Annotated in this window: 62 protein-coding genes and 1 tRNA gene (2 of these 63 only partly in view); 18 read left to right on the plus strand and 45 right to left on the minus strand. The window is 68.2% G+C overall.

The window, feature by feature from the left end; genetic code table 11:
- From ABL308_06135 to mmcB, 6 genes are all read right to left on the minus strand, one after another.
- Positions 1–1048, minus strand: the 5' portion of a protein-coding gene (locus tag ABL308_06135) for a TrkH family potassium uptake protein (protein ID XBQ17457.1). The gene continues 413 nt to the left of window position 1, outside the view; 1048 of the gene's 1461 nt are visible here — the first part of the coding sequence; its start codon is at positions 1046–1048; its stop codon lies off the left edge, out of view.
- Positions 1049–1082: 34 nt separating this feature from the next.
- Complete coding sequence (locus ABL308_06140) at positions 1083–1565, minus strand: hypothetical protein (GenBank protein XBQ17458.1); 483 nt, start codon at positions 1563–1565, stop codon at positions 1083–1085.
- 66 nt (positions 1566–1631) lie between these two features.
- Positions 1632–2810 carry an acyl-CoA dehydrogenase family protein gene (locus ABL308_06145; protein ID XBQ17459.1) on the minus strand — a complete coding sequence of 393 codons (1179 nt, stop codon included), beginning with the start codon at positions 2808–2810 and terminating at the stop codon, positions 1632–1634.
- 58 nt (positions 2811–2868) lie between these two features.
- Positions 2869–5010 (minus strand): transglutaminase family protein, encoded by a 2142-nt coding sequence (locus ABL308_06150; GenBank protein XBQ17460.1) that lies wholly within the window; start codon positions 5008–5010, stop codon positions 2869–2871.
- A 103-nt stretch (positions 5011–5113) separates the two neighbouring features.
- Positions 5114–5794, minus strand: coding sequence for a hypothetical protein (locus tag ABL308_06155; GenBank protein ID XBQ17461.1), 681 nt, complete (start codon positions 5792–5794; stop codon positions 5114–5116).
- A gap of 58 nt (positions 5795–5852) precedes the next feature.
- Positions 5853–6308, minus strand: a complete 456-nt coding sequence (gene mmcB, locus ABL308_06160) for a DNA repair putative endonuclease MmcB (GenBank protein ID XBQ17462.1) — start codon at positions 6306–6308, stop codon at positions 5853–5855.
- 85 nt (positions 6309–6393) lie between these two features.
- Here mmcB and ABL308_06165 point away from each other — a divergent pair, with 85 nt between their 5' ends.
- Positions 6394–6813 (plus strand): metallopeptidase family protein, encoded by a 420-nt coding sequence (locus tag ABL308_06165; protein ID XBQ17463.1) that lies wholly within the window; start codon positions 6394–6396, stop codon positions 6811–6813.
- Positions 6814–7092: 279 nt separating this feature from the next.
- A complete protein-coding gene (locus ABL308_06170; protein ID XBQ17464.1) occupies positions 7093–8025 on the plus strand; it encodes an IS110 family transposase in 933 nt (310 codons plus the stop codon).
- Positions 8026–8094: 69 nt separating this feature from the next.
- Here the strand turns inward: ABL308_06170 and ABL308_06175 are convergent, their stop codons facing one another.
- From ABL308_06175 to ABL308_06190, 4 genes are read right to left on the minus strand one after another with little or no spacing between them, the layout of a single operon-like run.
- Positions 8095–8811 (minus strand): NAD-dependent deacylase, encoded by a 717-nt coding sequence (locus tag ABL308_06175; GenBank protein XBQ17465.1) that lies wholly within the window; start codon positions 8809–8811, stop codon positions 8095–8097.
- Between the two features lie 9 nt (positions 8812–8820).
- On the minus strand, positions 8821–9960 hold the full coding sequence (gene queG, locus ABL308_06180; protein ID XBQ17466.1) for a tRNA epoxyqueuosine(34) reductase QueG: 1140 nt from the start codon (positions 9958–9960) through the stop codon (positions 8821–8823).
- 3 nt (positions 9961–9963) lie between these two features.
- On the minus strand, positions 9964–10650 hold the full coding sequence (locus tag ABL308_06185) for a glutathione S-transferase family protein (GenBank protein XBQ17717.1): 687 nt from the start codon (positions 10648–10650) through the stop codon (positions 9964–9966).
- A gap of 36 nt (positions 10651–10686) precedes the next feature.
- Positions 10687–11562 carry a dienelactone hydrolase family protein gene (locus ABL308_06190; GenBank protein XBQ17467.1) on the minus strand — a complete coding sequence of 292 codons (876 nt, stop codon included), beginning with the start codon at positions 11560–11562 and terminating at the stop codon, positions 10687–10689.
- A gap of 136 nt (positions 11563–11698) precedes the next feature.
- Here ABL308_06190 and ABL308_06195 point away from each other — a divergent pair, with 136 nt between their 5' ends.
- A complete protein-coding gene (locus ABL308_06195; protein XBQ17468.1) occupies positions 11699–11956 on the plus strand; it encodes a hypothetical protein in 258 nt (85 codons plus the stop codon).
- Here ABL308_06195 and ABL308_06200 read toward each other — a convergent pair whose 3' ends face one another.
- The 16 genes from ABL308_06200 to ABL308_06275 form a co-directional block, all read right to left on the minus strand.
- Positions 11957–12397, minus strand: coding sequence for a hypothetical protein (locus tag ABL308_06200; protein ID XBQ17469.1), 441 nt, complete (start codon positions 12395–12397; stop codon positions 11957–11959).
- Between the two features lie 109 nt (positions 12398–12506).
- Positions 12507–14075 carry a 2-oxoglutarate dehydrogenase complex dihydrolipoyllysine-residue succinyltransferase gene (gene odhB / locus ABL308_06205; GenBank protein ID XBQ17470.1) on the minus strand — a complete coding sequence of 523 codons (1569 nt, stop codon included), beginning with the start codon at positions 14073–14075 and terminating at the stop codon, positions 12507–12509.
- A gap of 27 nt (positions 14076–14102) precedes the next feature.
- Positions 14103–17096, minus strand: a complete 2994-nt coding sequence (locus ABL308_06210) for a 2-oxoglutarate dehydrogenase E1 component (protein ID XBQ17471.1) — start codon at positions 17094–17096, stop codon at positions 14103–14105.
- A gap of 162 nt (positions 17097–17258) precedes the next feature.
- A complete protein-coding gene (locus ABL308_06215) occupies positions 17259–17798 on the minus strand; it encodes a GAF domain-containing protein (protein XBQ17472.1) in 540 nt (179 codons plus the stop codon).
- Between the two features lie 137 nt (positions 17799–17935).
- The gene (gene sucD, locus ABL308_06220; protein XBQ17473.1) at positions 17936–18838 is read right to left on the minus strand and encodes a succinate--CoA ligase subunit alpha; all 903 of its coding nucleotides are present in this window, start codon (positions 18836–18838) and stop codon (positions 17936–17938) included.
- Positions 18839–18841: 3 nt separating this feature from the next.
- Positions 18842–19267 carry a PIN domain-containing protein gene (locus tag ABL308_06225; GenBank protein ID XBQ17474.1) on the minus strand — a complete coding sequence of 142 codons (426 nt, stop codon included), beginning with the start codon at positions 19265–19267 and terminating at the stop codon, positions 18842–18844.
- Complete coding sequence (locus tag ABL308_06230) at positions 19257–19508, minus strand: DUF6364 family protein (protein ID XBQ17475.1); 252 nt, start codon at positions 19506–19508, stop codon at positions 19257–19259. The genes ABL308_06225 and ABL308_06230 overlap by 11 nt, the downstream gene beginning before the upstream one ends.
- Positions 19505–19750 (minus strand): hypothetical protein, encoded by a 246-nt coding sequence (locus ABL308_06235; GenBank protein ID XBQ17476.1) that lies wholly within the window; start codon positions 19748–19750, stop codon positions 19505–19507. The genes ABL308_06230 and ABL308_06235 overlap by 4 nt, the downstream gene beginning before the upstream one ends.
- A 55-nt stretch (positions 19751–19805) precedes the next feature.
- Positions 19806–20030, minus strand: coding sequence for a DUF2188 domain-containing protein (locus tag ABL308_06240; protein XBQ17477.1), 225 nt, complete (start codon positions 20028–20030; stop codon positions 19806–19808).
- A gap of 66 nt (positions 20031–20096) precedes the next feature.
- Positions 20097–21290 (minus strand): ADP-forming succinate--CoA ligase subunit beta, encoded by a 1194-nt coding sequence (sucC, locus tag ABL308_06245; protein XBQ17478.1) that lies wholly within the window; start codon positions 21288–21290, stop codon positions 20097–20099.
- 131 nt (positions 21291–21421) lie between these two features.
- Entirely contained in the window at positions 21422–21718 is a 297-nt protein-coding gene (locus ABL308_06250; GenBank protein XBQ17479.1) for a hypothetical protein, read from the minus strand.
- Positions 21715–22992, minus strand: coding sequence for an MFS transporter (locus tag ABL308_06255; GenBank protein XBQ17480.1), 1278 nt, complete (start codon positions 22990–22992; stop codon positions 21715–21717). Before ABL308_06255 ends, ABL308_06250 begins: the two co-directional genes overlap by 4 nt.
- 97 nt (positions 22993–23089) lie before the next feature.
- Positions 23090–23611, minus strand: coding sequence for a hypothetical protein (locus ABL308_06260; GenBank protein ID XBQ17481.1), 522 nt, complete (start codon positions 23609–23611; stop codon positions 23090–23092).
- A 113-nt stretch (positions 23612–23724) separates the two neighbouring features.
- On the minus strand, positions 23725–24939 hold the full coding sequence (locus ABL308_06265; protein ID XBQ17482.1) for an alkaline phosphatase D family protein: 1215 nt from the start codon (positions 24937–24939) through the stop codon (positions 23725–23727).
- Positions 24940–25052: 113 nt separating this feature from the next.
- Positions 25053–25445 (minus strand): DUF2306 domain-containing protein, encoded by a 393-nt coding sequence (locus ABL308_06270; protein XBQ17483.1) that lies wholly within the window; start codon positions 25443–25445, stop codon positions 25053–25055.
- Complete coding sequence (locus tag ABL308_06275; protein XBQ17484.1) at positions 25442–25930, minus strand: DUF2141 domain-containing protein; 489 nt, start codon at positions 25928–25930, stop codon at positions 25442–25444. Before ABL308_06275 ends, ABL308_06270 begins: the two co-directional genes overlap by 4 nt.
- Positions 25931–26098: 168 nt before the next feature.
- Between ABL308_06275 and ABL308_06280 the strand changes: the two genes are divergently transcribed.
- Entirely contained in the window at positions 26099–26857 is a 759-nt protein-coding gene (locus ABL308_06280) for a LytTR family DNA-binding domain-containing protein (protein XBQ17485.1), read from the plus strand.
- Here ABL308_06280 and ABL308_06285 read toward each other — a convergent pair.
- Complete coding sequence (locus tag ABL308_06285; protein ID XBQ17486.1) at positions 26824–27471, minus strand: DUF2306 domain-containing protein; 648 nt, start codon at positions 27469–27471, stop codon at positions 26824–26826. The two genes, ABL308_06280 and ABL308_06285, sit on opposite strands and share 34 nt — an antisense overlap.
- Before the next feature lie 173 nt (positions 27472–27644).
- Here ABL308_06285 and ABL308_06290 point away from each other — a divergent pair, with 173 nt between their 5' ends.
- Positions 27645–28460 carry a LytTR family transcriptional regulator DNA-binding domain-containing protein gene (locus ABL308_06290; GenBank protein XBQ17487.1) on the plus strand — a complete coding sequence of 272 codons (816 nt, stop codon included), beginning with the start codon at positions 27645–27647 and terminating at the stop codon, positions 28458–28460.
- A gap of 17 nt (positions 28461–28477) precedes the next feature.
- On the opposite strand, the gene ABL308_06295 is transcribed toward ABL308_06290, so the two are convergent.
- A tRNA-Arg gene (locus ABL308_06295) sits at positions 28478–28554 on the minus strand.
- Positions 28555–28672: 118 nt separating this feature from the next.
- Here ABL308_06295 and ABL308_06300 point away from each other — a divergent pair.
- The gene (locus ABL308_06300) at positions 28673–30613 is read left to right on the plus strand and encodes a potassium/proton antiporter (GenBank protein XBQ17488.1); all 1941 of its coding nucleotides are present in this window, start codon (positions 28673–28675) and stop codon (positions 30611–30613) included.
- 109 nt (positions 30614–30722) lie between these two features.
- Here ABL308_06300 and ABL308_06305 read toward each other — a convergent pair whose 3' ends face one another.
- From ABL308_06305 to ABL308_06320, 4 genes are all read right to left on the minus strand, one after another.
- Positions 30723–31196: a hypothetical protein gene (locus ABL308_06305; GenBank protein XBQ17489.1), complete on the minus strand. Its 474-nt coding sequence runs from the start codon at positions 31194–31196 to the stop codon at positions 30723–30725.
- A gap of 2 nt (positions 31197–31198) precedes the next feature.
- Positions 31199–31429: a helix-turn-helix transcriptional regulator gene (locus ABL308_06310; protein XBQ17490.1), complete on the minus strand. Its 231-nt coding sequence runs from the start codon at positions 31427–31429 to the stop codon at positions 31199–31201.
- 153 nt (positions 31430–31582) lie between these two features.
- Positions 31583–31882 carry a hypothetical protein gene (locus ABL308_06315; protein ID XBQ17491.1) on the minus strand — a complete coding sequence of 100 codons (300 nt, stop codon included), beginning with the start codon at positions 31880–31882 and terminating at the stop codon, positions 31583–31585.
- A gap of 46 nt (positions 31883–31928) precedes the next feature.
- Positions 31929–32894 (minus strand): ABC transporter ATP-binding protein, encoded by a 966-nt coding sequence (locus tag ABL308_06320; GenBank protein ID XBQ17492.1) that lies wholly within the window; start codon positions 32892–32894, stop codon positions 31929–31931.
- Positions 32895–33034: 140 nt separating this feature from the next.
- Here ABL308_06320 and ABL308_06325 point away from each other — a divergent pair, with 140 nt between their 5' ends.
- Both ABL308_06325 and ABL308_06330 read left to right on the plus strand, forming a co-directional pair.
- Positions 33035–33268 (plus strand): zinc-finger domain-containing protein, encoded by a 234-nt coding sequence (locus ABL308_06325; GenBank protein ID XBQ17493.1) that lies wholly within the window; start codon positions 33035–33037, stop codon positions 33266–33268.
- Positions 33269–33334: 66 nt separating this feature from the next.
- Entirely contained in the window at positions 33335–34876 is a 1542-nt protein-coding gene (locus tag ABL308_06330) for an SLC13 family permease (GenBank protein XBQ17494.1), read from the plus strand.
- Here the strand turns inward: ABL308_06330 and ABL308_06335 are convergent.
- The 6 genes from ABL308_06335 to ABL308_06360 all read right to left on the minus strand — a co-directional run bounded on the left by ABL308_06335 (position 34873) and on the right by ABL308_06360 (position 39042).
- The gene (locus ABL308_06335; protein ID XBQ17495.1) at positions 34873–35199 is read right to left on the minus strand and encodes a DUF5615 family PIN-like protein; all 327 of its coding nucleotides are present in this window, start codon (positions 35197–35199) and stop codon (positions 34873–34875) included. The genes ABL308_06330 and ABL308_06335 overlap by 4 nt on opposite strands.
- Positions 35196–35429, minus strand: coding sequence for a DUF433 domain-containing protein (locus tag ABL308_06340; protein ID XBQ17496.1), 234 nt, complete (start codon positions 35427–35429; stop codon positions 35196–35198). The genes ABL308_06335 and ABL308_06340 overlap by 4 nt, the downstream gene beginning before the upstream one ends.
- A gap of 68 nt (positions 35430–35497) precedes the next feature.
- Complete coding sequence (gene phaZ / locus ABL308_06345) at positions 35498–36778, minus strand: polyhydroxyalkanoate depolymerase (GenBank protein ID XBQ17497.1); 1281 nt, start codon at positions 36776–36778, stop codon at positions 35498–35500.
- A 53-nt stretch (positions 36779–36831) separates the two neighbouring features.
- Positions 36832–37479 (minus strand): SCO family protein, encoded by a 648-nt coding sequence (locus ABL308_06350; protein ID XBQ17498.1) that lies wholly within the window; start codon positions 37477–37479, stop codon positions 36832–36834.
- 16 nt (positions 37480–37495) lie between these two features.
- The gene (locus ABL308_06355; protein XBQ17499.1) at positions 37496–38287 is read right to left on the minus strand and encodes an ABC transporter permease; all 792 of its coding nucleotides are present in this window, start codon (positions 38285–38287) and stop codon (positions 37496–37498) included.
- The gene (locus ABL308_06360) at positions 38284–39042 is read right to left on the minus strand and encodes an ABC transporter ATP-binding protein (protein ID XBQ17500.1); all 759 of its coding nucleotides are present in this window, start codon (positions 39040–39042) and stop codon (positions 38284–38286) included. The genes ABL308_06355 and ABL308_06360 overlap by 4 nt, the downstream gene beginning before the upstream one ends.
- Before the next feature lie 82 nt (positions 39043–39124).
- Between ABL308_06360 and ABL308_06365 the strand changes: the two genes are divergently transcribed.
- Both ABL308_06365 and ABL308_06370 read left to right on the plus strand, forming a co-directional pair.
- On the plus strand, positions 39125–40507 hold the full coding sequence (locus tag ABL308_06365; GenBank protein ID XBQ17501.1) for an ActS/PrrB/RegB family redox-sensitive histidine kinase: 1383 nt from the start codon (positions 39125–39127) through the stop codon (positions 40505–40507).
- A gap of 65 nt (positions 40508–40572) precedes the next feature.
- A complete protein-coding gene (locus ABL308_06370) occupies positions 40573–41124 on the plus strand; it encodes an ActR/PrrA/RegA family redox response regulator transcription factor (GenBank protein XBQ17502.1) in 552 nt (183 codons plus the stop codon).
- A 131-nt stretch (positions 41125–41255) separates the two neighbouring features.
- Here ABL308_06370 and fabB read toward each other — a convergent pair whose 3' ends face one another.
- The 3 genes from fabB to ABL308_06385 form a co-directional block, all read right to left on the minus strand.
- The gene (fabB, locus tag ABL308_06375) at positions 41256–42470 is read right to left on the minus strand and encodes a beta-ketoacyl-ACP synthase I (protein ID XBQ17503.1); all 1215 of its coding nucleotides are present in this window, start codon (positions 42468–42470) and stop codon (positions 41256–41258) included.
- Between the two features lies 1 nt (position 42471).
- A complete protein-coding gene (fabA, locus tag ABL308_06380; GenBank protein ID XBQ17504.1) occupies positions 42472–43002 on the minus strand; it encodes a 3-hydroxyacyl-[acyl-carrier-protein] dehydratase FabA in 531 nt (176 codons plus the stop codon).
- 130 nt (positions 43003–43132) lie between these two features.
- The gene (locus tag ABL308_06385; protein ID XBQ17505.1) at positions 43133–43705 is read right to left on the minus strand and encodes an SH3 domain-containing protein; all 573 of its coding nucleotides are present in this window, start codon (positions 43703–43705) and stop codon (positions 43133–43135) included.
- Positions 43706–44200: 495 nt separating this feature from the next.
- Between ABL308_06385 and ABL308_06390 the strand changes: the two genes are divergently transcribed.
- The 3 genes from ABL308_06390 (at position 44201) to ABL308_06400 (ending at position 45622) form a co-directional block, all read left to right on the plus strand.
- Positions 44201–45100, plus strand: coding sequence for an MBL fold metallo-hydrolase (locus ABL308_06390; protein XBQ17506.1), 900 nt, complete (start codon positions 44201–44203; stop codon positions 45098–45100).
- A complete protein-coding gene (locus ABL308_06395; protein XBQ17507.1) occupies positions 45087–45293 on the plus strand; it encodes a hypothetical protein in 207 nt (68 codons plus the stop codon). The genes ABL308_06390 and ABL308_06395 overlap by 14 nt, the downstream gene beginning before the upstream one ends.
- An 86-nt stretch (positions 45294–45379) precedes the next feature.
- Positions 45380–45622 (plus strand): hypothetical protein, encoded by a 243-nt coding sequence (locus ABL308_06400; GenBank protein XBQ17508.1) that lies wholly within the window; start codon positions 45380–45382, stop codon positions 45620–45622.
- Here ABL308_06400 and moeB read toward each other — a convergent pair.
- The gene (gene moeB / locus ABL308_06405; GenBank protein XBQ17509.1) at positions 45573–46316 is read right to left on the minus strand and encodes a molybdopterin-synthase adenylyltransferase MoeB; all 744 of its coding nucleotides are present in this window, start codon (positions 46314–46316) and stop codon (positions 45573–45575) included. The genes ABL308_06400 and moeB overlap by 50 nt on opposite strands.
- A gap of 178 nt (positions 46317–46494) precedes the next feature.
- On the opposite strand from moeB, the gene ABL308_06410 reads away from it, so the two are divergent.
- From ABL308_06410 to ABL308_06425, 4 genes are all read left to right on the plus strand, one after another.
- Positions 46495–46917, plus strand: a complete 423-nt coding sequence (locus ABL308_06410) for a hypothetical protein (protein XBQ17510.1) — start codon at positions 46495–46497, stop codon at positions 46915–46917.
- Positions 46918–46985: 68 nt separating this feature from the next.
- Complete coding sequence (locus tag ABL308_06415; GenBank protein ID XBQ17511.1) at positions 46986–48290, plus strand: AAA family ATPase; 1305 nt, start codon at positions 46986–46988, stop codon at positions 48288–48290.
- The gene (locus ABL308_06420) at positions 48287–48499 is read left to right on the plus strand and encodes a hypothetical protein (protein XBQ17512.1); all 213 of its coding nucleotides are present in this window, start codon (positions 48287–48289) and stop codon (positions 48497–48499) included. Before ABL308_06415 ends, ABL308_06420 begins: the two co-directional genes overlap by 4 nt.
- A gap of 10 nt (positions 48500–48509) precedes the next feature.
- Entirely contained in the window at positions 48510–49061 is a 552-nt protein-coding gene (locus ABL308_06425) for a PIN domain-containing protein (GenBank protein XBQ17718.1), read from the plus strand.
- Between the two features lie 316 nt (positions 49062–49377).
- Here the strand turns inward: ABL308_06425 and ABL308_06430 are convergent, their stop codons facing one another.
- Genes ABL308_06430 through ABL308_06440 form a run of 3 tightly spaced genes read right to left on the minus strand, consistent with a single transcriptional unit; the run spans position 49378 to position 52932 of the window.
- The gene (locus tag ABL308_06430) at positions 49378–50082 is read right to left on the minus strand and encodes a hypothetical protein (GenBank protein ID XBQ17513.1); all 705 of its coding nucleotides are present in this window, start codon (positions 50080–50082) and stop codon (positions 49378–49380) included.
- Positions 50079–52481 (minus strand): DNA topoisomerase (ATP-hydrolyzing) subunit B, encoded by a 2403-nt coding sequence (gyrB, locus tag ABL308_06435; GenBank protein ID XBQ17514.1) that lies wholly within the window; start codon positions 52479–52481, stop codon positions 50079–50081. Before gyrB ends, ABL308_06430 begins: the two co-directional genes overlap by 4 nt.
- A 55-nt stretch (positions 52482–52536) precedes the next feature.
- A complete protein-coding gene (locus tag ABL308_06440; protein XBQ17515.1) occupies positions 52537–52932 on the minus strand; it encodes a hypothetical protein in 396 nt (131 codons plus the stop codon).
- 189 nt (positions 52933–53121) lie between these two features.
- Here ABL308_06440 and ABL308_06445 point away from each other — a divergent pair, with 189 nt between their 5' ends.
- Positions 53122–53343, plus strand: the start of a protein-coding gene (locus ABL308_06445) for a Crp/Fnr family transcriptional regulator (protein ID XBQ17516.1). The gene runs 516 nt beyond the window's last position; 222 of the gene's 738 nt are visible here — the first part of the coding sequence; it begins with the start codon at positions 53122–53124; the stop codon falls past the right edge of the window.

Here is a 53343-nt window from a genome sequence, read left to right on the forward strand (position 1 = left end):
TGGAGCCCGAATTCCCCCCGATCCACATCGCCGCCATCATGAAGACGAGCCCGGCGGTGGGCAGATCGGACGGCGCGATGGTGGTGAAGCCCACGTTCGTCTGGGCGGCGAGACCCATGAACGGGGCGTGCCGCGCGATCTCTCCGGCCGAATAGCCCTCGAGCGCCATGAACCCGGCCAGGCCCGCGATCGAGATGGCGGCGAGCACGAACAGGGTGATGACGTCGTTGCGCAGCGAGTCCGGCAGGCGCTTTCGCCTGAGCGCGTAGAGATAGAGGCTGAAGCTGATCGCCCCCAGGGTGGAGAACCCGATCAGGATGATCTGCGGCGCCGCTCCGCCCAGATGCGCCGCGCTGTCTGAATGCGGCGCGAACCCGCCGGTGGACAGCGTCGACAGCGCGTAGAGCAGGCTGGTCCAGGCGTCCGGCCCGGTCGCCCAGAGCGCGAAAAAGCACGCGAGCGAAAGCGCGACATAGACCACCACCATCATGCGCGCGCGCTCATGGGCGGGCGCGAGCGGATCGTCGCCCATGGGCTGGGCCTGGTTGAGCCGCCGCGCCGCGCTGGCGCCCGCCCCGCCCATCAGCCCCAGCACCAGCACCGCGAAGCCGAGCCCGCCCACCCACTGCATCCAGGACCGGGTGAAGAGCAGGGTCTGGGGCAGCGTCTCCGGCGCGGGCAGGACAGAAAGCCCTGTCGTGGTCAGCCCCGCCACGGCGAGGAAGATCGCGTCGATCGCGCTGAGGCCGAACACGCTGAGCGCCCAGGCCATGCACAGCGGCGGGATGATGAAGGCGAGCGCCATGACCACCAGCGCCTCGTTCAGGCGCGGCGCCTGGGGCCGTTTCGATCGCGCCAGAAGGCCGAACCCGGCCAGCGCGGCGAACACCCCTCCGAGCCGCCAGGCGAACCCGGTCTCGCCGTTGATCAGCGCGACGATCGCCGGGACCAGCGGCATCGGCGTGAGCGCCAGACACGCCAGCGCACCCAGATGGGCGGTCACGCGCGGACGCACGGCGTAGCTCAGGATCGTCGCGCTCTTGTCCATCCGCACTTAACGCGGCGAAGCGGCGCGGAGTGCCTTACTCGGCGTCGAGCACCATGATCTGCGCGTCCAGGCCCCAAGCCTCGGCGCAGGAAGCGGTGAGCGCGTCGGGCTCGGCGACCCGGAGCAATTCGAGCATGATCTCATCGACGATCATGCAGCCCTCTGCATCGTACTGAACTTCGGGGTGGCCCTCGAAAATCTGCAGCCAGTAAAGGCTGTGGTGAAAAACCGCGTCGCGCGGCCTGCCCCGGGCGTAATCGAGGGCGAGCGCATTCGGCTCGCCGGTCGCCCACCACCGGCGAATCCCGAGATCGAACCCGCGTTCAGCGTCATAGATTTCGGGAGTGACGATCGCGTTGTACCGGTAGCTCGCGATCACGCAGTCGATCGCGCCGACGTCGAACCGCCCGAAGTCGTCGGCGAGCCGCTCGGGGTCGCCCCGCCATGGCGCGCACGGCTCGTCCTTCGCACGCAGCGCCCGGGTTTCCTCGTCCGGCGCACATGCGAAGGTGGCCAAGCCCAGGAAAACAATCACTGTTCGGACAAACCGGAGCAAACTTGTCCTCCCTTTTCGCCTGAACTCTTAAATCCCCATCTGCCTCGCGGCGAGGTCGCGCATGATCTCTTCGGAGCCGCCGCCGATCGCCATCACCTTGACCTCGCGATAGATGCGCTCGACCGCGCAGCCCCGGAGATAGCCCGCCCCGCCGAGGATCTGCATGGCTTCGGACGCGCAGAACTCCGCGGTCTTCGAGCCCAGCACCTTGACCTTGGCGAGCTCTGCGGCGGGCAAAGGCGCGCCGGCCTCGCGCGCCTGGTTGATACGCCAGGCGATGATCTGCAGATACGCGTCGAGCGCGTCGATCTTCATGCTCATGTCGGCGAGCTTGTGACGGATGACCTGATGGCCGACCAGGGGCTTTCCGAAGGTCTGACGCTCGCGCGCCCAGGCCAGCGCGTCGTCGAAACAGCGCCGCGCCATCCCCAGGCACCCGGCCGCGAGGCTCAGCCGCTCGTAATTGAAATTGTCCATGACTGCGAGGAGGCACAGCCCCTCCTCGCCGAGCTGCGCGGACGCGGGCACGCGGCAGGCGTCGAAGTGCAGCGTCGCGGTGTCGGAGCACCACCAGCCCATCTTCCTGGCGATCGCGGTGCGGGTGAAGCCCGGCGCGTCGCCGGGCACGAGGAAGAGCGAAATTCCGCCGAACCCCTCCCCGCCGGTGCGCGCGCCGACCACGAACCAGTCCGCTTTCAGACCGCCTGTGATGAAGGTCTTCTCGCCGTCTATCACCCAGTCTTCGCCGTCCTTGCGGGCGCAGGTCCTCATGCGGGCGAGATCGGATCCGCCCGAAGGCTCGGTCATCGCCAGCGCGCCGCCCGACCGGCCCGAGACGATGTCGGGCAGGCAGGCGGCCTTCTGCGCGTCCGTGCCGAGCGTGACGATCGGGCCGGTCATGATGTTGCGCGAGCCGAGCGAGGCGTTCACCCCGCCTGCAGGCGCGTAGCCCAGCGCCGCGCCCGCATCGAGCCGCATCAGCGCGTCGTCGAAGCCCAGCCCGCCATGGGCTTCAGGCACGCCGAAGCCGAACAGGCCGAGCGCGCCGGCCTTTTCGTGCAGCGCCCAGGGAAAATCGCCCGCCTCGTCCCAGGCGTCGGCGTGCGGTTCGATCTCGCTGGCGACGAAGCGCTCGACGGTCTCGCGGAACGCCTTGCGTTCAGGCGTGTCGAAGGGCCGTGCCTGCGGGCTGGCGGCGTCTTTCATGAAACCTCCCCGGTCGTTTCGGGAAAGGTTAGACGCCGCAGCGCGCCGGTGGAACGGCTCAGCGCCGCGGCGTGCGCCGCTGGGGCGGCCGTGCGGCGTAATAGACCCCGGCGGTGCGCTGGACGTCGAAGCTGAACGGATCGCCGAAGGCGCTGGCGTTGGCGAACACGGCGGTGTCGCCGCGCGAGAGCACCATCGGCGCGTCACCGCCCAGCTTCACGGTCAGCTCGTCCATCGCCGCGATCTGGTCCGCAGCCACGGTCCTGAACTGAGCCGGGGCGAGCTCGCGCCCGGTCATGCGCACCTCGGCGGTCATGTCGAGCCGGTTGCCGCTGCGCTTGAGCGTGATGGACTGATCAAAGGCGGCGTTGCTGCGGGCGACCTCGAACGGCTCGACACCGGCAAGGCCCGGCCCGTCCAGCGTGATGGTCGCTTCGTGGCGGGCGTGGAACGGCCAGGTCAGCGCCAGCGGCGCGGTGCGCGAGCCGCCCGAGGGCGGGTCCACGGGAGCCAGGCCGAAGACCAGCGCGAAGAAGCTCGCCCCGTTGCTGGCCGCGTTTCCCTGAACGAGGCTCACCTCGGCGTCGACCACGGCGGTGACGGTGTTGTTCGCCTCGTCATAGGCGAGGGTGACCGGCGAGACGAGCTGGTTGAAGGCGAAGCGCTCGCCCACGGCCAGCTCGCGCAGGCTCGCCAGCGTCGCCTCGCGGCCGGCCAGCGCGTCGAGCACGCGAATGGAATCCGCCGCCGGGCCGTGGAAGGTGAGGGTCGTCTCGATCCGGCCGGTGAAGCCGTCGCCCTCGGCGATCAGCACCGCCTGGTCGCTGGCCGACACCAGCGGCCGATCATAGCTGATCTCGACGTCGTGCAGCGCGTCGCTGCCGTCCGCGATCAGCACCTTGCCGTAATCGGCCTGGCCGATCGCATCGAGGCGGCCGGCCTGTTCGAACAGGGTGGGGTCGAGCCAGTAGCGCTTTCCGTTCCGCTCCAGCGTGACGATCACATGATCGAACGCGCCCACCGACGGCGCGAACTGATCGAGCCCCGGTCCCAGCGTGGTGTTGGCGAGCGCCGCGCCCGCCTCGACGCCCATCGCGTCGAGTAGCGAGATCAGCAACAGCGTCTTCGCCTTGCAGTCGCCCTCGCGCAGGCGCAGCGTCTCGCTCACGCTCTGCGGGGTGTAGCCGCTGGCGCCCAGCACTTCGGCGAAATAGCGGATTTCGCGCTGCACCCAGAACAGGGCGGCCGCAATACGGTCCTCCTCAAGCGGATGCTCGGCGGCGATGGACGCGGCGAGCGCCTCGACTTCTGCGGTGACGTCGGGCCGGTAATGGCCCTGCGCCCAGGACGAGATCGCCTCCCAGTCTGTCATCATCGAGGCCGAGACCGCGCCGTTGGCCAGCCGCCATGCGGGCTGGTCGGCCAGCCGGTCCCGGCTTGTGAAGGGGCCGTCCACATAAACTCGCTCGATCGCGCCGAGCCGGCTGGTCTCGCTCAGCGCCTCGAACGGGGCGAGGGTGCGGATCTTCGCATCGCCCGGCGCGCGCAGCGACAGGCGGACATGATCGGCGCCCTCCATGGCGGGCGGCTCGACGAAGGCGCTGCGCGCGATCGCGCCCTCGGGCACCTCCATCACCGTGGCGTAGGTCAGGGCGACGAAATCGCCCGGCTGCACGCCGGGCACGCGCAGGATCACCTGATCGACCCCGACCATGATCTGCCCGTCGAAGGACTGCGCGGCGCCGGCGCTGACCGCGAGATCGGCCAGCCGGTCCAGCCGCTCGCCGTCGCGCACGATGTCGGCCTCGAGCAGGAAGAAGCGGGCGGTCTCGCGCGGGATCTCGAAGGTGTAGACCGACGCGCCCTGCACGCCGAACCGGTTGACCACTTCGGCGACCATGCGCGTGACGGTGATCGGGCGCGGTCCGGCGATGGATTTCTGCTGGTCCAGCAGGCGCAGGCGCAGCGGTTGCTGGCGCGAGCCGGGGCTGACCTCGGTCGGGGTGAAGGCGTGATCGGGGGCGGGGCGGACCCAGCCCGGCTGCGGCGCGGTCCACACCGTCACGCCGCCGGTTTCCACCAGCACGCTCGCCTGTTCGATCCGGTCGCCGGCGGGCTCGCTGCTGACCGCGTGCGTGGCGGTGAAGATCGCCATGACGGCGAGAAACGCCGTGAGGCTTGCAAGCGCGACGCGGACCATGGCTGTCCCCCCTCGGATCGCCGGAAAATGGTTAACGAGCTTCAACCTTCGGCAAGCCGAGCGCAAGGGCGGCGCGAAATAAATCGATTATCAGCGCCCGAGATCAGCCCTTGAGATAGGCGCGCTGGCGGTCCACCTCGGAGACGATGGCGGCGAGCGCCTCGACTTGCGCCCCGAGGGCCAGCCTGCGGCCGCGCGGCAGGCGTTCGCCCGACCGGCCCAGCAGAGTGACTTGCGTGGACCCGGTCGACAGATCGTGCCGCCAGAGTTCCTTTCTGACGTGCGGCGCGCCGGATTGAAGCGCGTCATGGAGCGCCTGATAGACCGCCTGTTCGGCCTCGCTCGCAGTCTCGACGTAAAGCGCGTCGAGATCGCCCATGAGCTTGGCGTCGTCCATCTGCCGGTCGGCGTAGGGGCTGGAGCCGGTCTTGGTCTCGATCAGCACCGCCTCCCAGCCCGACGGTCCGTCGCGCAGGAAGATCCCGTCGATCCCCTGCGGGCCGCCGCCGCGCTTGCCGTTCACCGGACGCCAGCCCTCGCGCGCCATGGCGAGAATCGTCAGCGCCTCGCCGAACGAACCCTGGTCGTGGGTGGCGGGAAAATCACCGCTCGTCAGTGTGCGGACGGGAAGCCCCGCAGCGAGCGCGGGCCGCGCGGCCGGACCGGCGGGCTGCTCTGCGGCGATGGTGCGGCTTGAAAGCCCCGCGCGCACGGCGGCGCCGACGAGCCAGGCGGTCAGCGCGCTGAGCCCGAACGTGATCGCAATGCCGACAAAAAACGCCATGCCGTCCCCCGACGGCGACGGTGATACAGGCTGAAGCCTTGAGAAACCAGAGCCCGGCCTAAAGCGAGCGGAGCGTGCGCTCGGCGGCGTTGCGCGCAAAGCGCAGGGTGAGGGATTTGCGCCGGGCGGGCGACAGGGTCTGGACCGGGCTTTCACGCAGCACCGCGCCGCCGAACCCGTCGGCGATGATCAGCCCGGTCTCGCCGGGCAGCATGTCGCGGGGGAAGCGCTCGGACACCGCGAAATAGAACCGGTCGCACCAGGCGAAGTATTCGGGCCATTTGCCGTCGGCGCGGAAGTCCGCCACGCCGGACTTGATCTCGACGATGACGATCTCGCCCTTGCGCCCCAGCCCCGCCAGATCGGCGCGCCGTCCGCAGGGCAGGGTGAATTCGGGAATGGCCGTCACGCCGAGATCGAGCAGCAGCCGCGCGGCGCCGCGCATCAGCGCCCGCGCGTCGTCGATCGCGGGATTGTCCGCCCGGGCGGGGAAGGAAGGGTCGGTGAGCGCCATGGGCGGCACTATGTTCGAATTATGTTCCGGCCGCAAGCCGCCCCGCCGTCTGGCTCGCAGCGCGCGGGCTTGCTAGGAAACGCCCATGAGCATCGATGCGAAAACCTGGGCCGGCGCGGCCCCGCCGTCCGAAGACGATTTCCTGGCGCTGGCCGAGACCGCCTGGTCCGAGCTGCCCGAGCCGTTCCGCAAGATGTGCGGCAACGTGGTGATCCAGGTGAGCGACTTCGCCCCGCGCGAAGTGCTCGACCATTTCGAGATGGACAGCGAATACGAGCTGACCGGGCTCTATCACGGCGTCGATCTGACCGAGAAATCGATCGCCGACGCCGAGGCTGGCCCCGATTACGTCTTCCTCTACCGCCTGCCGATTTTGCTCGAATGGTGCGAACGCGGAAACGTCACCCTGTCGGAGCTGATCACCCACGTCCTGGTCCACGAGATCGGCCATCATTTCGGGCTGTCAGACGAGGACATGCACGCGATCGAGGATGCGGTAAATTAGAGGTTTAGCGTCACGCCTTCCCACTACCTCGCTTCCCGGCCAAGCGCGTCAGCGCGCCGAGCCGGGATCCACCGGAAACACTCAGCCACCTGGCTGAGCGCATGCGGTAGGTCCCTGTGTATCGGTCGTGTGCCATGATGATTGCGGGACGGAGGCCGATAGGTCCCCGGGCGGTCGAGCCCGAGAGCCGGCTCAGGCCCCGTCCCGCTTGCACATCAACAACCTGAACAGTTGCACGAGGCTGGTTGCAACAGACCTCGCACCACAGGGACAGGCACGATGACTTTACCTGATCGCTACGTCGGATGCGACGTGTCCAAGCTCTGGCTGGACGTTTTCGACCCCGCCCAGGGCCGGGCGTGCCGCATCCCCAACACCTCCGCCGACGCGGCCCGGCTGGCCGCCTCGATCGCCGCCACCGGCGGCTTCGTCGTCTTCGAGGCGACGGGTGTGTATGACCAGGCTCTGCGCGCCGCGCTGCATGCGGCCGGTGTTCAGAACGCGCGCATCAACCCCACCACCGCCCGGCGCTTCGCCCAAGCCACCGGCCGCAAGGCGAAGACCGACGCGCTGGACGCGGTCGTGCTCGCAGATCTGGGCGCCCGGCTCAGGCCTGCGCCTGACCCCGCGCCGTGCCCGCACCGTGAACGGCTGGGCCGGCTCGGGCTCAGGCGCGACCAGCTGGTCGCCGCCCGCAAGGACGAGATCATCCGGCTGAAGGCGACCGGCGAGCCGATCCTGATCGACAGCTTGAAGGCGCACATCGCATGGCTGGACGGCGCGATCTCGGCCATCGAGCGCGAGATCGCCGTCCTGATCGCGGCCACCGAACTCAACGACCAGGCCCGCCTGCTCGCTACCGCGCCGGGCGTTGGGCCGGTCACTGCGCAGGTGTTGCTCGCGCTGATGCCCGAACTGGGCGCCAGCACCCCCAAGCGTCTCGCCGCGCTCGCCGGGCTGGCCCCGTTCAACCACGACTCAGGTCAGCTCAAGGGAAAGCGCTGCATCTCCGGCGGGCGGCGGCGCGTGCGATCCGCCCTGTTCATCGCCGCCATGATCGCCGCAAGGCTATGCCCGGACCTGAAAGCCTTCGCTGACCGCATCCAGGCGCAGGGAAAGCCCAGAAAACTCGCCCTCATCGCCGTCGCCAGAAAACTCCTCACCCGCCTGAACGCCATGCTTAGAGATCAAACCGCCTACAGCACCGCATAACAGTTGCCGGGTCTCCCCCCGGACGACGTCCGGGGTCCGCAAGGGAAGCGAAGGAGGGGCGGGTAAATCCTACCCCAGCTTCCGCCTCACCCAGTCGGGCACCACTTCGCTCGCCGGGCCGTATAGCCGTTCGTCGAACATCGCGCTGACCTCGCCGGGCTCGAGGGTGAGTTCGACGGTCCAGGCGCCGGCGGCCTTGGCTTCCTGAACGAAGCCGGCGGCGGGCCAGACCGTGCCCGACGTGCCTACGGCGAGGAAGAGATCCGCCTGGCTCAGCGCGTCGTAGATCTGGTCCATCCCCAGCGGGATCTCGCCGAACCAGACGACGTGAGGGCGCAAACCGCCCGGCTTTCCGCATCCGGAGCATGCGCGCGCCGTCGTCATGTCGGCGGTGTCCGCGCCGAGCCAGCCGCAGCGCTGACAACGGGTTTTCAGAAGCTCGCCATGCATGTGCAGCAGGTTCGCCGAGCCGGCCTGCTCGTGCAGATCGTCGATATTCTGGGTGACCAGCAGGAAATCGCCGCGCCCGGCGAGCATCCAGGCCTGTTCGAGCTCGGCCAGGGCGAGATGGGCGGGGTTGGGCCGGGCGTCCTTCAGGTTCTTGCGCCGGGCGTTGTAGAAGTCGAGCACGGCGTCCGGGTCTTCGGCGAAGCCTTCGGGCGTGGCGAGCTTCATCGGATCGAACTTCGCCCAGATCCCGCCTTTGTCGCGGAAGGTGCCGAGGCCCGATTCCGCGCTGACGCCCGCGCCGGTCAGGATGACGATGTTCTCAGGCCCCGTGCTCATGACTGAACGCTAGCCGCCTGCAGCCGCGTTGTCAGGCGTGCGGGCCCATTCGCTGCGCACGTCCGGGTCGGTCTCGGCGGGCAGGCGCGTGGAGCGCTCGGTCTCGAACCGCTGCGGATCAAGACGGCCGAGCGCCCAGACCGCCGCGCCGCGCACCAGCGGGCTGTCGTCGTCGAGCCGGTCGAGCACGGCGGGCAGCGCGGCCTCGCCCGGCGCGTTGCCCAGCGCGATCGTCACATTACGGACGAACCGGTCACGGCCGATGCGCTTGATCGGCGAGCCGCGGAAGTATTCACGAAACCCCGCATCGCCGAGCGCGGCGAGGTCGGCGAGCTTCGGGCCCGTCAGTTCCGCGCGCGGATGAAAGGCGGTTTCCTCGGTGACGCGGGCGAACTTGTTCCACGGGCACACCGCCAGACAGTCGTCGCAGCCGTAGATCCGGTTGCCCATCGCGGCGCGGAATTCCGCCGGGATCGGGCCCTTGTGCTCGATGGTGAGGTAGGAGATGCAGCGCCGCGCATCGATCTGATAGGGGGCGGGAAAGGCGTTCGTCGGGCAGATATCCAGGCACGCCCGGCACGAGCCGCAATGATCGGTCTCGGGCGCGTCAGGGGTCAGCTCGGCTTCGGTCAGCATGACGCCGAGAAACAGCCAGCTGCCGTGCCGGCGGCTGACGAGATTGGTGTGCTTGCCCTGCCAGCCCAGCCCCGCCTTGTGCGCCAGCGGCTTTTCCATCAAGGGCGCGGTGTCGACGAACACCTTCACCTCCGCCCCGGTCTCGCGGTGGAAAGCCGAGGCGAAGCGCTTCAGCCGTTTTTTCAGGACGTCGTGATAATCCCTGTTCTGCGCATAGACGCTGACCGCCGCTTCGTCCGTACACTGAAGGATCGCCAGGGGATCGGTCTCCGGCCCGTAATCGAGCCCCACCACGACCGCCGATTTCGCGCCGGGCCACATCGCCGTGGGCCGCACCCGGCGCTCCAGCGTGTCTTCCATCCACGCCATCGTGCCGTGCCGGCCCTGCCCGACGAAATCGCGCAGCCGGGCCTCGGCGTCCCACGCCTCGTCAGCCCGGCAGATCCGCGCCTCGGTGAACCCGGCCTCCAGCGCGAGGGTGCGGGCGCGGGCGGAGAGGTCCGCCTCAGCCATCGCCTAGAAATCCAGATCCTGATAGCCGTTCGCGGGCGGCATGCCGGGCAGGCGGTCGGCCAGCAGCGGGCGGAAGCTGGGGCGGCATTTGATGCGCTCGTACCAGGCCTTGGCGGCGGGGTAGGAGTCCCAGGGCACGTCGCCGAGATAATCGATGCAGCTCAGGTGCGCGGCGGCGGCGAGATCGGCCAGGGTGAAGCGCGGCCCGGCGAGCCCGTCGCGCACCTCCAGAAGCTTTTCGACATAGTCGAGATGCCAGCGCAGGAAGTCGCGCCCCTCCCTTATCGCCTCCATGTCCGGCGCGCCCAGCCCCTGCACGCGCTTTTCGAGTTTTTCGTGGAGCAGGAAGGCGCTGACCTCGGCGTCGAACTTGCGGTCGAACCAGTGCGCGATGCGTCGCGCCTCGGCGCGGTCGGCCGGCCCGCCGGGCAGCAGGGCGGGCTCGGGCTTGATCTCCTCGAGATATTCCAGGATCGCGCGCGCCTCGCACACCGTCACCCGGCCGCCCGGCGCGTCATCGACCAGCACGGGCGGCAGGCCCGACGGGTTGAGCGCGGTGAGGCCTTCAGGGGCCTCCCAGAACTTCCAGGCTTCGAGTTCGAAGGCGAGGTCCTTCTCCGCCATGGCGAGGCGGGCCTGACGGGAGGCGGGGTCGAGGGGCCAGTGGTGAAGCGTGCGCATGCGCGCCATGCTAGCGGTGTTCGCCACGCCGCTTAAGCGGTCTTCTCACAGAGGTTTCGGGTTCAGCCGGCGTTTCAGGAAATCGGTGAAGGCGCCCTTCGTGCGCGCGGTCGCCTCGGCGTCGTAGCGCAGGGCGGAGTCGGGGTGATGGTCGGGCTCGTCATAGCCGTGGGTCACCCCGCCCAGCGTGGACCAGCTGACCGCCGCGCCGGCGTCTTTCGCGCGGGCGAGCACGCTCGCGGCGTCGTCCTCGCTGGCCATGGAATCGCCCTCCACCAGCACCGCCTCGATCGGGCAGGGCGGATCGATCGCGTTGCGCCGGGCGAGCGCCGGGCCGCTCACATAGGGGTAGACGAGGAATATCCCCCGCACGCCCGCGAAGGGCCGGGAGGGCGCGGCCTGCATCCCGTCAGGCGGGATGCGCAGCTGCGCCAGCGCCAGCCCGTCCAGGATCGTCCAGCCCCCATGGCTCCAGCCCGCGATCGCCAGCCTGCGCGAATCGAGCCTGGGATCGGTGCGCGCCACGTCGAGCGCGGCGTAGAGATCGCCCGCCCGCTCCCGCCCCCACAGCACCCGTCCCGTGCAGACCTGGGCCAGCGCCGCCTCGTAATCGATCCCGCGGGGTTTCAGGCTGTCGACGATCACGGCTGCGCAGCCCGCCTTCACCGCCGCGTCGGCGTAGGCCTGGGTGACCTGGCGCACCCCGCCGCAGCCGTGAAGGATCAGAACCGCGGGAAACGGGCCCGGCCCCGGCGGGTAGAGGGTCCGCATGTAAGGCTCGATCAGCGCGCGGCGGGCGGCGTATTCGGCGCGGCGCATGTGACGGCCGGTGAGCCGGCGCCACAGCGCGTACGCCACGCCCGCCGCGAACGCGGCGAGCACGGCGGCCAGCCCGCCCGCGATCCAGAGCGCCGTCGTCATCGCCGTTCCCAGATAGACCCTGCGCCGCAATAAGCCCCGGTGCGGGCCGAGGTTCAAGCCGGGCGGGGCCGAATGCGGACCGGAACGCCGCTTCCGCCCCCGCGTTGGTCAGCAAACAGGCAAGGAGGGCGCTCTCATGGCCACCCCGACCCACACCAAAACCCCCAAGCCCGCACGCCGTCACCTGCTCGCAGGCATCGCGACCGGCGCCGGGATCGGCGTGGCCTTGGGCGTTCTGACCGCCGTCGTGCTGGTTTACGTGCTCGGCGCGGTGAAGTTCGACGAGGAACTCGCCGCGCACGCCTTCCTCTATTTCGCGTTCGAGGCGGGCTTTCTGGGCGCGGTGCTCGGCGGCGCGATCGCCGGGCTCAGCCGGCTGAGGAACCGGCGGTGATCACTTCAGCCAGCCGCGCCTCTCGCTGAAGCGGGAGAACCACCACAGCGCGGCGAGCTGGGCGCCGATCACGGCGCTGAAGGCGAGATTGCCCGCGCCGAGGATCGCGAACGCGTCCCGCACCCCGAAATGCCAGATCGACGAGATCAGGTAGAGCCCGAGCGCGGCGGCGAAGACGGGCCCGGCGATCCTGCGGCGGAACACCAGAAGCAGCGCCGCGGCGACCGAAGCGTGGACCGTCAGCGCGTAGAGCGCGTCGTACCAGGCCGGGAAGCTTTCGAAATAGGCGGTCTGCTCCGGCGTCATGCCCGCGGGCGGGCCGCCGAGCTGCAAGGACACGTAGCTGAACAGTCCTCCGAGATTGAACACCACCGCCAGCACGGCCACGACATAGAACCAGATCGGCGTCCTCGACGCCGGAGCCACGCTCGCTTCCGCCATGATACCCTCCCTTTTTATAGGGGTAATCTATCGCAACGCAGAGCCGTGGAGAAACAAAAAAGCCCCGGCCGGGCGGCCGGGGCTTTTGTCTTCGGGCGCTTGAAGCCGCCTAGATGTCCAGCAGCATGCGCTGCGGGTTTTCGAGGCTCTCCTTGACGCGGACCAGGAAGGTCACCGCCTCCTTGCCGTCGACGATGCGGTGATCATAGCTCAGCGCCAGATACATCATCGGGCGGATCACCACCTGACCGTCGATGGCGACCGGGCGCTCCTGGATCTTGTGCATGCCGAGAATGCCCGATTGCGGCGCGTTCAGGATCGGGCTCGACAGAAGCGAGCCGTAAACCCCGCCGTTGGACAGGGTGAAGGTCGCGCCCTGCATGTCCTCGAGGCCGAGCTTGTTGTCCCGGGCGCGCTTGCCCAGATCCATGATCGATTTCTCGATTTCGGCGAGCGATTTCTGGTCCGCGTCGCGCACCACCGGCACCACCAGGCCCCGGTCGGTGCCGACCGCCACGCCCATGTCGTAGAAATTCTTGTAGATGATGTCCGTGCCGTCGATCTCGGCGTTGACCGCGGGGATCTCTTTCAGCGCGGTGACGCAGGCCTTCACGAAGAAGCTCATGAAGCCCAGCTTCACGCCGTGCTTGGCGACGAAGTCGTCCTGGATCTCCTTGCGAAGGGCCATGATCGCGCTCATGTCCGCTTCGTTATAGGTCGTCAGCATCGCCGCAGTGTTCTGCGCCTCTTTCAGGCGCCGGGCGATGGTCTGGCGAAGCCGGGTCATCTTCACCCGCTCCTCGCGATCGCCGGTCTCCCGCGGCGCGGAAGACTGCGCGGGCGCAGGCGCGGCCGGGCGCGCGCCGCCTTCAAGGGCTTTCAGCGCATCGCCCTTGGTCACGCGGCCGTCCTTGCCGGTGCCTTCGACCTTGGAAAGATCGAGATCGTTCTCGGCTGCGACGCGCTTGGCGCTCGGCATGGCCTTGCCGCCCGACTGGCCGCCGGCGCTTTCCTTCTCGCCGCCGCCATAGCCGCCCTCGCGGCCCGAGCTGTCGCCCGCGCCGGACTTCGCCGCGCCGCCGCCCGAAGCGCCTTCGCGGATCTTCGCGACGACCTGATCAGGGCTGACCGTGTCGCCTTCGGAGACGGTGAATTCCTCCACCACGCCCGCGACGGGGCTGGGGACCTCGACGGCGACCTTGTCGGTCTCGATCTCCATCAGCGCCTGGTCCTGCTCGACGCGGTCGCCGGGCTTGACCAGAAGCGCGCCGATCTGGCCTTCGCTGACGCTCTCGCCCATCACCGGGACCTTGGCCTCGACGATGGAACCGCCGCCCGACCCGCCATCGGCGCCGCCGGACGATTTGGCTTCGGCTTTCTTCGGCTCGGCGTCCTTCTTGGGCGCGTCGGCCTTCTTTTCGCTCTTGGACGACCCGCCGGACGCGCCTTCCTCGAGCTCGCCCAGCTTGGCGCCGATCTCGACGGTCTCGCCTTCCTGAGCGCTGATCGAGGCGATCACGCCGTCGGCTTCGGCGCGCACCTCGACGGAGACCTTGTCGGTCTCCAGCTCGACGAGCACGTCGTCCTTCTTCACCTGGTCGCCTTCTTTGACCTGCCAGGCGCCGACGGTGGCTTCGGAGACGCTTTCGCCCAGGGTCGGGACGGAGATGTCGGTCATGTGCGGTGTTTCCTCAGTATCGTCGGTCTAGGCGCCGAGCGCTTCGTCGATCAGGGCTTTTTGCTGGGCCTGGTGCTTGGACAGAAGTCCCGTCGCGGTCGAGGCCGACGGCGCACGGCCCGCATAGGCCGGGCGGGAGACCTTCGAACCGGCCTTGTCCAGGCAGAACTCGATATACGGCTCCACGAAGGTCCACGCGCCCATATTGCGCGGCTCTTCCTGGCACCAGACCACGTCGGCGTTCGCAAAGCGCTTGAGCTCGTCGATCACCGACTTGGCGGGGAAGGGATAGAACTGCTCGACGCGCAGGATGTAGACGTCGTCGATCCCGCGGCTCTCGCGCTCTTCGAGCAGGTCGTAATAGACCTTGCCCGAGCACAGCACGACGCGGCGGATCTTCTCGTCCTTGACGAGCCTGATCTCGGTGCGGCCCGCGGCGATGTCGTCGCGGCCCTTGCGCACCTTGGTGTCCGCATCGTCCCACAGAACGCGGTGGAAGCTCGAGCCGGGGCCGAACTCGACCAGCGAGGAGATGCAGCGCTTGTGGCGCAGCAGGCTCTTGGGCGTCATCAGGACCAGCGGCTTTCTGAAACCGCGATGGATCTGACGGCGCAGGATGTGGAAATAGTTCGCCGGGGTCGAGCAATTGGCGACCTGCATGTTGTCTTCGGCGCATTGCTGCAGGAAGCGTTCGAGCCGGGCCGAGCTGTGTTCGGGGCCTTGGCCCTCATAGCCGTGCGGCAGCAGCATCACCAGGCCGCTCATCCTGAGCCATTTGCGCTCGGCGCTGGAGATGAACTGGTCGATGATGACCTGAGCGCCGTTGGTGAAGTCGCCGAACTGCGCTTCCCACATGGTCAGCGTGTTGGGCGCGGAGGTGGAGTAGCCGTACTCGAAGCCGAGCACCGCCTCCTCGCTGAGCATGGAATCGATGACCTCGTAGCGCGCCTGATCCTCAGTGAGGTGATTGAGCAGCGTGTACTTGGTCTCGCTCTCCTGATCGATGATATGCGAATGGCGCTGGGAGAAGGTGCCGCGGCCTGAATCCTGGCCGGCCAGGCGCACCGGGAAGCCCTCGTCCAAGAGCGTGCCGAACGCGAGATGCTCGGCGGTCGCCCAGTCGATCCCGTCGCCGTCCTCGAGCACCGCCTTGCGCCGGTTGTCGAGCACGCGCCGAAGCGTCTTGTGGATGTTCAGGCCCTCGGGAACGGTCGTCATCCGGTCGGCGACGAACTTCACCCGGTCGATGTCGACTGCGGTCTGGCCGCGCCGGTCGTCTTCCTCGGGAAGCCCCAGGCCCGACCAGACGCCGTCCAGCCAGTCGGCCTTGTTGGCCTTGTAGGACTTGCCGGAGTCGAATTCAGCGTCGAGGAATTTCTCGAACTCTTCCGCCCAGGCGTCCGCTTCGCCGGACTTGATCACGCCTTCTTCGGTCAGCCGCTCGGCGTAGATTTCCCGGGTCGAGCGCCGCCCGGCGATCGCCTTGTACATCAGCGGCTGGGTGAAGCTCGGATCGTCGCCCTCGTTATGGCCGAAGCGGCGATAGCAGAACATGTCCACCACCACGTCCTTGCCGAAGAGCTGGCGATATTCGGTGGCGATCTTCGCGGCGTAGACCACCGCTTCGGGGTCGTCGCCGTTCACGTGGAAGATCGGCGCCTGGACCATCAGCGCGACGTCGGAAGGATAGGGCGAGGACCGGCTGTCCTTGGGATCGGTGGTGAAGCCGATCTGATTGTTGACCACGAAATGGATCGCGCCGCCCGTGCGGTGACCTTTCAGGCCCGACAGGCCGAAGCACTCGGCCACGATGCCTTGGCCGGCGAACGCAGCATCGCCGTGCAGCAGAAGCGGCAGCACCATTTCCGAGGTGTTCACCTCGTCGCCGAGCTCGCGGCGGTATTTGGTCTGCTTGGCGCGCGCCTTGCCCAGAACGACCGGGTTCACCGCCTCGAGGTGGGACGGGTTCGGCGTCAGCGACAGATGGACCATGTTGCCGTCGAACTCGCGGTCCGAGGACGAGCCCAGGTGATATTTCACATCGCCCGAGGCGTAGTCCTCGCCGCCCATCGAGTCCCCGCCCTGAAACTCGTGGAAGATCACGTGATAGGGCTTGCCCATCACGGCGGCGAGCACGTTCAGGCGGCCGCGGTGCGGCATGCCGAGGATGATCTCCTTCATCCCCAGCGCGCCGCCGCGCTTGATGATCTGTTCCAGCGCGGGGACCAGCGCCTCGCCGCCGTCGATCCCGAACCGCTTGGTGCCCGGATAGCGCTTGTGCAGGAAGCGCTCGAAGCCTTCGGCCTCGACGAGCTTTTTCAGGATCGCCTTCTTGCCGTTCTTGGAGAACGCGATCTCCTTGTCCGGCCCCTCGATGCGCTCCTGCAGCCACATCTTCTCGTCGGGATTGGAGATGTGCATGAACTCCACCGCGAAGGTGGAGCAATAGGTGCGCTTCAAGATCTCCAGCATCTGGCGGACCGTCGCGGTCTCCAGCCCCAGATAGCCGTTGATGAAGATCTCGCGGTCCATGTCCGCGTCGGTGAAGCCGTAACTGGACGGGTCGAGCTCGGGCTGGTGACCGAAATTGGTCAGGCCCAGCGGGTCGAGATCGGCCGCCAGATGGCCCCGCATCCGGTAGGCGCGGATGAGCATGATCGCGGCGATGGAGTCGCGCACCGCGGCGTGCACCTCTTCCGGGCTCGCGCCTGCGCCCTTGTGGCCGGCCACCGCGTCAGGCAGGGCGATCGTGTCGGCCTCGATGTCGCCCAGGGCGGCGACCATCTCGCCGTTCGCCCGGCGCGGCCAGTCGCTGCGCTTCCAGGCGGGGCCTTTCGCGGCGTGCCGGCTCGCGGCGCGGTCGTCGCCGACTTCGGCGAAAAAGGCGCGCCAGCTTTCCGGCACCGAGGACGGGTTCTCGGCGTAGGCGGCGGCCATCTGTTCGAGATAGGCGGCGTTGCCGCCGAACAGGAAGGAGGTTTCCAGGAAAGTCTGGTTCTGTGTCGAGCGTGCGTCAGCCATCGATGCCATGGGGTCGGCGAGCGGAGGGAGCGCGCGGGAGCCCGCGCGCGCGAAGGGGTCGGGCGCACATTTATGCCTCTTCAGACCGAAAGAGAAGCCCGCAGCGACCGATATCGGACCTTGGTCGAAGACGGACCGCAGCTCTATTCCCGGCGACCGGCGTCAGGCGGCGTCGAGTTCCCGGCCCAGATGGCGCTTGATCAGCCGGTCGGCGCGCTTGAGCAGGATGCTCTGGGCATGCAGCGTGATGGCGTTCATGGCGCAATCGGCCAGGCCCTCCAGCACCTTGCGCTCGCGGTCGTTGATCGTCCGCGGGGTGCGATCGATGACGCAGACCGTGCCCAGGGCGAAGCCTTCGGGATCGAGGATCGAAGCGCCGGCGTAAAAGCGAATAAAGGGCGGCCCGGTGACGAGCGGGTTGGTCTTGAAGCCGGGGTGGGTCTCTGCGTTCTCGACGACGAACACGCCGTCCTGCTCGATGGCGTGGGCGCAGAAGGAAAATTCGCGCGGGGTCTCGCGCACGTCGAGGCCGATGCAGGCCTTGAACCATTGACGGTAGTCGTCGACCAGTGAAATCAGCGCGATCGGCGCCTCGAACGCCGCCTGGGCGGTGCGCGTCACGCACTCGAAGCTGGGGTGCGGCGCGGTGTCCAGGATCTGGTAGGCGCGCAGGGCTTCGACGCGTTTCTGCTCGATCGACATCAGCTCAGGTCTCGCTCGTGCGATTAGTGTTGAGCATGTTCAGTGAAGCAGATCGGCCTAACGTGGCGTAAATGTAACTGCACGAAAGACCCCGCCCGGACAGGCCGGGCGGGGCCTCTTCGTTCGACAGCCGAAGCCTAGCCCTTCAACGCCTCGGCCAGCGTGACGCCCATGCGGGCCGGGCTGTCGGCGATGGCGATGCCGGCCGAACGCATGGCCTCGATCTTGTCTTCCGCGCCGCCTTTGCCGCCGGCGACGATCGCGCCGGCGTGGCCCATGGTCCGGCCCGGAGGCGCGGTGCGGCCCGCGATGAAGCCGGCCATCGGCTTCTTGCGGCCCTTCTTCGCTTCGTCCTTGAGGAACTGGGCGGCGTCTTCCTCGGCGCTGCCGCCGATTTCGCCGATCATGATGATGGATTTGGTCTCCTCGTCGGCGAGGAACATCTCCAGCACGTCGATGAATTCGGTGCCTTTCACCGGATCGCCGCCGATGCCGACGGCCGTGGTCTGGCCCAGGCCCGCATTGGTGGTCTGGAACACAGCCTCATAGGTCAGCGTGCCCGAACGCGACACGACGCCCACCGAGCCCTTGGAGAAGATCGAGCCCGGCATGATGCCGATCTTGCACTCTTCGGGGGTCAGCACGCCGGGGCAGTTCGGGCCCAGCAGGCGCGAGTTCGATTTTTCGAGCTTCGCCTTTACGCGCACCATGTCCATCACCGGGATGCCCTCAGTGATGCAGGTGATCAGCTCGATGCCGGCGTCGATCGCCTCGATGATCGCGTCGGCCGCGCCGGCGGGCGGCACGTAGACGACCGAGGCCGTCGCGCCGGTGCGCTCCTTGCCCTCGGCGACGCTAGCGAAGATCGGCAGGCTCTCGCCGCCCTTGCCGGTCCAGCTTTCGCCGCCCTTCCTGGGGTGCACGCCGCCGACCATCTTGGTGCCGTGATAGGCCAGCGCCTGCTCGGTGTGGAAGGTGCCGGTCTTGCCGGTCAGGCCCTGGACGAGAACCTTGGTGTCGCGATTGACGAGGACGGACATGGATTATCCTTCTTGGGTTTCGAGGAAGGGGTTGATGACGGTCACGGCGCCGTAGGTCTGGCCGTGGTTGAGGTCTTCGGAATAGACGGTTTTCGCGCCGAGCTTTTCAGCCGCGGCAAGAATGGCGGCGTCCCAATAGCGGATCTGGTAGCGCTGGGAGAGGTCGACGGCCCGGAACGCGACGGAGGCGTCGTTGACCTGAAGGGGCTTGCGGGCGAGCAGTTCCACCCAGCGCTTCGCCGAAGCCGGGTCCAGCGGCACGTCGCCCTTGCGGATGACGTTGGAGTAGAACTCGCCGAGCACCTGGGCGGACGTCCCGAATTCGGTGGTCAGAAGCCCGCGCGCGACGGCGTACTTTTCCGGCGCGTCGATCCGCCCGGTCGCCGCGTAGATCAGCACGTTGGAATCAAGGAACGTCTCAACGATCAAAGCGCGGGAGCCCCGAATAGGTCTCGTCGCGGCTCGGACGCCAGTCGCCCATGCGCGCTTCGCTGGTCTCCGCGAGCTTTAAAAGCTCCTGCGTCACCTCGTCAGCTTCACGCTCGGCCTGCACCACGCGCTCGAGATACTCACGGATCATGGCGTTGACGCTTGTCCGCTTCATCGCCGCGACGACGCGCGCGCGGTCCAGCAGGTCTTCGTCGATGGCGAGGGTGAGGTTCTTGGTCATGGGCACCGATACCCTTTGTAGATGTCCGCGCGCATGGGGCGGTGACGGCTCGTGGCGCGCTCGAAGCGCGCCACGATCGTGCATAGCCGCTCTTCGGCCAATCCGGGGTTTTCGGGCGATGCGGCCACCGCCGCGAGCAGCTCACCGGCGAGCGCGTCAACGCTCACACCCAACGCCTCCGCTACGGGGCGGGCGCGCTCGGCGATATCCGACTCGACGGCGAGGCTGAGGGTCTTGGACACCAAAACGCTCCACGGATTATGTGTTACACATAACCTGTGGGGCGCTGCGTATCAATCAGCCTTTCGGCGGATACGGGTCTTTACCGTACGTATTCCGTTCGCGAATTTGGCCGTTCCGTCCATGAATGAACATCTCACTACCTTGCGATTGAGCACGGCCTTTGGCGGCTTCAATCGCTGCGGCTTGCGTTTCATGAACAGATCCGGCCCGCGTCGCCCCGGCGGACTTTACCGCCCAAGCGCCATTGTGCGGAACGACATGCTGGTCCTTCTTCGCCATGATGATCTCCTTCCGAATCGACGACCGAAAGCAGAATACCAGAACAAATTAAGAACGCCTAGTCGCCTACCCCTTCACCGCCTTGGTGATCTTCTGCGCGGCATCGTCGAGATCGTCGGCCGACGTGATGTCCAGACCGCTTTCGTTCAGGAGCGTCTTGCCCTGCTCGACATTCGTGCCTTCCAGGCGCACGACCAGCGGGACTTTCAGGCCGACTTCCTTCACCGCGGCGATGACGCCCTCGGCGATGACGTCGCAGCGCATGATGCCGCCGAAGATGTTGACCAGGATGCCTTTGACGTTCGGGTCGGCGGTGATGATCTTGAAGGCCGCGGTGACCTTCTCCTTGCTGGCGCCGCCGCCCACATCGAGGAAGTTCGCCGGCTCCGCGCCGTAGAGCTTGATGATGTCCATCGTCGCCATGGCCAGGCCCGCGCCGTTGACCATGCAGCCGATATCGCCGTCGAGCGCGATATAGGCGAGGTCGTACTTGCTCGCCTCGATTTCTTTCTGGTCTTCCTCGGTGAGGTCGCGCAGCTCGCGGATGTCCTCGTGGCGGAACAGGGCGTTGCCGTCGAAGGACACTTTCGCATCCAGCACGCGCAGCCGGCCATTCTCCATGACGATCAGCGGGTTGATCTCCAGAAGGCTCATGTCCTTCTCGACGAACGCCTTGTAGAGCGTCGGCGCGAGGCTCTCCATGTCTTCGCGCGCGGCGTCTTTCAGCTCCAGCGCGTCGGCGAGCTTGGCCGCATCGGCCTCGGTAACGCCCGCCTCGGGGTCGATATTGACCGTGATGATCTTCTCAGGCGTCTCTTCGGCGACCTGCTCGATGTCCATGCCGCCTTCGGTGGAGACCACGAAGGCGACCTGGCCGGTCTCGCGGTTCACCAGAAGCGAGCAGTAGAGCTCGGTGGCGATGTCCGCGCCGTCCTCGATGTAGAGCCGGTTGACCTGCTTGCCGGCCGGGCCGGTCTGGTGGGTCACCAGCGTGTTGCCGAGCATCTCGCGAACGTGTTTCTCGACGTCTTCCTTTGAGAAGGCGAGGCGCACGCCGCCCTTCGCGTCGGGGCCGAGCTCCTTGAACTTGCCCTTGCCGCGGCCGCCGGCGTGGATCTGCGATTTCACGACATAGAGCGGGCCGGGCAGCTGGTCGGCGGCCTTCACCGCCTCTTCGACGGTGAAAACGGCCACGCCGTCCGCGACGGGCGCGCCGAAGGATTTCAGAAGGGCCTTGGCCTGATGCTCGTGAATGTTCATGGGCCGGGTGCTCTCGCAAATGGAAGGGCGAAACGAAACGCGGGCGCCGGACGGGCCGCGGGCGGGATTCGGGAGGCGTTATAACACCGGCGCGACCTCGCGCAACGCGGCTCGGCGCTCCGTCTTTGGTCTTAGCGCGCCCCGCCGGTGAAGCGGGCGCTCAGCGCCCCCGCCGCCCAGCCCAGACCGCCCGACAATCCCGCCGCCAGCGCGATCTGCACCCAGCCTGCGCGCGCCTCTCCGACCGCCGCGTCCGCGCCGCCCACGATGCCGAGCGCCAGAAGCTGCCCGGCCAGAACCGGCACGCCCGCGCCCAGAAGCGCCCATCCCATGAAGGACAGGAAGCCCAGCGCGCGCAGCCGCTCGCGCAGCTGTAGCGCGATCAGCGCGCCCGCCAGCGCAGGCAGGATGACGGCGATCGCGCTCAAGCGCTCCCCTCGCCGCTGCGCGCCGGCACGTCCGGGGCCGGGTCGTCGAAGTCGGGGGACTCGATCTCCGCGAGCTCGCCTGACGTGGCGGACAGATAGACGAAGGGCTCGCGCTCGGCCTCGTTGACGGCCTTGCGGCGCTGGCGGCGGATGAACATCACCGCGCACAGAACCATCGAGAAGAACGCGCCGAAGAGAAACAGCCCGCGCGCGCCCAGCGGTCCGGAATAGGCGATCCCGGCCAGGATCGGTCCCACCACCGCGCCGGCGGCCCAGACCAGAAGCAGCCCGGACGCGATCGAGGGCAGCTCCTCGATCCGCGAGCGGTCCGCGGCGTGCGCGACCGCGACGCCGTAATAGGCCAGCGACGCCGCCCCCCACAGCCCGGCGAGCCCCGCCCCGGCCCACAGGCCCGGGGCCGGGATCACCGCAAGCACGATGGCGAACAGGGCTGCGGCGGCGGCCAAAGCTGCGACCACCAGGCGCCGGTCGAACCGGTCGGACACCATGCCGGCGGGCAGCTGGGTCAGCATCGAGGCGGCGTAGATCACCGCGATCACCGTCGCCGCCGCACTGGCCGTCGGCCCGCCGGCGAGCCCTTCCGCCCAGATCGGCACGAAGGCGAGCAGGCCTGAATTCACGACGCCTGCAACGAACACCGCAGCAGCCGCAGACGGAGCGATGTCGAACAGGCGCAGCGGCGAGACGCTTTCAGTGCTCGGCGGGGAGGGCTGGCGGCGCAGGGTGAACACCACCGGCACCAGCGACAGCGACAGGAAGATGCCTGAAATGATGAAGCCGTCGGTCAGGTCGAAGGGCGGCAGGGCGACCAGGAACGGCCCGGCGATCAGCCCGGCCCGGCCGAGGATCTGATACACGCCGATCACCGCGCCGCGGCGTTCGGCCGGGGTGGCGTCGGCGATCCAGCTTTCAGAGACCGCGAAAATACCCGCCGCGCAGACCCCGAAGCCGAAGCGCGCGATCGTCCAAAAGGTGAAGTCGCTGGCCAGCGCCAGCATCAGCGTCACCGCCGCCGCCCCGCCCGCATAGGCGGCGTAGGCGCGGATATGACCGATCGCGCGGATCACCCGCGGCGCGGTGAAGGCGCCGGCCATGAAGCCCGCCGCATAGGCGGCGATCACGCCGCCGATGGCGATCTCCGCCCAGCCTTGCGCGTTCATCGCCAGCGGCAGCGCCACGCCCAGCGCGCCGCCGGCGATCTGCAGAAAGATCGTCGCCGCCATGACGGTCGCGACATTGCGGTAGACGAGCATGGGCGGGTCCGTTCGGGGGCCGGGGAAGGGAGGGTTCGGCGCTACAAAGCCACGCGCCGCGCGCGGGTTCAAGCGCGCCCGCTCATATCCGCCGCAATCAGCCGATCCGCGCGAGCCGGGCGAGGATCCAGTCGATCGAGACCGGCCCGGCGCCGCGCAGCGCCAGGTATCCCCCGATCGCAGCGTAGGCCAGCGTCGAGGGCCAGGCCTCGGGCAGCACGAACATGACGTGCCAGACCGCGCCCGTCACCACCAGAAGTCCTGAGATCCGCGTCAGGAACCCCGCTGCGAGCGACAGCGAGAGCACCACCGCACTCGCCAGAAGCACGAAGGCGGCGAACCCCGGATCGACGCCGCCGAGCGTCCAGACCGACGCCGCCTCTCTGAGCCCCGGGGCGGGATCGAGCCAGTCCTGCAGGGACAACCGGTCCGGCGGGCTCGCCGTGTTGGCGTAGGCCCAGCCCAGGAACTGCACGATCAGGGCGAACCGCATGGCCAGACCCACGACGAGATCGATCGGGGTCTCGCCCGGCCGGGGCGGCGGCGGGCAGGCCGCGCCGTCGGCGAAATGCGCGCCAGCGTCGCCCTCAGTGTCGCGGTCGGTGCGGAAATTCATCATCGCGGCCCCCCTCAGAGCCGCGACGATAAAAGCGCTCCCTCGCAGGCGCGCGCAAGTCCGCCCGGCGTTCGCTCAGCGCGGCCGCCGGGCGGAGTCGCATCTATGTCACGGCGCTAGCGTGCGCCGATGGCGGCGAGGTTCACCCGCTGGTCGCGCACGACTTCGCCGGCTTCGTCCTTGATCTGAAGAGCGAGTTCGCCGCCTTCCCAGTCGATGCCGATGACGCCGTAATTGACCGGCGCGTACATCGCTCCGATCCGGTGCGGACCAGGCTCGTTGTTCTCGTCGCGGAAGCTCATGTTCAGAGACGACGAGGTGATCTCGTAGAGCGGATAGGGCGCGACGTCCTCGCGCACATAGAGGCCCGAGGAGTGACGGTCGCCGGAGACGAGCACCACGCCGTTCGCGCCGGTCTGCCCGATCATGTCGTAAAGCCGCTGACGCTCGAGCGGCATGGTGCGCCAGGCTTCCCAGCCGTGCCCGTCGGCGTGCACCTGGATGGAGCTGACCAGAAGCCGCAGATCGGCGGGAACCTGAAGCTGCTCCTCGAGCCAGGCCCACTGGGTCTCGCCCAGCATGGACTGTTCGGGATCGGCGCTGGGCAGGTAGCGCTCCTTGCCCACAGCGCCGCGCTCGTCGGTCGGGGTGAGGCCGGTGCGGAAATACCGGGTGTCCAGAAGGATGATCTGAACGCGCCGGCCTTCGGGCCCGAACACATGGGACTCATAGATGCCCGGCCGGTCGCGGCGGACGTCGTCGGCCGGCGCGCGCCAGAAATCGAGGAACAGGGTCTGCGCGAAGCCCTTGAAGGGGAAGTCCGCGCCCATGTCGTTCATGCCGTAATCATGGTCGTCCCAGGTCGCCAGCATGGGGAAGGCGGCGCGCAGGACCTGAAACTCGGGCCGGTCGGCGAGCTGGTGATAGGCCTCGCGCAGCTCGGGCAGGGTGGCGTCGTAGAGCCGGGCGTCGCCGTACACGTTGTCGCCGATATACATGAAGAGGTCGTGGTCCTCCGCCGCGATGGTCTGAAGGATCGGGATCTCCCGCTCGGCGGTGTTGCACGAGCCGAACGCGATCGAGGTCAGCACCGCGTCCAGACCCGGGAGCGGCGGGCCGGCCGGCGCGACGGGCGGGTCGTATTCCAGCTGGGCGTAGAACGGCGCGAGCGCCTCGACCGGGGTGGAGGGGGCTTCGTAGAGCCCCGCGTCGGCGAGGGTCTCGCTGTCGGGCCGCGGCAGATCGAGGCCTGCGGGCTGCTCGGCGACAGGTTCGGCGCAGGCGGCCAGGGCGAACACCCCGGCGGCGGCGAGAAGAGCGGTGCGGATCATGATGCAGTCTCCGTTCGCGCGCCCCCGCGCGCTGTATCAGCGACGGGTTTACCCCGATCGGGCGACAAATCAATGATCCCGCCCCGTGCGGGACGCTGCGCCGCCGGGCCGCCTCAGCTGAAAAACACCGCATGGCCGAGCCGTCCCGGCGTGAGCGTCAGAAGGCCGGGGATGGTCAGCGCGGCGAAAAACAGCACCAGCGCGCTCGTCCGGTGCTTGGCGGTGAGCCCCCGGCGCGCGCGCACCGCCAGCTCTATCGTGCCGAACAGGGTGATCGGCACCAGGATATGGATCCAGCTGAAAGCGCCGTCATTGATCTGGCGGATGAAGATCGCGCTTATGGCCGTGAACACCATCAGCCCGACCCAGAGATAGCCGAACGTTCGGTGGGGGATCGTCCCCTTGGGCGCGGTGAACTGCACCGCCCCCAGGCCCAGCGCGCCGATCGCGGCAAGCGCATGGGCCTGCACGATGACGGGCGCGGCGAGGAAGGCTTCGATATTCATCGGCCCGGCCCCACCAGTTCGACGGTGACCGTCTGATCGCCCTGATGGTCGAACGCGGCTTCCTCCCAACGCGCCCGGCGCATGCGCGGCGACAGGTTGGAAAACCCGAACCGCTCGGAGGGCATGCCCAGGAAGTTGCGGTCGAAGTCATTGTTCGCATTGGCGTCGTGAAACGTGATCACGGCGTACCGGCCCGGCGCGAGCCCGTCGAACGCCGCAGTCACCCCGGCCGGATCGGCCGGCGTCATCGTCTGTGCGATTTCGTCGCCCGCCGCATAGGACGCCTCGTCGGCGTAGACGCCGATCCAGACCTGACCTTCGTGGCTGGCGACGCCGGTTACGCGCACCCGCAGTTCCGATTGCAGCGCCGTCTCGGTGCGCTCGGTCAGCAAGGCGGCGGCGTGGATCGCAGGCGCAGGGGTGAAGGCGATGACGCCGGCGGCGGCGAGGCCCGCCGCGAGCGCGGATTTCAGTACGACGTGCATGACGGTCTCCTTATGCGTCAGCCGGAGGTGATCGCCGGCGGCGGAAATCTTGATGACGGCGGCCTGGCGGGCGAAAAAGCGACGGTTCGCGGATCGACCGGAGTTTCACGTGAACGGGCGGGGCGCGTCCGTTCGCGCTTCGCGAACGGAAGGCGGGGAGGACGAGCCATGGCCGGGCGGACGATCATGCAGCACGCACGCGGTGCGATGCGCTCGGCCGCCCTGGTCGTCGGGGTCGGCACGTTCCTGGCTCTGATCGGGCCGTTCGGCACCCATCAGATCGGATGGCCGCAGGTCTGGCTCTACTGGGTCGCGCTGATCGGCTTCGGCGCCCTGTTCGGCCATGGCGCAGGCGAGCTGCTGCCGCGCCTGTTTCCGAAACTGCCCGAGTGGGCGGTCTACGTGCTCGCCGCCGCGTTTCTGTCAGTCCCCGTGTCGGTGGCGGTCGTCGGGCTGGAAGGCGCGTTCGGCGGCGGGTTCGATCCGACCGAGCTGTTGCGAACCTACCCCCCGGTCTTCGTCATCTCCGGTTTCGTCGCTGCGGTGATCTACGCCGTCACCAAGCTGTCCGAACGGCGAGAGGCGGCGGATCGGGACGCGCCTTTGCGTCCCGCCCGCGCGCTGACCGACAAGCTGCCGCACCGGCTGAGGACCGCACCGATCCTGTCGCTGACCAGCGAGGATCATTATCTGCGCGTGCGCACCGACCTGGGCGAAGCGCTGATCCTGATGCGCCTGTCGGACGCGGTCGCGGCTATGGAGGGCGTGGACGGCGCGCAGACCCACCGCTCCTGGTGGGTGGCGCGCGAGGCCGTCACCGACGCGCGCAAGGGCGACGGCCGGGGGACGCTGATCCTGAAAGACGGCGCCGAAGCGCCGGTCAGCCGCACCTACTATCCCGCGCTGCGCGAGGCGGGCTGGTTCTGACCGAGCCGCCCGGTGGCCGCGATCCACAGCTCGGCCAGCACGAGATTGGGGACCCAGCACAGGAAGGCGATCGCCGGATAGGCGGTCTCGAACGGTAGATCCATCATCGCGCTGGCAGGCAGTTGAAGGCGCAGCGTCACGGCGGCCAGCGTCAGGGCGTAGCTTCGGATCATCCAGCGGCGATGCTCGGCGAAGCGCCCGGCCAGCGCGAGGGCCAGTCCCCGGCCGGTCGTGAGGAGCCAGGCGATCGCGAGCCCGCCGAAACCCGCCGCCGCAACCGGTCCGCTGGTCGTACCGACAGCCAGGGCGAGCCCTGAAACGCCGCCCGCAAGGCAGGCCGTCACATACGTCACGCCGACGGCGCGATGCAGCCAGGGCAGGGACCGCCGCAGCCGGGGCAGGAACTGCACCGGCCCGATGGCAAGCGCGAGCGCGGCGAAGCCGGCATGGATCGGCAGGAACGGGTCTGCGAACCGGTTCGCGACGACTTCCGGCGGCGCCGCAGGCGGATCGGCCATGAGATAGCGCAGCGAGACGGCCGCCACGGCGAAGGCGAAGACCGCGAGGACGCCGAGACCGATCCGGCTCGGCCAGCTGAGTGTGGGGACTGCCATGAGGGTCGCTCCGTCTTTGTCGTGACAGATCGATCGCGCCGATCGCGGCGTGCGCCCAGACCCGCCTTCGCCAGCGGCGCCGCGCCTTCGTGAGCGTCCTGCCGAGCGACGTTCGCGACGCGCGAGCGTCACGGGTTTGACCGGCGGGCCAGGGTCGGGAATAGACTCGTCTCATGTCTGACGCCGGCGCTTCATCCGATCGGCCGGGACGCGCGGCGTCCTGGCGCGGCGAGCTCGCCGCCGACCTGGCGGTGATGGCCGCCGCCGGCGCGTTTTTCGCTGCGATCGGCCCGTTCGACACCGACACCGCGCCTGCTGCGGCGCGCGCGCTCTACTGGATGGGCGTCATGCTGGCCGGCGGGCTCGTGGTGTTCGGCGCGGAGCGGATCGTGCGCGCACTGGCTCCGGCGGCCCCGGACTGGGCGGTGGCGGCGCTGACCGCGCTGGCCGCGACGCCCGTGCAGACCGGAGTGGTCGTGGCCGCAGGGGCGCTCGTCTTCGGCTATACGCCGCGCTGGGCGATCTATGTCGAACTTCTGCCTGCGGTGCTGGTGGTGACCCTCGCCGCAGTCGGCACGCTCGCGCTCGCCCGGCTGGCGCGGCGGCGTTCCGGCGAGGCCGCTTGGAACGGGACGCCGCCTGAGGAAGCGCCGGGGGATGACATGCTTCCGCCCGCTGCAATCGCGACGCGCCTTCCCGCCAGGCTGCGCGGTTCGCCGCTGATCGCGCTTCAGGCCGAGGATCATTATGTGCGCGTGCACACCGAAGCGGGTTCAGACCTCGTCCTGATGCGCTTCGCGGATGCTCTTGAGGCGGTCGAGGCAGGCGCGGCCGGTCACAGGCTGCACCGGTCCTGGTGGGCGCGCGCCGACGCGATCGAGGCGGCGTCCTACCGCAGGGGCACGGGACAGGCGCAGCTGAAAGCCGGCCTCACCGCTCCCGTCAGCCGGACCTATGCGCCGGCGTTGAGGCGGGCGGGACTGCTTTAGGCCCGGCCGGGAAAAGATGGCGCACCCGAAAGGATTCGAACCTTTGACCTCTGCCTTCGGAGGGCAGCGCTCTATCCAGCTGAGCTACGGGTGCGTCTGACGCCCTCTTAACCCGGCCTCGCGCCCGGTTCAATCGCCCCGCGCAATCCCCGGGCGCCGCAGACCGCCTGGCGGCTCGACGCGGGGCCGCCGGCATGCGTTAGTCCCCGCACATGGAAAACTCCGATCTCGTCCTTCTGGCCGCCTCGGGCCTGGTGCTGCTCGCCGTCGCTGGCGCGGCGGCGACGAGCCGGGCGGGCGCGCCGCTTTTGCTGGTGTTCCTGAGCCTGGGGATGCTGGCGGGCGTGGAGGGTCCGGGCGGGTTCGATTTTCACGCCATGGACACCGCCTATCTGCTGGGCTCGCTGGCGCTCGCGCTGATCCTGTTCGACGGCGGGCTGGGCACGCGGGTGCGCGGGCTGAAAATGGTGCTGCGCCCTTCGATCAGCCTGGCCACCATCGGCGTGCTGATCACCACCGGCGTCACGTCGCTGGCCGCGCGCGCCCTGTTCGATCTGAGCTGGACCGAGGCCGTTCTGATGGGCGCGATCGTCAGCTCCACCGACGCGGCGGCGGTGCTGGCGCTGCTGGGCGGGCGCGAGCTCAGGGCGCGGCCGCGCGTGGTGGCGACGCTGGAGGCGGAGTCCGGCTTCAACGATCCCGTCGCCGTGATCCTGGTCACCGCCTGCGTGGAGATCCTGGTCAGCGGCGCGGTGCCCGATCCGCTGCCGCTGGGCGGCTCGATCCTCTGGGCGCTGCTCGCCGGCGCGGCGGTGGGCGTGCTCGGCGGTCGGGCCACAGCGCTCGTCAGGAACCGGGTCGCCCTGCCTGAAAGCCTGCACCCGATCTTCGCGGTGGCTGCGGCGGTGTTCCTGTTCGCGCTGGCCGAAGCGGTCGGCGGGTCGGGTTTTCTCGCAGCGTATCTGGCCGGGGTGTCGGTGCGTGCGAACAGCCATGGTCCGGCGCGCGAGGCGACCGAGCGGTTTTCAGACGGGCTGGCCTGGCTCGCCCAGATCGGACTGTTCCTGATGCTGGGGCTTCTGGTCGCGCCCTCGCACGCGGTGTCGGTCGCCCTGCCTGCGCTTTTGCTCGCGCTCGTGCTGATCTTCGTGGCGCGGCCCGTGGCGGTCTTCCTGTGCCTCGCGCCGGAGAAGTTCAAACCGCGCGAGACCGGCTTCATCGCCTGGATGGGCCTGCGCGGGGCGGTGCCGATCTTTCTGGGGACAGTGCCCGTGCTCGCAGGCGTGGAGCAGGCGAACCTGTTCTTCTCGGTCGCCTTCGCCGTCGTGCTGGTCTCGCTGGTGGTGCAGGGCTGGACCGCCGGGCCGGTCACCCGCGCCTTCAGGATCGCCCCGCCCCAGAACGCCCGTTCGGGTCGGCAGAAGCTCGCAGGCGCGGCGATCGCAGCCGCGGGCGCGGCGGCGCTGACCGCGGGGGTCTATGTCGGCGCCGGGCTCATCGAGGACACCCCGCGCCGAGTCGATCCGCAGACCGTCGCGGAACTGCGCCAGACGCTGTCACGCGCCGAGCCGGGCGCCGCGCCGATCATCGGCGCCTTGCCCGCCGACTGGAGCGATCTCGACGCGGCCGACCGGCGCGACCTGTTCGCAGAGCTTGTCTCCACGCTGGCGGCCACCGAGAACGCACGCATTCTCGAAGACCGGGCGACGGTCCGCCGCTTCATCCAGTTCGAGGCGCAGGGCCGGACGCTGTCGCTCGCCGACCAGGCCGAGCGCGAGGCGCTGGCGCGGGTCTATGACGGCCGCTACGCCGATCTCGACGATCTTCTGAGCCGGATCGACATCGTCCCGCCCCGCCTCGTCACCGCGCAGGCGGCGCTGGCGTCGGGCTGGGGCGGATCGGACGGCGCGCAGAGCCGCAACGCGCTGTTCGGCGGGGCCGCCCACGGCTCGCTCAGCGCGGCGGTCGCAGACCAGATGAGGCTTCTGAACAGCCATCCGGACTTTCAGGACTTCCGCGACCGCCGCGCTGCGCTGAGGGCGGCGGACGCCGATCTCGACCCTGTTGCGCTGGCCGCCGAACTCGGACCCTACGCGTCGGAGCCGGGCTATCCCGATCGCCTGCGCGCGGTGATGGACGGATTGCCGGGCTAGGATTTGTCCGATTTGCGCGACCAGCTGATCCCGCCGCCGGCGATGATGAGCACGAACAGGCAGATCGCCCACCACCAGTCGGCCCAGAATTGAGACAGGGCGTCCATGCTCACTCCTCCTCTGCGACGGGAGCAGGGCCGGCCCAGGCCAGATAGGCGGTGGGCAGCACCACGCTCCAGATGATCGCGCCCCACAGCAGCGCGCTCCAGTGGTCCCAGGTCGACGGCGCCCAGAGCTCGATCCGGGTCGCGTCGCTGGCGATGCCCATGTAGAGGATGCCGACCAGCGTCAGCGCGCCGAACACCTGATAGGCGAAGGCGTGCGCCCGGCGGCGCAGATCGAGCTCCATCTCGTCGAGCAACTTCGTCTCCTCGCCGACGATGCGCTGCATCGAGCTCGGCGCGATGACGATGAAGGCGATCAGCGCGCCGACCATCAGCCCGTAGCCGGCGAGGCTCGAGCCGTAGAGATGGGCGACGCATCCGGCCGGATAGAGCGTCAGCGCGGCGGTCGTCGCCAGCCGCATGATCCAGGCCGGCAGGGCCGGCGCGTCCTTGGTTTTGCCGCGATAGAAGAAACTCATCGTCAGTCTCCCTTGCCGGCGAAGAGCGAGGGGAAGGGCTCGAGCGAGAACACGGCCTCCACCGGCGCTCCGAAATGCGCGGCGATCTTCAGGGCCAGCTCGAGCGAGGGGTTGTAGTCGCCCCGTTCGAGATAGCCGATGGTCTGCGGGTTCACCCCCAGCGCTTCGGCCAGGGCCTTGCGGGAGACGCCGCGCTCGGCGCGTAGCAGGGCGATGCGGTTATGAATCTTCATCTCACCCCTCCCGGCGGCCCCCGGACCCCGTGTCCAGCCTCGCCGCAGGAATAGCTCTATGCGATACGCTATAAGCTGTAAAATGAAATGTTGTACATACACAACAATTCGGAGCAGGGCTACGCGCGCGAGCGCGGCCCTTGCGCCGGACGCCTAGTCGTAAAGGTCGAGGTCGTCTTGGTCCTGGTCCTTGCGCCGGCGGGCGGAGTCGATGCCCGTGCCCATGGCCAGGCCCGCGCCCACGCGGGTCTCTTCGGGATGGTCGCGCTTCCAGCGGGTCATCATCCAGCGATAGAGCGCGATCGGAACGAAGATCGCGAGCACCCCCAGGATGATGAGCACGACAAACCCGCCCGTGCTTTCAGGGCGGAGCTGGATCAGCACCAGGATCGCGGCCGCCATGAAGGTGACGGCCAGAAGAAAGGCGAGGAGGCGGGCGAAAAACTTGGTCATGGCCCGAATTTAACATATCGGGCCGGAGCGGCGTTCCTTTTTCGCCTCAGCCCGCCTTTTCCGCATCCGCGCCGTAGGTCAGCGCCAGGAACACGTCCTCGAGATCGGCTTCCTCGGTGCGAAGGTCGGCGATGCGGGCGCCGGAGGCGTGGAAGGTCTCGATCATCTCCGCCACGGACGCTTCGCCGTAGCGATAGGTGATCGCCAGAGCGCCATCGGGGCGGATCGTGGCCTCGTGGCGGTCGAACCCGGCGGGCACGGCCTCGAGCGGTTCGGCGGGTTCGATGACGAGCGTCTTCTTGTCGAGGCGCTTTAAGAGCGTCTCCTTGCGCTCGCAGGCGACGACCTCGCCATGATTGACGATGGCGATCTGGTCGCACAGCTCCTGGGCTTCCTCGAGATAGTGCGTCGTCAGAACGATCGTCACGCCCTGGCGGTTGAGCTCGACCACGTATTCCCAGAGCTGGCGGCGCAGCTCGATATCCACCCCGGCTGTGGGCTCGTCGAGCACCAGAACAGGCGGGTTGTGCACCAGCGCCTTGGCGACCAGCAGCCGGCGCTTCATCCCGCCCGACAACTGGCGGACATAGGCGTCCTTCTTGTCGCTGAGGCCGACCGCTTCGAGGATTTCGGCTGTGCGCCGCTCGGCCTTCGGTACGCCGTAAAAGCCCGCCATCAGCTCCAGCGTCTCATAGGGCGTGAAGAACACGTCCATATTGAGCTCCTGAGGCACCACGCCGATCCCGGCGCGGGCTTCGCGCGGGGATCTGTCGATATCCACGCCCCAGATCTTCGCCGTCCCCGCGCTTTTGGTCACGAGACCTGCGAAGATGTTGATGAAGGTCGACTTGCCCGCGCCGTTGGGGCCCAGCAGCCCGAAGATCGAGCCGGTCGGCACGGCGAGATCGACGCCTTTCAGGGCGTGTTTCGCCGGGCTGGTCTTGCGGGCCGGGTAGGTCTTTTCAAGCCCTCTGGCTTCGAGCGCGAATTCGGGCGTTGCGGTGGAGCGCATCGGCAGGTCCTGGCTGAGCGTAAGGAGCGCGGCGGCGCGCGATTGACGCTGCGCGTCCGACCGCCTTAAGACGGGCCGGACCCTAGACCGCCGCCGCGCGGGCGTCCACGCCCGCGTCCGCCTGCCTCCGGAGCCCCGCCATGAGCCGCACCGATCCCGAAAACGAGGTTCGCGCCGCTGAAGCCGGCGCCACCGGCTTTCCGCCGCCTGAAGTGATCGTTGTCACGCAAAAGCGCGTGATGTGCGACGGCGGGGGCGGCGCGCTGGGCCATCCGCGCACCTATTACGACATGGGCGAGGAGACCTGGGTGGAGTGCGGGTATTGCGACCGCCGCTTCGTGCTCAAGGGCTCGCCGGACGATCCCGACGCCTGATCCCGCTTCGCCTTGCCTGGCCCCGCGGATCGCGCTGAACTGCGCGCGAGTGACGGGGAGGGCGGCATGACCGACACGCCGAGCGTCGCGCCGGAGAGCGCGGGCCTGACCAAGCGTATCGGCTTCTGGACCGGGATCGTGCTGGCCGCGGGCCTGCAGGTCATCCCGCTGCCTGAAGGGCTGAGCCGGGAGGCCTGGCTTCTGGCCTCGCTGGCGCTTCTGATGGCGAGCTGGTGGGCGACCGAAGCCATACCGATCGCGGCGACCGCGCTGGTCCCGCTCGCCGTGTTTCCGTTTCTCGGCATCGTGTCGACGCGGACGGCGGCCGCGCCCTACGCCGATCCGATCGTCATGCTGCTGCTGGGCGGGTTTGTCGTCGCACTGGCGATCGAGCGGTGGAATCTGCATGCGCGCATCGCGCTCAACGTCGTGGCCGCGTTCGGATCACGGCCGGCGGCGATGGTGCTAGGCTTCATGGCCGCGAGCGCGCTTCTGTCGATGTGGATCTCCAACACCGCCACCACGCTGATGATGATCCCGATCGCGCTGAAGGTCGCCGACGCAGTCGCAGAAGAGGGCGTGGACGCGAGACGCTTCGCCCCGGCTCTGGCGCTCGCGGTCGCCTATGCGGCGTCGGTCGGCGGGGTGATGACCCCGGTCGGAACGCCGACGAACCTCATCGCCATGGGCTTTCTGACCCGCGAGTTCGACACGGCTGTGAGCTTTCCCCAGTGGATGATGCTGGGCGTGCCGGCCGCCCTTCTGATCATCCCCGTCATGTGGCTGATCCTGACGCGCTGGGTGTTCAGGATCGAGAACCGGGCGCCCAGCGCGGCCGGCCGCGCCGCCGTGCTCGAACACAGAAAAGCGCTCGGGAGAATGAGCACGCCGGAGCTGCGCGTCGCGCTCGCCTTCGGCACGGTCGCGCTTTTGTGGATGGGCCGGGACCTGCCCGGATTTCTCATCGGGCTGGGCGAGGACGTCAGCTTCGGCTGGAACCCGCTTCTGGCCTGGCTGAGCGGACAGATCAGCCTGCCCGTCACGCCGGCGCTGGGCAACGCCCAGATCGCCATGGCTGGCGCGCTGGCGATGTTCCTGATCCCCGCGGGCGGGGCGCACAAGGGCGAAGCGCTGATGGACTGGCCCACCGTGCAGCGCCTGCCCTGGGCGGTGATCTTATTGTTCGGCGGGGGCCTGTCGCTGGCCGCGGCGATCCAGGCGACGGGGCTGGCTGAATGGATCGGCGGTCATCTCGCCTGGGTGGCGGCCCTGCCCTTGCCGCTGACCGTGCTGATCCTGTGCCTGATCGTGGTCTTCCTGACCGAGCTGACCTCGAACGTGGCTACGGTCTCGGGCTTCCTGCCCGTGCTCGCCGCTGTCGCGGTGGAGGCCGGCGTGCCGCCGGTCTGGCTCGTCGCGCCGATCGCGATTGCAGCGAGTTGCGCCTTCATGCTGCCGGTCGCCACAGCGCCCAACGCCATCGTCTACGCCTCGGGCGCAGCCAGTATGAACCAGATGATCAAGGCGGGCTTCCGCATCAACCTCGCCGCGGCCCCCATCGTGGCGCTGGTCGCAAGCGTGCTCGGCCCGGTGGCGTTTCCGGGTTAGGGGGCTCTGACCTCGACCAGCATCTCGCCTGCATCCAGCGCCTCGATGATCTGGGGCCATGCGGCCGGCCAGTCCTTTGCGAGCCGTTGATGTGTCGTGTTGCCGAGCCGGACCCAGATCACCGGCACGCCGGGACCCGGCGGCTGAGCGAAATCCCCGTCCTTTGTAATGATCGCCGCACGGCGGCGCTGCGCCTCCTCGACGATGTCGCCGTCCGACGCGCGCGCCAGTCCGATTCGGCGCACATGCTCGGCGGGCAGTCCCTGATCGGTGATCCAGATGGCGAGCCAGACCGGCAGGTTCTGGTCGACGAGAAAGTTCATTCCGCCGCGATCACCCGATGATCGACCGCCTTGCTCGCATACGCCAGCGCGGCGCTGATGTCGGCGTCTTCGAGATCGGGATAGCTTTCGAGGATATCCGCGCGCGTTGCGCCGCCTGCGAGCATGTCGAGCACGTCGACGACGCGGATGCGCAGGCCCCTGAGGCAGGGGCGGCCGCCCATCTTGCCGGGCTCGATCGTTACGCGGGAGAGCAGCGCCTCGTCGGTCATGGGTGAACCATACCCTGAAGCAGGCGAGGCCGCGAGCCGTTACGGCCCGGGCTTCGGGACGGATCGCCTCAGGCCGCTTTCTTCTTGGTCTTGCGCACGGCGTGATCGGCCATGAAGGCCTTCATTTTCGGGGCGATTTCCTCGCGGAAGCGCCGGCCGTTGAAGACGCCGTAATGGCCGACCTTGGGCTGGACATGGTCGAGCTGAAGCGCGTCGGGTAGCCCGCTGCACAGCGTGTGCGCGGCCTGGGTCTGGCCGATGCCGGAAATGTCGTCGTTCTCGCCCTCGACGGTCAGAAGCGCCACGTCGCGGATGGTCTCGGGGCGGACCGGGCGGCCGTCCACGGTCATCAGCCCGCGCGCGAGCTTGTGCTCCTGGAACACGTCCTGGATGGTCTGAAGGTAGAATTCCTCGGTCAGGTCCATCACCGAGAGGTATTCGTCATAGAAGCTGCGGTGCTTGTCCGCGCTGTCGCCGTCGCCCTCGACCAGCTGGTGGAAGAAATTCCAGTGCGCGTCGACATGCCGGTCGTAGTTCATGTTGATGAAGCCGGTGAGCTGCAGAAAGCCCGGATAGACCCGCCGCATCGCGCCCGGATACACCGCCGGCACGGTGTAGATGAGGTTGTCGCGGAACCAGGAATAGGGCCGTTCCTCGGCCAGCTTGTTCGGCACGGTGGGCGATTTGCGCGCGTCGATCGGGCTGCCCATGAAGGTCATCGACAGCGGCCGGCGCGGATCGTCGTCCTCGGCCATCAGCGCGATCGCGGCCAGGGTGGGCGGGCCGGGCTGGCAGACCGCGACCACATGCACGTCAGGCCCGATCGCGGCGATCATCTCGCGGACATACTGAACGTAGTCGTCCAGCGCGAACCGGCCGTCGAGCACGGGGACCATGCGCGCGTCGGTCCAGTCGGTGATGTAGACCTCGCTGTCGGGCAGGAAGGCCTCGACCGTGCCGCGCAGCAGCGTGGCGTAGTGCCCGCTCATCGGCGCGACGAACAGAACCTTGGGATCTTTGATCTCGCCCTGCTTCACGCCGCGCGCGCGGCCGAGCGCCGCACGATCGCGCTTGAAATGGATGAGATTGCAGAAGGGTTTGGACCAGACCGTCTCGATCTCGACGCTGACCGGTTTTCCGTCGACCTCGACCGGGCTGACGCCCCAGTCGGGCTTGCCGTAATACCGGGTCAGGCTTTCAAACAGGTCCGCGGCCGCCGCCGTGGTGCGCCCGGCCAGCGTGTCGCCCATCGGATTGAGCGGGTTGCGCAGCGTGCGCCGGGTCACGTTCGCGGCGGCGCGCCAGGGCAGCATGGCCGCCCGGCCCATCTCGAGAAGGGAATAAAGCATCGGTTAAACCTCCGGCCCCTTATGGCGAACCCGTCCGGGGCGTGCAGGTTCGATCATGACCTGCGATCCGCTAAAAAAGCCTCTAAACGGCCCGCCAGCTCGTCCGGATTGGTGGCGGACGTGGGGAAAACGTCGGCGAATTCGCCGTTCTCGTCCATCAGGTAGATGATCGAGCTGTGATCGACCGTGTATTCGGTGAAGGACTCGTTTTCCACCTTCGCATAGTGCACGCGATAGGCGCGGGCGGCCTGGCGCACCTGTTCAGGCGTGCCGGTCAGGCCGATAAGGCCCTCGGGGAAGGAGGGCGAGCTCACATAGTCCTCCAGCGATTCCGGCGTGTCGCGCTCGGGGTCGACGCTGATCAGGATGGGCTGGATGCGCGCACGCTCGGCTTCGCTGAGCTGATCGAGCGCGGCGCCCATGATCTGCAGCGAGAAGGGGCAGACGTCCGGGCAGTAGGTGAAGCCGAAATAGATCAGCATCGCCTTGCCCTTGAAGTCCTCCTCGGTGACGGTTTCACCGTCCTGGTTCACCAGCGTGAACGGCCCGCCGATCTGCGCCTCGCCGCTGACACGGACGGGGCCGGAACGCGCCGGCGACGCCTCGCCCGCGCCGCGGGCCACGGTCAGGATCGCCACGCCGGCCGCTGCGGCCAGCAACGTGGCGATGGCGGGGATCATCCAGACAGGACGCTGGGACACAGTCGAAAACTCCTCTTCACTCGCCGATCTGGGTCAGCGCGCCGCGCTCGCGCGCCGATCTCAGAAGCCAGCCATATAGCAAAACCCCGCCGCCGAGCCATACGACGTTCAGCGCGGCCGCTGCGCCCAGTGCGCCGAGATCGAAGGTCTGATCGTTCAGAAGCGCGCGCAGGCCCTCGAAGATATGAGACGGCGGCAGGGCGGCGGCGACCGGCTCCAGGAAATCGGGCAGCACGTCGACGGGATAATACACTGCGCAGAACGGGGTGATGCCGAACATCAGCGCCCAGGGCATGTCCTGCGCGCCCTGCCCGTACCGGGTGACCAGACCTGCGGCCAGCAGCGAGATCGACCAGCCGAAGGCGACCAGGTTGAGCACGAAGAGCGGCAGGGCCAGCCCGACGGTGAAGATGTTGAAGCCGAAGAACACCGCCGCGACGATCACCGCGGGGATCATCGCCACCAGCGTCTTGGTGACCGACACGATCATCAGCGAGCCGATCAGCTCGGCCGGGCTCAGCGGGCTGACCAGCAGATTGCCCAGGTTGCGCGACCAGATCTCTTCCATATAGGCGAGCGAGAGCCCCAGCTGGCTGCGCCAGGTCACGTCCCAGAGCAGCACCGCGCCCAGCACGGCGGCGAGCACCAGCTCGCCCGCCCCGCCCACCTCGTTGAAGACGTGCAGCTGGATGAGCCCCCAGACGGTGATCTGCACCAGCGGCCAGTAGACCAGGTCCACCATGCGCGGCCAGCTGCCCAGGATGAGCACCCACTGGCGTTCGACGAGCGCGTAAAGCCGGCCGGTCACGCCGCATCCTCCGCGCGGGCGACGTCCAGGAAGACTTCCTCCAGCGTCCCGCGGCCGTATTTTTCGAGCAGGGCGCGGGGCGGGGCGTCGTCGATGATGCGGCCGGCCTTCATCATCAGGACCCGGCTCGCCAGTCGCTCGACCTCGCCCATGTTGTGGCTGGCCATCAGGATCGCCGCGCCTGTGTCCGTCCGCCAGGCTTCGAGCTCGGTGCGCACCCAGTCCGCGCTGTCGGGATCGAGCGAGGCGGTGGGTTCGTCCAGCAGCAACAGGTCCGGATCGTTGATCAGCGCCTTGGCCAGACCCACCCGCGTCGCCTGACCGGCCGACAGCGCGCCCGTGGCCCGATTGAGATACGCGGTCAGATGCAGGCGCTCGGCGACGGCCTCGGCGGCTTCCTTGGGGCGCGGCACGCCGTAGAGCCGGGCGTAGACCATGAGATTGCGGCGGACGGTCAGGCGCTTGGGCAGGTCGACATAGGGGCTCTGGAAATTCATCCGCGCCCGCGCCTTGCCGCCCTGGCGGGCCATGTCGAAGCCCAGGATGGAGATCCGGCCCTCGCTCGGCCGGGTCAGGCCCAGCATCATGGCGAGCGTGGTGGTCTTGCCCGCCCCGTTGCCGCCCAGAAGCGCGGTCGTCTCCCCGCGCTTCAGCGTGAAGTCGAGCCCCTTCACCGCGGCGAAGTCGCCGTAGCGCTTTACAAGCCCTGTCACTTCGGCTGCGGGCGCGTCACTCGGTCCGCTTGACGGCGGCATCGTCTTCCTTCTCGTTTCGCGGGTTACGGCGAACATGGGACGGGCGCGGGCGGAAGTCGAGAGCGCGAGAGGACAGGCCTTCATGATCACGCTCGACAGCGACTGGGACAAGATTTCCGCGGACGCGGCGCTGACGCCGATGTTCGGCCGGGTGCGGCTGAGAACGCTGATTCTGCTCAGATGGCTGGCGGTGATCGGCCAGACGGTGTGCGTCGTCGTCGTCCATTACGGGCTGGGCTTCGATCTGCCTCTGGGGCTGTGCCTGGGGGTCATCGCTGCCAGCGCCTGGGTGAACACCTGGCTGAGCCTCGCGCTGCCCACCCAGCGTTTCGCCAAGGACTGGGAGGCTTTCGCCCAGCTCGCCTACGACGTCGTCCAGCTCATGGTGCTGCTGGCGCTGACCGGCGGGCTTTCAAACCCGTTCTCGGTGATGCTGGTCGGCCCGGTGGTGATCTCGGTCGCCGCTCTGCCCGCGCGCTGGTGGGTGACGCTGGCGGGCATGGCGATCGCGGGCTCGGTGACGCTGAGCTTTTTCCACCTGCCATTGCCCTGGCGGGACGGGGAGATGGTGGCGCTGCCGCCGACCTATCAGGTCGGCATCTGGACGGCCCTGGCCATCGCGATCGGGTTTACGGCGGTCTACGCCTGGCGGGTGGGCAGCGAGGCGCGGCGCATGGGCACCGCGCTGGCCGCGACCCAGACCGTGCTGGCGCGCGAGCAGCGCATGAGCGCGCTGGGCGCGCTGGCCGCCGCCGCCGCGCACGAGCTCGGCACGCCGCTCGCCACCATCCAGCTCACCGCCAAGGAGATGCAGCGCGCCGCCAGCGACGACGTCATGCGCGAGGACGCCGACCTCATCGTCAGCCAGGCCCAGCGCTGCCGGGAGATCCTGCAGCGCCTGAGCCAGACCCAGGACGCCGAGGACCAGATGCACGACCGCGTCGGCCTGCGCGAGGCGCTGGAAGAGGCCGCGGCGCCCTTGCGCGGCATCGGCGCGCATCTGCGCGTGGTGCTGTTCCCCCCGCCCGAGGACGCCGAGCCGCCCGTGCTCAAGCGCAAGGCGGAGATCCTCTACGCGCTGGGCAATTTCATCGAGAACGCGGTCGATTTCGCCACCGAGCAGGTCACCGTCTCCGGCGCCTGGAACGCCGAGCGGCTGGTGGTGATGGTCGAGGACGACGGGCCGGGCTTTCCGCCCGACATCCTTGCCAAGCTCGGCGAGCCCTACGTCACCACCCGCCGCGCAGAGCCCGGCCATGGCGGTCTGGGGCTGGGCGTGTTCATCGCCATCACGCTGATCGAGCGCGTGGGCGGCACGGTGGATCTGTCCAACGCGCCCGGCGCCGGCGCGCGAGTAACCCTCAGCCTGCCGCGCAAGGGGCTCGAGGCGCCGCCGCTTTTCGACGGCCGGCCCGGCGATGACGGCGGGGCGGACGACCCTGCGCTGCGCGACGCGGCGCAATAGGTTCGACAGCGCGGCGAATTCGGCTAAATCAATCTTCGACAGACGATCATCAAGGAGGCGATCCGGTGAGCGAGGATCTGCAGCTGCCCGAGGACAAGACGCTCCTCGTCGTCGACGACGACACGCCCTTCCGCACCCGGCTGGAGCGCGCGATGGCCTCGCGCGGCTTTGAAGTCACCGCCGCGGTCGGCACGGTCAGCGAGGCGATGTCGATCGCCCGGACCAACCCGCCGGCCTTCGCGGTGGTCGACCTGCGGCTCGAGGATGGCGACGGGCTGGACGTGGTCAAGGTGCTGCACGACACGCGCGCGGACTGCCGCGTGGTCATGCTGACCGGCTACGGCAATATCGCCACCGCCGTCGCGGCGGTGAAATCAGGCGCGATCGACTATCTCGCCAAGCCCGCCGACGCGGACGACGTCGCCAAGGCGCTGCTCGCCAATCCCGACGCCAAGCCCGAGCCGCCGGAAAACCCGATGAGCGCGGACCGCGTGCGCTGGGAGCATATCCAGCGCGTCTTCGAGCTGTGCAATCACAACGTCTCGGAAACCGCCCGCCGGCTGAACATGCACCGCCGCACCCTGCAGCGGATCCTGGCCAAGCGCGCGCCGCGTTAGACCATCCATGAATTCCCGGACAAGGCCTCAGGCCTGAGGTCCGGGACTTCTCTCAGAACTCGCGCTGTGTTCCGGGCAAGGTCCCGGCTCTGCGCCGCGTCGCGGCGAGGCCGGGAATTCATTGAAAAGCCCTACTCCGGCCGGCCCAGGACGATCGTGCCGTTGGTGCCGCCGAAGCCGAAGCTGTTGCTGAGCACGGTGTTCAGCTCGGCCTTCCGGGTTTCGCGCACGATCGGCAGATGGGCGACCTCAGGGTCGAGATCGTCGATGTTGATCGAGGGCGCGATGAAGCTGTGCTTCATCATCAAAAGCGAATAGATCGCTTCCTGCACGCCCGCCGCGCCCAGCGAGTGACCGGTCATCGACTTGGTCGCCGAGAGCGGCGGAATGTCCTCGCCGAACACCTCGCGCAGCGCGCCCGCTTCGGCGACGTCGCCGACCGGGGTGGAGGTGGCGTGCGGGTTCACATAATCGATCTTGCGGCCCTTCAGCGGCGCCAGCGCCTGGCGCATGCAGCGCGCCGCGCCTTCGCCGTTGGGCGCCACCATGTCCTCGCCGTCGCTGGTCGCGCCATAGCCGAGCACCTCGGCCCAGATGGTCGCGCCGCGTGCTTTCGCCCGCTCGTACTCTTCGAGCACCACAACGCCCGCGCCGCCCGCGATGACGAAGCCGTCGCGGTTCCTGTCGAAGGCGCGGGAGGCGATTTCGGGGGTTTCGTTATAGTTCGAGCTCATCGCGCCCATGGCGTCGAACAGGTTCGACAGCGCCCAGTGCAGCTCCTCGCCGCCGCCGGCGAACATCACGTCCTGCTTGCCCCAGGCGATCTGTTCGGCGGCCGCGCCCATGCAGTGCACGCTCGTCGCGCAGGCCGAGCTGATCGAATAGTTCACGCCCTTGATTTTGAACGGCGTGGCCAGCGTCGCAGAGCCGGTCGAGGCCATGGCCTTGGGCACGGCGAACGGGCCGATGCGCTTGGGGCCTTTCTCGCGGGTGGTGTCGGCGGCCTTCACGATCGCCTCCACGCTCGGCCCGCCGGTGCCGATGATCAGGCCGGTGCGCTCGTTGGAGACGTCGGAGTCTTCGAGGCCCGCGTCGGCGATCGCCTCTTTCATGCTCATCCAGGCCCAGCCCGCGCCGTCGCCCATGAAGCGCCAGGCGCGCTTGTCCACGTGCTCGGAGGGCACGGCGGAGGGTTTGGCGTGCACCTGGCACTTGAAGCCCAGCTCGGCGTAATCGGGCGCGGCGATCACGCCGCTGCGGCCGGCCTTCAGGCTTTCGGCCACCTCGTCTGCACTGTCGCCGATCGCCGAAACAATACCGATACCCGTGACGACCACGCGCCGCATGTCAGACCTCGCTCGCTTTCAACTCCTCGGGCTGGAACAGCCCCACGCGCATGTCCTTGGCGGTGTAGATGCGCGTTCCGTCCGCTTCCACATGGCCGTCGGCGATACCGAGCACAAGCTTTCTGCGGATCACACGTTTGATGTCGATGACGTAACGCACTTCCTTCACCGTCGGGGGCACCTGACCGGTGAACTTCACCTCGCCCACGCCCAGCGCGCGGCCCTTGCCCGGCCCGCCGCTCCAGCCGAGATAGAAGCCCACGAGCTGCCACATCGCATCAAGGCCCAGACAGCCCGGCATCACCGGGTCGCCCTCGAAATGGCATTTGAAGAACCAAAGGTCGGGATCGACGTCGAGTTCGGCGACGATGCAGCCCTTCTCATAGGCGCCGCCGGTGTCGTCGATCCGCGTGATGCGGTCGAACATCAGCATCGGCGGCAAGGGCAGCTGGGCGTTGCCCGCGCCGAAGAGCTCGCCTTTGCCGCAGGCGATCAGGTCGTCGTAGGTGTATGAATTCTTGCGGTCGGTCATGGGTCCGTCGGGCCGGTCCGGACGTGGCCGGATCACCGTTGAAATCGCGCCTTGTCGAAACGGCCGGCGTCCGATGGTGCTCCGCCGGCGCGATCAGGAAAATACACACGGCCGCAAACGCCGGCGGCCGCTATCCGGCAGCGGCCGTGTCGACCCGCTGCGGATCGGAGCGGTAGCACGCCCCCGCCCCCGCCTCAAGCGCGCCCGGCGGCGCGGTGTCGGCCGGCTCCACGCCCCAGAACGCGTCCGCCCGCGCCCAGCCGCGCCGGCCGTCGGCCTCCAGCCGGCACCAGCCGGGCCGGCAGCGTTCCATCCAGAGCACGGCCTGAGGCTCGATCACGGCGACAAGGCCCGATTCGGGATCGGGCCGCGCGTGCAGATCGGTCGCGTCCAGCGCCCAGACCGCGCGCCGGCCCGACAGCAGCCGGCGGTGCATCCACACTTCTTCGCCGCCGGGATCGCGCACCTTGCGCCAGTCCGGGGTCTCCTGCAGCACCTGCACGGGAAGCCCTGCGCGGCGATAGACCCAGGCTTTCGGGTGCTGGTCGGACGGGCCCGACCGGCCCACCACCTCGTCGAATCGCAGCGAAACGAATCGCGGCACCGGCAGGCCGGAGAAGGTGTCGCACTGGGTCTGCGCCTGCGCCGGCGCGGTCACGGCGAGCAGGCAAAGCGCGAGGAGGAGGCGGACGAAACTGACCATGGCCGAGACGATCTCGCGCCGCGGTGAACCGCGGGTAAACGACGGCGCCGGCATACCCGGAAAACCTTCCGCCGGCAGGGCGTCCGCCGGTCCGGCTTTTGTAACAAATATCAAATGTTTATGGCGGTCTTCCGCCCTCTTGCGGAGGGGCTCGGGCGGGCGCATCTGTAGCGGGTCCGACGCGATCGTCGCGCCGGCGCACCGTTGAAAGAACACGACCATGGGCGCTCCGTCCAAACCCGGCCAGAAACCCGCCGCCAAACCCGCCTCCGCCAAACCGGCCCAGAAGCCGGCCGGCAAGCCGGGCAAAGGCCGCTAGGCCGCGCGCCCGGCGCGCACCCCCTTCCGTAGCGCCGGCGCCGAGAGCGGCGCGCCGAGCCCCCCGCCCGGCGCGCCGTTTTCGTTTTCATGAGTTCGCAGACCGTCTCGCCTTTGACCTCGCCGCCGCCGCGCTCCATCTTCGCCGCCGACGCCAGTTCGAAGGGAGATCTCTCGATGCGCTTCGCCCCGCTCGCGGCCCTGGCGGCCGCCTGCCTCGCCGCGGCGCCGGCCTTCGCCCAGAACGAGGTCGAGGTGGAGACCACCGATCTCGGCCACGGGCTCTTCATGCTGTCCACCGGCATGGCCGGCAATGTCGGGATCAGCGCGGGCGAGGACGGGGTGTTCATGATCGACACCCAGTTCGAGCGCAGCGCGCCGGCGCTGGACGCCGCCCAGCGCGCGATCAGCGGCGCGGACGTCGATCTAGTCCTGAACACCCATCTTCACGGCGACCATGTGCGCGGCAACGCGTATTTCGCAGAGCGCGGCGCGGTGATCATCGCCCATGAAAGCGTGCGCCCGGCGCTTGAAAATCCCGTCACCTCGCAGCTCACCGGATCGACGCCGGACCCGCTGTCGGGCGGCTATCTGCCCACGGTCTCGGTGTCCGACGGCGACGCGGTGACGATGAACGGGCTGACCGCCCGGCTGCATCACGCGCCGTCCGCCCACACCGCAGGCGACATCTGGGTGCACTGGCCCGAAGCGGACGTCATCCACGCCGGCGATCTGCTGTTTTCGGGAATGTTTCCCTATATCGATCTCGACAATGGCGGCACGGTCGAAGGGATGATCGCCGGCATCCGTGCGGTCGCTGCGGCGGCCGGGCCGGAGACGCAGATCATTCCCGGCCACGGCCCGCTTTCCACCCGGGAGGACCTGATCGCCAGCGCCGACATGCTAGAACAGGCCCGCGCTCTGGTCGCGGACATGGTCGAAGACGGCGCAGGCTGGGAGGAGGTTCGCAGCGCGAATCCGCTCGCGCCCTTCCATGAGGACTGGAACTGGCGTTTCATCACGACCGAGCGCATGACCTGGACGCTGTACAGGGATATCACCGGTGAAACGCCGTAAGTCGATCTTCATTCCGCCCGGGCGCGTGATCGTGATGATCCTCGCCATCGCGGCGATCCTGGGCCTTCTGTTCTCGGTGATCCTGAACGGGGCGCTCGCCGGCGCGATCGTCGGGCTCGTCGTGGCCGCGGCGTTCTACCTGTTCATCGTGGTCAATGCGCGCAATCAGGCGAAAAAGCTCAAGCGGCGCTGAAGCGGGCCTGTCCGGTCCGGTTTTCCTTGTCCGGCGGGCGGGCTGTGCTAGGACTTGGGTGAACGCGCTTCACTGAGCAGACCGCAATGACCGACCCGAAACGATCGCCGACACCGCCGCGCGCCGGGCTCACCCTCGCCGCGTTTCTGGCGGTGGGCGCGATCGTCTGGGTGCTGGTTTCGCTGATCAGCGGCGATCTATGGCTGGGGTTCGCCTACGGACTGGCGCCCGGGCTGGGGCTGGGGCTCCTGGCCGCGCTGCGCTTGAGGCGCGGCGGGCTCATCCGGCGGCCGAACAGGCCGGACAGCTCCGATCGCGAGCGAGCCTGACCGTTCGCGCCGCGCCCGCCAATCCGTCGAAAATCAGAATCCGTCCGATCAGCGCGTCGCCCGCGCGCGCTGTAAGCTTGATCGCTTCGAGCGCCATGGCCGAGCCGATCACGCCGGTCAGCGCGCCGACGATTCCGGTCTCCGCGCAGCGCTCGGCATCGGGGGGCGGGGCGGGCACCAGGCACTGGTAGCAGGGCCCGCCCAGATGCGGCGCGAAGACCGAGACCTGGCCGTCCCAGCGCCCCACCGCGCCCGAGACCAGCGGAACCCGCGCCGCGATGGCGGCCGCGTTTACGGCGAAGCGCGTCGGGAACTCATCGCAGCCGTCGAGCACCAGATCGCAGCCCTCCAGAAGATCGGGCAGGCTTTCCGCGTCCGCGCGGATCGGGCGGGGCTCGATCGTGACGGCCGGGTCGAGCGCGGTCAGCGCTTGCGCGGCCGCCTCGGTCTTCGACCGGCCGATATCTGCAGTGCGGTAGAGAATCTGGCGCTGCAGGTTGTCCAGGCTCACCTGATCAGGATCGGCGATGCGGATCGCGCCGATCCCGGCCGCGGCGAGATAGAGCGCAGCCGGAGCGCCCAGCCCGCCCGCGCCGACGATCAGCACCCGGGCGCGCGACAGGCGCTGCTGCCCCGGCCCGCCGATCTCCTTTAGAAGGATATGGCGGGCGTGCCGTTCGGGATCGATCGCCATGGCGCTCCTTCGTGCGGTCAGGACACGTCTGAGGCGAAAAACGCGCCTCCGTCCGGCCTTTTTCCTGTCAGCTCCGGTTCAGCCATGTAGAGTAAACTCGGTTCAAAGGTCGAGCCTTGCGCGCTCGCGCGAGCTCAGACAGGCGCTCCATGCGCCGGACAGGAAGACGAGGGAAGCCATGAAACGTCTGATCATGATCGCGGCGGCCGCCGCAGTTCTCGCCGGATGTGCGACCGCGGAAGGCTACCGCCAGCAGGTCGAGCAGTTCGTGGGCGCGCATTCCGATGCGATCCTGCTCGAATGGGGCCCGCCCGTGGCGCGCGACCAGCTGAGCGACGGCTCCGAGATCTGGGTCTATTTCAACGAAGAGCGCCGCTACGATCCGGGCGGGTATCGCTCGATCCCGCGTGAGCGCCGGATCACGTATTACGACGACAAGGGCAATGAACGGACCCGCGTCGAGCAGTACGAGGACACGGTCTACGAGCCGCCGCGCGAATGGTGGACCGAGTGCGAGACCCGCTTCGTGATCGGGCCTGACAGCCGCGTGCGCGACTTCCGCTTCTCCGGCGACGCCTGCCTGGCCGAAGAGATCTACTGAGCCGTAGCGCTGGCCAGGGGCGGCGAACGCGGCCAGCATGGCGGACCGCCTGAAAGGACCGCTCCGCCGTGCTCGCCGCCGCTCCCGCCCCTACGCTCACCGCCCAGCAGCAGGCCGTCGTCGACTTCGCAGTCGAGGGCGGCGCGCACCTGTTCCTGACCGGCCGGGCGGGCACGGGCAAGACGACCGTCACCCGCGCCATTCTGCGCCGGCTGGGCGGGCGTGCGGCCGTGCTCGCGCCCACCGGCGTTGCTGCGATGAATGCGGGCGGGCAGACGCTGCACAGCTTCTTCCGCCTGCCCCCGCGCCTGATCACGCCGGGCGACATCCGCCGGGTGCGCAATGCGCGCGCCATCCAGGCGCTCTCCACCCTTGTGATCGACGAGATCTCGATGGTCCGCTCCGATCTCATGCAGGCGGTGGATTTCTCCCTCAGGCTCAATCGCGACAGCAACGAACCCTTCGGCGGGGTGCGGCTGGTGCTCGTGGGCGACCTCGCCCAGCTGCCCCCGATCGCGCGCGGCGAGGAGGCGGCCTTCCTCGAGGAGACATACGGCGGGCCCTTCTTCTTCCATGCGCCGAGCTTTCGCGATGCAGGCTTCACCATGGTCGAGCTCTCCAAGGTGCACCGCCAGGCCGATCCCGATTTCGTCGAGATCCTCAACGCCGTCCGCGAGGGCGAGCTCACGCCCGACCTGTCCGAGCGGCTGGGCGAGCGGGTGACCGGGCGCACCGGGCTTGAAGCGTCGGCCACCCATGTCGTCCTGACCGCCACCAACGAGGCCGCCGCCCGCATCAACCAGGCTCGGCTCGACGGCCTTCTGGGCGAGCCGCGCGGGTTTTCCGGCAAGGTGGAGGGCGAGTTCGATCCGCGCCTCTTCCCCACCGAAGACCCGCTGATCCTCAAGGCCGGCGCGCGCGTGATGACCATCCGCAACGATCCGGGCGGGCGGTATGTGAACGGCTCGATCGGCGAGGTGGTCGGCTTCACCCCCGACGGGGTGAAGGTGCTCGTCAACGGCGAGACGGTGACAGTGGAAAAGGTCAGCTGGGAGCGCATGCGCTATGCGGCGGACGCGAAGACCGGCGCGCTCAAGCGCGAGACGATCGGCTCGTACGCGCAGTATCCGCTCAGGCTCGCCTGGGCGATGACGATCCATAAATCGCAAGGCCTGACGCTCGACCGGGTGTTTCTGGACGTCTCCCGCCGGCTGTTTGCGCACGGCCAGGCCTATGTGGCGCTATCGCGCGCGCGCACCTTCGAGGGGCTGGAGCTCAGCCATGCCGTGCGTCCGACCGACATCATCACCGATCCCCGCCTGTTCGAGGTCAGAAGCTTCTGCGATCCCGCCCCGGCGGCGCTGGACGCATGAGCGCGGACCAGACCACCGCCTGCGCCCGGCTGGGCGTCGATGCGTTCGGGCTCGACCGGCTGATCGCGCAGGGTCATGTCGCCGCGACGCGCAGCAGGGAGGGCTGGAAGATCGAGCCGGGCGAACTGAACCGCGCCGCAGACGCGCTCGCCCGCCGCCGCGCCGAAGCGCTCGACCGGCTGGCGAAACTGGACGGCCCCCATCTCTAGCCCCGCCGCCATACCCGTCTTTGCAGACGCCAACGTGCTCGCCGGCGCGGTCCGGCGGCAGGTGTTTCTCGCGTTCGCGGCGGCCGGCCTGATCCATCCGCGCTGGTCTCGCGCGGTGCTGATGGAGGCGGGTCACGCCCACGCCAAGATCGTCGAAAAAAAGCCCGGCCGGGACGGGGCGGGCGAAGCCGCGCTGCTGCTCACCGAGCTTGAAGCCGGCTTCCCCGAGGCCGACGTGCCAGAGACGCTATGGTCTCATGTCCGCGTCGAGGGAAAGCTGCCCGACCGCGGCGACGAGCACGTGATCAAGGCCGCCGCCGCGGGCGGCGCGCGTTACATCGTCACCGAGAACCTCAGGGATTTCCCCGCCGCCGTCCTCGCCCCGCTGGGCCTCGCGGCGGTGGGCTCCGACGCCCTGTTCAGCGACCGCCTCGCCGCAGCCCCCGAGGCCGGCGCCGCGGCGCTCATCGCGCTCAGAGCGCGGCTGGGCCTGGACGAAGACGCCTTCCGCGACGCGCTGCTGCGGTCGAGACTGAAGCGGCTGGCGGGGCGTGTGGGGTAGGGGGCGACAACGCCCTCGGCGACGGTTTCTCTCTGGCCCCTCTCCCTTCGTCATTCCCGCGGAAGCGGGAGTGAGCGCTGGTCGGCGTCAGCCGATCAATCGTTCCGGGGGAACGATTGAAGGCGGCGAACGGGCCGGCAGGCCCCAGTGAACCTAGAGCAGCGGCCATGCCGGACTGGGTCCCCGCTTTCGCGGGGATGACGAGGAGGAGGCGTGTGCGCGAACGCGGAAACCTATTCGCTTCCGATTAGCTGCGCGTGAACGCGCGTAGCCGGGAAGCAAGGGAGGCACCGTGAAGTCTTGCAAATTAAGAAAGCTATAACGCAAGTCCACTAAATAATAAGTACCAGATAGTATAGACGCCCTCACAAAAAAGTACTGTAAGGCTTGCATACATTAGGAAGTCGTTTGTTAAAAAGTTCATAACCCGGTTTCGTTTAAGGCCCTCGAAAAATTCTTCTATTTCAGCGTTGGTCTTCGACCCCGTGGCGAAAACCGTCATTTGAATACCCAGATTGGTGAATAGGTGCGTTATTCGGATGAGTCCGATACTAGCTAATGCAAAACCAAGTAGCGAGAACGCAATTGCCTTTTCCAAAAGCGGAGTTATAGAGTCATTTTGACCCTGAGACAGGGACCCTATCACCGCTATAATAATCGCTCCATGCGAAATCATAAGGGTTTTGACGCCAAACTTTAGCAGATCCTCGCCGGCGGCTACAATTCGACGCCCATGCTCTCTGCAATACTCTAATACCGCGTCTCGCTCGCGCATTGCCAAGGGAAGGTCAAATTCAAGTCCCCATTCGTAGGCGAATATCGCTTCTTCGATATCTCTTTTTTCTTCTTCCGGTAACCGCGTTAAATCAATGGATTTAAGTTTCTCGATAAAGTCGTTCAGGCTTCGAACTTGATATTGAATGGAAAGCCCTGCCGACACATCTTCTCGTATCTGTGCCCATCGTTCGGAAACGTGGGCGGTATTTGGCCCCGGCTCACTCTGGGTACCTTCCTGGCTCAAACATCCACCTCCGCCTCGAGGGCGAATTCCTGGATGAAGTCGCGGCGGGGTTCGACGACGTCGCCCATGAGCTTGGAGAACAGCTCGTCGGCGGTGTCGGCTTCTGAGACCGAGACCTTCAGAAGGGTGCGCGCTTCGGGGTCGAGCGTGGTTTCCCACAGCTGGTCGGGGTTCATTTCCCCGAGGCCCTTATAGCGCTGGATCTTCAGACCCTTCGCGCCGGAGCGCTGGACCGCGCCGACCAGATCGGCCGGGGTGTGCACGATCACCGCGCCGTCGCGGCCGTTGAAACTGGCCGGGCCGGTATAGTCGCCGGCGATCGCGCGGGCGCGTTCTGACAGGCGCTTGGCGTCGGGGCTGGCCAGAACCGTGTCGTCGAGCACCACGGTTTCGGTGACCCCGCGCACTTCGCGCTTGAACACGATGTCGCCTTCCGGCGTAAGCTGGCCCACCCAGCCGTCTTCGCCCTCGTCCGCGGCGCGGGCGAGGCGGGCGGCGGCGTCGTCGACCTGGTCCTGCGTGGCGTCGGGGTGAAGCGCGCCCGACAGCGCGGCGGCCTCAAGCGCGAAGACCGGGGCGCGGGCGGCGAGCCGTTGCAGGCTGAGTACCACGCTGCGCGCCGATTTCACGCGCTCGGCCAGGTCCTGACCGGAGACGACCTCGCCTGAATCGAGCTCCAGGCTCGCTTCGCTGGCGCCTTCCTCGATGAGGAAATTGTCCATCTCGGTCTGGTCGGTGAGGTAGCGCTCGGACTTGCCGCGGGTGACTTTGAACAGAGGCGGCTGGGCGATGTAGAGATGGCCGCGCTCGATCAGCTCGGGCATCTGCCGGTAGAAGAAGGTCAGAAGAAGGGTTCTGATGTGCGCGCCGTCCACGTCGGCGTCGGTCATGATCACGACCTTGTGGTAGCGCAGCTTGTCGTAATCGATCTGATCGCGCCCGATCCCCGCGCCCAGCGCGGTGATCAGCGTGCCGACCTGATCGGAGCCCAGCATCTTGTCGAAGCGCGCGCGCTCGACGTTCAGGATCTTGCCGCGCAGCGGCAGGACGGCCTGGTTCTCGCGGTTGCGGCCCTGCTTGGCGGAGCCGCCGGCGGAATCGCCCTCCACGATGAAGAGCTCGGACTTGGCCGGGTCCTTCTCCTGACAGTCGGCGAGCTTGCCGGGCAGCGACGTGATGTCGAGCGCGGACTTGCGCCGGGTCAGCTCGCGCGCCTTGCGCGCGGCCTCGCGGGCGGCGGCGGCCTCGACGATCTTGGAAACGATCGCCTTGGCTTCGGCGGGATGCTCCTCGAACCACTCAGACAGCGTGTCGTAGACCGCGCTTTCCACCGCCGGGCGCACCTCCGAGCTGACCAGCTTGTCCTTGGTCTGGGAGGAGAATTTCGGATCGGGCACCTTCACCGAAAGAACGCAGGTCAGCCCTTCGCGCGCATCGTCGCCGGTGATGGCGACCTTGGCTTTCGCCGCGACGCCGGAGGTGGCCGCGTACTGGTTGATCACCCGGGTCAGCGCGCCGCGGAAACCGGCCAGGTGCGTGCCGCCGTCGCGCTGGGGGATGTTGTTGGTGAAGCACAGCACGCTTTCATGATAGCCGTCGTTCCACTGCAGCGCGGCTTCCACGGTGACGCCCTCGCGCTCGCCGGCGATCAGCACCGGCTCGGGGAAGAGCGCGCTGCGCGTGCGGTCGAGATGCTTGACGAAGGCGGCCACGCCCCCCTCGTACTCCATCACCTCCTCGACGGGCTCGGCCTCGCGCTCGTCGCGCAGCACGATCTTCACGCCGGAATTGAGGAAGGCCAGCTCGCGCAGCCGGTGCTGCAGGCGGTGCCGGTCGAAATTGATGTCGGAGAAGGTCTCCTCGCTGGGCATGAAGCGCACTTGGGTGCCCTTCTTGCCGCCTGCGTCGCCCCGCTCTGCGAGGTCCTGGCCGTTTTCCGGCTCGCCGCGGCGGAAGCGCATGAAATGCTCCCGGCCGTTGCGCCAGATGGTCAGGTCGAGCCAGTCCGACAGCGCGTTCACCACCGACACGCCCACGCCGTGAAGGCCGCCGGAGACCTTGTAGGAGTTCTGGTCGAATTTCCCGCCCGCGTGCAGCTGGGTCATGATGACCTGCGCCGCAGACACGCCCTCTTCCTTGTGGATCTGGGTGGGGATGCCGCGCCCGTCGTCGGTCACGCTCGCCGAGCCGTCCGCGTGCAGCGTCACGGTGACCTGCGAGCAATGGCCGGCCAGAGCCTCGTCGATGGCGTTGTCGACCACCTCGTAGACCATGTGATGGAGACCCGAGCCGTCGTCGGTGTCGCCGATATACATGCCGGGGCGCTTGCGCACGGCGTCCAGCCCTTTGAGGACCTTGATGGACTCCGCGCCGTATTCCTGATTCGGGTTCTCAGACATGGCCCCTTTCTAACGCGCGCGCACGCGCGAGGCCATGTCTGCGATCAGCGCGCGCTCAAGCGGGATCTGCGGCGGGCGGGGCGGACGCGGGGCGCAGGGTCAATCGGTCCTCGAGCACGCGGACCGCATCGAGGAAATCCTCGTCGCCGTAAGGTTTCTCGAGCCGCGGCGCGTCCGGAAAATCCAGCGCGAACCGGCCGCCGTGCGAGTTCGTGAAAATGAAGGGCATCCCGGCGCGCGCCATCGCTTCGGCGACCGGAGCGCTGGCGCATTCGGGGCGTGCCGACAGATCGATCAGCCCCGCGTCCACACGGCCGGTTTCAAGAAATTCGAGCGCGCCGGCGCTGGTGTTGAACGGACCGGCCACGAGCCAGCCCAATGCGCGCACGCGCTCGGCGATGTCCAGGGCGATGACGATCTGATGTTCGAGAATGAGCAGGCGTCGCGGCATGGCGATCAGAACTCCGAATAATCTATATGCGCGACGGTAATCCGCTCCGTCCGGCTCGGCAGTAACCTGGGTTACGCGTCTTGGCCCCGGGGGCACTTGCACCGCTTGGCCCGGCTTTTATGGTTTCGTATCGAAACAATCCCCGGCCAGGCCATGCTCACCGCCTTCCAAAGACGCCTTGAATCCTACATGCAGCTCACCGATTCCGACCGTCACCGGCTCGGCGCGCTGCGCACGCATGTGCGCCGCTTCGGCCCCAAGGAGGTGGTCACCGCCGAGGAGGCCCGCCTGAACCGGGTCTACTGGATCGAATCGGGCTGGGCCGTGCGGTATCGGCGGCTTCATAACGGCGACCGGCAGATCGTGAACTTCATGCTGCCGGGCGATTTCTTCGATCTTCAGGGCCTGGTT

It is taken from the genome of Oceanicaulis sp., from assembly GCA_040112665.1.
Lineage (GTDB): Bacteria > Pseudomonadota > Alphaproteobacteria > Caulobacterales > Maricaulaceae > Oceanicaulis.

What these genes read in the sequence shown, in the direction of transcription:
- ABL308_06265 (XBQ17482.1), bottom strand. Translation starts at nt 24,939, where the DNA reads ATGATCCGCACCGCTCTTCTCGCCGCCGCCGGGGTGTTCGCCCTGGCC.
- ABL308_06230 (XBQ17475.1), bottom strand. Translation starts at nt 19,508, where the DNA reads ATGACCAAGAACCTCACCCTCGCCATCGACGAAGACCTGCTGGACCGC.
- ABL308_06290 (XBQ17487.1), top strand. Translation starts at nt 27,645, where the DNA reads ATGTCTGACGCCGGCGCTTCATCCGATCGGCCGGGACGCGCGGCGTCC.
- ABL308_06320 (XBQ17492.1), bottom strand. Translation starts at nt 32,894, where the DNA reads ATGCGCTCCACCGCAACGCCCGAATTCGCGCTCGAAGCCAGAGGGCTT.
- ABL308_06185 (XBQ17717.1), bottom strand. Translation starts at nt 10,650, where the DNA reads ATGGCGCGCATGCGCACGCTTCACCACTGGCCCCTCGACCCCGCCTCC.
- ABL308_06255 (XBQ17480.1), bottom strand. Translation starts at nt 22,992, where the DNA reads ATGCTCGTCTACCGCAATGTCGCGACCGTCATGGCGGCGACGATCTTT.
- ABL308_06305 (XBQ17489.1), bottom strand. Translation starts at nt 31,196, where the DNA reads ATGAGTTTCTTCTATCGCGGCAAAACCAAGGACGCGCCGGCCCTGCCG.
- ABL308_06195 (XBQ17468.1), top strand. Translation starts at nt 11,699, where the DNA reads ATGGCCACCCCGACCCACACCAAAACCCCCAAGCCCGCACGCCGTCAC.
- ABL308_06170 (XBQ17464.1), top strand. Translation starts at nt 7,093, where the DNA reads ATGACTTTACCTGATCGCTACGTCGGATGCGACGTGTCCAAGCTCTGG.
- ABL308_06200 (XBQ17469.1), bottom strand. Translation starts at nt 12,397, where the DNA reads ATGGCGGAAGCGAGCGTGGCTCCGGCGTCGAGGACGCCGATCTGGTTC.
- ABL308_06210 (XBQ17471.1), bottom strand. Translation starts at nt 17,096, where the DNA reads ATGGCTGACGCACGCTCGACACAGAACCAGACTTTCCTGGAAACCTCC.
- phaZ (XBQ17497.1), bottom strand. Translation starts at nt 36,778, where the DNA reads ATGCTTTATTCCCTTCTCGAGATGGGCCGGGCGGCCATGCTGCCCTGG.
- ABL308_06365 (XBQ17501.1), top strand. Translation starts at nt 39,125, where the DNA reads ATGATCACGCTCGACAGCGACTGGGACAAGATTTCCGCGGACGCGGCG.
- ABL308_06330 (XBQ17494.1), top strand. Translation starts at nt 33,335, where the DNA reads ATGACCGACACGCCGAGCGTCGCGCCGGAGAGCGCGGGCCTGACCAAG.
- ABL308_06325 (XBQ17493.1), top strand. Translation starts at nt 33,035, where the DNA reads ATGAGCCGCACCGATCCCGAAAACGAGGTTCGCGCCGCTGAAGCCGGC.
- gyrB (XBQ17514.1), bottom strand. Translation starts at nt 52,481, where the DNA reads ATGTCTGAGAACCCGAATCAGGAATACGGCGCGGAGTCCATCAAGGTC.
- ABL308_06150 (XBQ17460.1), bottom strand. Translation starts at nt 5,010, where the DNA reads ATGGTCCGCGTCGCGCTTGCAAGCCTCACGGCGTTTCTCGCCGTCATG.
- ABL308_06400 (XBQ17508.1), top strand. Translation starts at nt 45,380, where the DNA reads ATGACCGACCCGAAACGATCGCCGACACCGCCGCGCGCCGGGCTCACC.
- ABL308_06315 (XBQ17491.1), bottom strand. Translation starts at nt 31,882, where the DNA reads ATGACCAAGTTTTTCGCCCGCCTCCTCGCCTTTCTTCTGGCCGTCACC.
- ABL308_06165 (XBQ17463.1), top strand. Translation starts at nt 6,394, where the DNA reads ATGAGCATCGATGCGAAAACCTGGGCCGGCGCGGCCCCGCCGTCCGAA.
- queG (XBQ17466.1), bottom strand. Translation starts at nt 9,960, where the DNA reads ATGGCTGAGGCGGACCTCTCCGCCCGCGCCCGCACCCTCGCGCTGGAG.
- ABL308_06300 (XBQ17488.1), top strand. Translation starts at nt 28,673, where the DNA reads ATGGAAAACTCCGATCTCGTCCTTCTGGCCGCCTCGGGCCTGGTGCTG.
- ABL308_06175 (XBQ17465.1), bottom strand. Translation starts at nt 8,811, where the DNA reads ATGAGCACGGGGCCTGAGAACATCGTCATCCTGACCGGCGCGGGCGTC.
- ABL308_06275 (XBQ17484.1), bottom strand. Translation starts at nt 25,930, where the DNA reads ATGCACGTCGTACTGAAATCCGCGCTCGCGGCGGGCCTCGCCGCCGCC.
- ABL308_06190 (XBQ17467.1), bottom strand. Translation starts at nt 11,562, where the DNA reads ATGACGACGGCGCTCTGGATCGCGGGCGGGCTGGCCGCCGTGCTCGCC.
- ABL308_06240 (XBQ17477.1), bottom strand. Translation starts at nt 20,030, where the DNA reads ATGGCGAAGAAGGACCAGCATGTCGTTCCGCACAATGGCGCTTGGGCG.
- sucD (XBQ17473.1), bottom strand. Translation starts at nt 18,838, where the DNA reads ATGTCCGTCCTCGTCAATCGCGACACCAAGGTTCTCGTCCAGGGCCTG.
- ABL308_06145 (XBQ17459.1), bottom strand. Translation starts at nt 2,810, where the DNA reads ATGAAAGACGCCGCCAGCCCGCAGGCACGGCCCTTCGACACGCCTGAA.
- ABL308_06215 (XBQ17472.1), bottom strand. Translation starts at nt 17,798, where the DNA reads ATGTCGATCGAGCAGAAACGCGTCGAAGCCCTGCGCGCCTACCAGATC.
- ABL308_06280 (XBQ17485.1), top strand. Translation starts at nt 26,099, where the DNA reads ATGGCCGGGCGGACGATCATGCAGCACGCACGCGGTGCGATGCGCTCG.
- ABL308_06155 (XBQ17461.1), bottom strand. Translation starts at nt 5,794, where the DNA reads ATGGCGTTTTTTGTCGGCATTGCGATCACGTTCGGGCTCAGCGCGCTG.
- sucC (XBQ17478.1), bottom strand. Translation starts at nt 21,290, where the DNA reads ATGAACATTCACGAGCATCAGGCCAAGGCCCTTCTGAAATCCTTCGGC.
- ABL308_06340 (XBQ17496.1), bottom strand. Translation starts at nt 35,429, where the DNA reads ATGACCGACGAGGCGCTGCTCTCCCGCGTAACGATCGAGCCCGGCAAG.
- mmcB (XBQ17462.1), bottom strand. Translation starts at nt 6,308, where the DNA reads ATGGCGCTCACCGACCCTTCCTTCCCCGCCCGGGCGGACAATCCCGCG.
- ABL308_06260 (XBQ17481.1), bottom strand. Translation starts at nt 23,611, where the DNA reads ATGATGAATTTCCGCACCGACCGCGACACTGAGGGCGACGCTGGCGCG.
- ABL308_06440 (XBQ17515.1), bottom strand. Translation starts at nt 52,932, where the DNA reads ATGCCGCGACGCCTGCTCATTCTCGAACATCAGATCGTCATCGCCCTG.
- ABL308_06285 (XBQ17486.1), bottom strand. Translation starts at nt 27,471, where the DNA reads ATGGCAGTCCCCACACTCAGCTGGCCGAGCCGGATCGGTCTCGGCGTC.
- ABL308_06410 (XBQ17510.1), top strand. Translation starts at nt 46,495, where the DNA reads ATGAAACGTCTGATCATGATCGCGGCGGCCGCCGCAGTTCTCGCCGGA.
- odhB (XBQ17470.1), bottom strand. Translation starts at nt 14,075, where the DNA reads ATGACCGACATCTCCGTCCCGACCCTGGGCGAAAGCGTCTCCGAAGCC.
- ABL308_06270 (XBQ17483.1), bottom strand. Translation starts at nt 25,445, where the DNA reads ATGAATATCGAAGCCTTCCTCGCCGCGCCCGTCATCGTGCAGGCCCAT.
- fabB (XBQ17503.1), bottom strand. Translation starts at nt 42,470, where the DNA reads ATGCGGCGCGTGGTCGTCACGGGTATCGGTATTGTTTCGGCGATCGGC.
- ABL308_06420 (XBQ17512.1), top strand. Translation starts at nt 48,287, where the DNA reads ATGAGCGCGGACCAGACCACCGCCTGCGCCCGGCTGGGCGTCGATGCG.
- ABL308_06310 (XBQ17490.1), bottom strand. Translation starts at nt 31,429, where the DNA reads ATGAAGATTCATAACCGCATCGCCCTGCTACGCGCCGAGCGCGGCGTC.
- moeB (XBQ17509.1), bottom strand. Translation starts at nt 46,316, where the DNA reads ATGGCGATCGATCCCGAACGGCACGCCCGCCATATCCTTCTAAAGGAG.
- ABL308_06335 (XBQ17495.1), bottom strand. Translation starts at nt 35,199, where the DNA reads ATGAACTTTCTCGTCGACCAGAACCTGCCGGTCTGGCTCGCCATCTGG.
- ABL308_06390 (XBQ17506.1), top strand. Translation starts at nt 44,201, where the DNA reads ATGCGCTTCGCCCCGCTCGCGGCCCTGGCGGCCGCCTGCCTCGCCGCG.
- fabA (XBQ17504.1), bottom strand. Translation starts at nt 43,002, where the DNA reads ATGACCGACCGCAAGAATTCATACACCTACGACGACCTGATCGCCTGC.
- ABL308_06385 (XBQ17505.1), bottom strand. Translation starts at nt 43,705, where the DNA reads ATGGTCAGTTTCGTCCGCCTCCTCCTCGCGCTTTGCCTGCTCGCCGTG.
- ABL308_06360 (XBQ17500.1), bottom strand. Translation starts at nt 39,042, where the DNA reads ATGCCGCCGTCAAGCGGACCGAGTGACGCGCCCGCAGCCGAAGTGACA.